Annotated in this window: 46 protein-coding genes (1 of these 46 running past the window's edge); 27 read left to right on the top strand and 19 right to left on the bottom strand. The window is 36.8% G+C overall.

All coding sequences use genetic code 11. From position 1 onward, the window contains the following. A partial coding sequence (locus tag AC1M9H_RS02560) for a VCBS domain-containing protein (protein WP_481612694.1) occupies nt 1-3,602 on the top strand: 3,602 nt, incomplete at its 5' end. A 76-nt stretch (nt 3,603-3,678) separates the two neighbouring features. Here AC1M9H_RS02560 and AC1M9H_RS02555 read toward each other — a convergent pair. The 3 genes from AC1M9H_RS02555 to AC1M9H_RS02545 are packed head-to-tail and all read right to left on the bottom strand — an operon-like array spanning nt 3,679 to nt 6,794. Beyond that, nucleotides 3,679-3,876 carry a heavy-metal-associated domain-containing protein gene (locus AC1M9H_RS02555; RefSeq protein ID WP_481612693.1) on the bottom strand — a complete coding sequence of 66 codons (198 nt, stop codon included), beginning with the start codon at nt 3,874-3,876 and terminating at the stop codon, nt 3,679-3,681. Between the two features lie 34 nt (nt 3,877-3,910). Then, nucleotides 3,911-4,306: a Cu(I)-responsive transcriptional regulator gene (gene cueR / locus AC1M9H_RS02550; RefSeq protein WP_481595251.1), complete on the bottom strand. Its 396-nt coding sequence runs from the start codon at nt 4,304-4,306 to the stop codon at nt 3,911-3,913. A 22-nt stretch (nt 4,307-4,328) separates the two neighbouring features. Continuing rightward, nucleotides 4,329-6,794 (bottom strand): heavy metal translocating P-type ATPase, encoded by a 2,466-nt coding sequence (locus AC1M9H_RS02545; RefSeq protein WP_481612692.1) that lies wholly within the window; start codon nt 6,792-6,794, stop codon nt 4,329-4,331. A 309-nt stretch (nt 6,795-7,103) separates the two neighbouring features. Here AC1M9H_RS02545 and AC1M9H_RS02540 point away from each other — a divergent pair, with 309 nt between their 5' ends. Beyond that, nucleotides 7,104-7,718, top strand: coding sequence for an OmpW/AlkL family protein (locus AC1M9H_RS02540; RefSeq protein ID WP_481607322.1), 615 nt, complete (start codon nt 7,104-7,106; stop codon nt 7,716-7,718). Between the two features lie 69 nt (nt 7,719-7,787). Here AC1M9H_RS02540 and AC1M9H_RS02535 read toward each other — a convergent pair whose 3' ends face one another. After that, complete coding sequence (locus tag AC1M9H_RS02535) at nt 7,788-8,396, bottom strand: MarC family protein (RefSeq protein WP_035268656.1); 609 nt, start codon at nt 8,394-8,396, stop codon at nt 7,788-7,790. Nucleotides 8,397-8,430: 34 nt separating this feature from the next. Continuing rightward, nucleotides 8,431-10,467: a choline transporter gene (locus AC1M9H_RS02530; protein ID WP_035268654.1), complete on the bottom strand. Its 2,037-nt coding sequence runs from the start codon at nt 10,465-10,467 to the stop codon at nt 8,431-8,433. Nucleotides 10,468-10,715: 248 nt separating this feature from the next. On the opposite strand from AC1M9H_RS02530, the gene betI reads away from it, so the two are divergent. The 4 genes from betI to AC1M9H_RS02510 are packed head-to-tail and all read left to right on the top strand — an operon-like array spanning nt 10,716 to nt 15,278. After that, nucleotides 10,716-11,297 (top strand): transcriptional regulator BetI, encoded by a 582-nt coding sequence (betI, locus tag AC1M9H_RS02525; protein WP_481612691.1) that lies wholly within the window; start codon nt 10,716-10,718, stop codon nt 11,295-11,297. A gap of 33 nt (nt 11,298-11,330) precedes the next feature. Continuing rightward, nucleotides 11,331-12,806: a betaine-aldehyde dehydrogenase gene (gene betB, locus AC1M9H_RS02520; RefSeq protein WP_481612690.1), complete on the top strand. Its 1,476-nt coding sequence runs from the start codon at nt 11,331-11,333 to the stop codon at nt 12,804-12,806. 10 nt (nt 12,807-12,816) lie between these two features. Further along, on the top strand, nt 12,817-14,484 hold the full coding sequence (gene betA / locus AC1M9H_RS02515) for a choline dehydrogenase (protein ID WP_481612689.1): 1,668 nt from the start codon (nt 12,817-12,819) through the stop codon (nt 14,482-14,484). A gap of 14 nt (nt 14,485-14,498) precedes the next feature. Further along, the gene (locus tag AC1M9H_RS02510) at nt 14,499-15,278 is read left to right on the top strand and encodes a TorF family putative porin (RefSeq protein WP_481612703.1); all 780 of its coding nucleotides are present in this window, start codon (nt 14,499-14,501) and stop codon (nt 15,276-15,278) included. An 872-nt stretch (nt 15,279-16,150) separates the two neighbouring features. On the opposite strand, the gene AC1M9H_RS02505 is transcribed toward AC1M9H_RS02510, so the two are convergent. Continuing rightward, a complete protein-coding gene (locus tag AC1M9H_RS02505) occupies nt 16,151-17,296 on the bottom strand; it encodes an RICIN domain-containing protein (protein ID WP_481612688.1) in 1,146 nt (381 codons plus the stop codon). Between the two features lie 247 nt (nt 17,297-17,543). Here AC1M9H_RS02505 and zigA point away from each other — a divergent pair, with 247 nt between their 5' ends. Continuing rightward, nucleotides 17,544-18,764, top strand: a complete 1,221-nt coding sequence (zigA, locus tag AC1M9H_RS02500) for a zinc metallochaperone GTPase ZigA (RefSeq protein WP_481612687.1) — start codon at nt 17,544-17,546, stop codon at nt 18,762-18,764. A gap of 17 nt (nt 18,765-18,781) precedes the next feature. On the opposite strand, the gene AC1M9H_RS02495 is transcribed toward zigA, so the two are convergent. Both AC1M9H_RS02495 and AC1M9H_RS02490 read right to left on the bottom strand, forming a co-directional pair. Then, nucleotides 18,782-19,480, bottom strand: coding sequence for a DUF1826 domain-containing protein (locus AC1M9H_RS02495; protein ID WP_481612686.1), 699 nt, complete (start codon nt 19,478-19,480; stop codon nt 18,782-18,784). Between the two features lie 207 nt (nt 19,481-19,687). Then, nucleotides 19,688-19,924 (bottom strand): VF530 family protein, encoded by a 237-nt coding sequence (locus tag AC1M9H_RS02490; RefSeq protein ID WP_481612685.1) that lies wholly within the window; start codon nt 19,922-19,924, stop codon nt 19,688-19,690. A 550-nt stretch (nt 19,925-20,474) separates the two neighbouring features. Here AC1M9H_RS02490 and AC1M9H_RS02485 point away from each other — a divergent pair. The 12 genes from AC1M9H_RS02485 to AC1M9H_RS02430 all read left to right on the top strand — a co-directional run bounded on the left by AC1M9H_RS02485 (nt 20,475) and on the right by AC1M9H_RS02430 (nt 34,306). Next, nucleotides 20,475-20,876, top strand: a complete 402-nt coding sequence (locus AC1M9H_RS02485) for a DUF4145 domain-containing protein (protein ID WP_481612684.1) — start codon at nt 20,475-20,477, stop codon at nt 20,874-20,876. A 450-nt stretch (nt 20,877-21,326) separates the two neighbouring features. Continuing rightward, nucleotides 21,327-22,739, top strand: coding sequence for an amidase (locus AC1M9H_RS02480; protein WP_481612683.1), 1,413 nt, complete (start codon nt 21,327-21,329; stop codon nt 22,737-22,739). 115 nt (nt 22,740-22,854) lie between these two features. Continuing rightward, complete coding sequence (locus tag AC1M9H_RS02475; protein WP_481612682.1) at nt 22,855-24,600, top strand: SulP family inorganic anion transporter; 1,746 nt, start codon at nt 22,855-22,857, stop codon at nt 24,598-24,600. 162 nt (nt 24,601-24,762) lie between these two features. Beyond that, nucleotides 24,763-25,965 (top strand): serine/threonine transporter SstT, encoded by a 1,203-nt coding sequence (gene sstT / locus AC1M9H_RS02470; protein ID WP_481612681.1) that lies wholly within the window; start codon nt 24,763-24,765, stop codon nt 25,963-25,965. A 34-nt stretch (nt 25,966-25,999) separates the two neighbouring features. Then, nucleotides 26,000-26,677 carry a YoaK family protein gene (locus AC1M9H_RS02465; RefSeq protein ID WP_481612680.1) on the top strand — a complete coding sequence of 226 codons (678 nt, stop codon included), beginning with the start codon at nt 26,000-26,002 and terminating at the stop codon, nt 26,675-26,677. A 12-nt stretch (nt 26,678-26,689) separates the two neighbouring features. After that, the gene (locus AC1M9H_RS02460; RefSeq protein WP_481612679.1) at nt 26,690-27,226 is read left to right on the top strand and encodes a DUF2058 domain-containing protein; all 537 of its coding nucleotides are present in this window, start codon (nt 26,690-26,692) and stop codon (nt 27,224-27,226) included. A 558-nt stretch (nt 27,227-27,784) separates the two neighbouring features. Beyond that, entirely contained in the window at nt 27,785-29,026 is a 1,242-nt protein-coding gene (locus AC1M9H_RS02455) for a mechanosensitive ion channel family protein (protein ID WP_481597094.1), read from the top strand. A gap of 30 nt (nt 29,027-29,056) precedes the next feature. After that, nucleotides 29,057-30,922, top strand: coding sequence for an ABC transporter ATP-binding protein (locus AC1M9H_RS02450; RefSeq protein WP_481595268.1), 1,866 nt, complete (start codon nt 29,057-29,059; stop codon nt 30,920-30,922). Next, nucleotides 30,909-31,343: a MaoC family dehydratase gene (locus AC1M9H_RS02445; protein WP_035267505.1), complete on the top strand. Its 435-nt coding sequence runs from the start codon at nt 30,909-30,911 to the stop codon at nt 31,341-31,343. The genes AC1M9H_RS02450 and AC1M9H_RS02445 overlap by 14 nt, the downstream gene beginning before the upstream one ends. A gap of 116 nt (nt 31,344-31,459) precedes the next feature. Further along, a complete protein-coding gene (locus AC1M9H_RS02440) occupies nt 31,460-32,491 on the top strand; it encodes an AraC family transcriptional regulator (RefSeq protein ID WP_179997980.1) in 1,032 nt (343 codons plus the stop codon). 68 nt (nt 32,492-32,559) lie between these two features. Further along, the gene (gene gcvH / locus AC1M9H_RS02435) at nt 32,560-32,934 is read left to right on the top strand and encodes a glycine cleavage system protein GcvH (RefSeq protein ID WP_035267502.1); all 375 of its coding nucleotides are present in this window, start codon (nt 32,560-32,562) and stop codon (nt 32,932-32,934) included. 196 nt (nt 32,935-33,130) lie between these two features. Continuing rightward, the gene (locus AC1M9H_RS02430; RefSeq protein WP_481597092.1) at nt 33,131-34,306 is read left to right on the top strand and encodes an MFS transporter; all 1,176 of its coding nucleotides are present in this window, start codon (nt 33,131-33,133) and stop codon (nt 34,304-34,306) included. A gap of 54 nt (nt 34,307-34,360) precedes the next feature. On the opposite strand, the gene AC1M9H_RS02425 is transcribed toward AC1M9H_RS02430, so the two are convergent. The 4 genes from AC1M9H_RS02425 to AC1M9H_RS02410 form a co-directional block, all read right to left on the bottom strand. Then, the gene (locus AC1M9H_RS02425; protein WP_035267499.1) at nt 34,361-35,524 is read right to left on the bottom strand and encodes a PilT/PilU family type 4a pilus ATPase; all 1,164 of its coding nucleotides are present in this window, start codon (nt 35,522-35,524) and stop codon (nt 34,361-34,363) included. Nucleotides 35,525-35,684: 160 nt separating this feature from the next. Further along, complete coding sequence (locus tag AC1M9H_RS02420) at nt 35,685-36,722, bottom strand: 3-deoxy-7-phosphoheptulonate synthase (RefSeq protein WP_481590965.1); 1,038 nt, start codon at nt 36,720-36,722, stop codon at nt 35,685-35,687. Between the two features lie 409 nt (nt 36,723-37,131). Then, entirely contained in the window at nt 37,132-39,267 is a 2,136-nt protein-coding gene (locus AC1M9H_RS02415) for a sensor domain-containing protein (protein ID WP_180027846.1), read from the bottom strand. A 383-nt stretch (nt 39,268-39,650) separates the two neighbouring features. Then, nucleotides 39,651-40,412, bottom strand: coding sequence for an alpha/beta fold hydrolase (locus tag AC1M9H_RS02410; RefSeq protein ID WP_481612678.1), 762 nt, complete (start codon nt 40,410-40,412; stop codon nt 39,651-39,653). Between the two features lie 244 nt (nt 40,413-40,656). On the opposite strand from AC1M9H_RS02410, the gene AC1M9H_RS02405 reads away from it, so the two are divergent. Next, entirely contained in the window at nt 40,657-41,862 is a 1,206-nt protein-coding gene (locus tag AC1M9H_RS02405; protein WP_481587911.1) for an amino acid aminotransferase, read from the top strand. A gap of 41 nt (nt 41,863-41,903) precedes the next feature. Here AC1M9H_RS02405 and AC1M9H_RS02400 read toward each other — a convergent pair whose 3' ends face one another. Continuing rightward, complete coding sequence (locus tag AC1M9H_RS02400; RefSeq protein ID WP_092766302.1) at nt 41,904-43,013, bottom strand: S-(hydroxymethyl)glutathione dehydrogenase/class III alcohol dehydrogenase; 1,110 nt, start codon at nt 43,011-43,013, stop codon at nt 41,904-41,906. 201 nt (nt 43,014-43,214) lie between these two features. Between AC1M9H_RS02400 and AC1M9H_RS02395 the strand changes: the two genes are divergently transcribed. Both AC1M9H_RS02395 and AC1M9H_RS02390 read left to right on the top strand, forming a co-directional pair. Continuing rightward, the gene (locus AC1M9H_RS02395) at nt 43,215-44,693 is read left to right on the top strand and encodes a phospholipase D family protein (RefSeq protein ID WP_481612677.1); all 1,479 of its coding nucleotides are present in this window, start codon (nt 43,215-43,217) and stop codon (nt 44,691-44,693) included. A 90-nt stretch (nt 44,694-44,783) separates the two neighbouring features. After that, nucleotides 44,784-45,221 (top strand): hypothetical protein, encoded by a 438-nt coding sequence (locus tag AC1M9H_RS02390; RefSeq protein ID WP_179997989.1) that lies wholly within the window; start codon nt 44,784-44,786, stop codon nt 45,219-45,221. A 29-nt stretch (nt 45,222-45,250) separates the two neighbouring features. On the opposite strand, the gene AC1M9H_RS02385 is transcribed toward AC1M9H_RS02390, so the two are convergent. Together AC1M9H_RS02385 and AC1M9H_RS02380 are read right to left on the bottom strand one after the other, a co-directional pair. Further along, nucleotides 45,251-45,838, bottom strand: coding sequence for a uracil-DNA glycosylase family protein (locus AC1M9H_RS02385; RefSeq protein ID WP_035267781.1), 588 nt, complete (start codon nt 45,836-45,838; stop codon nt 45,251-45,253). A 13-nt stretch (nt 45,839-45,851) separates the two neighbouring features. After that, nucleotides 45,852-46,574: an SGNH/GDSL hydrolase family protein gene (locus tag AC1M9H_RS02380; protein ID WP_481612676.1), complete on the bottom strand. Its 723-nt coding sequence runs from the start codon at nt 46,572-46,574 to the stop codon at nt 45,852-45,854. Between the two features lie 114 nt (nt 46,575-46,688). On the opposite strand from AC1M9H_RS02380, the gene AC1M9H_RS02375 reads away from it, so the two are divergent. Continuing rightward, nucleotides 46,689-48,098 (top strand): alpha/beta hydrolase-fold protein, encoded by a 1,410-nt coding sequence (locus AC1M9H_RS02375; protein ID WP_481612675.1) that lies wholly within the window; start codon nt 46,689-46,691, stop codon nt 48,096-48,098. Between the two features lie 24 nt (nt 48,099-48,122). Here AC1M9H_RS02375 and AC1M9H_RS02370 read toward each other — a convergent pair whose 3' ends face one another. Genes AC1M9H_RS02370 through AC1M9H_RS02355 form a run of 4 tightly spaced genes read right to left on the bottom strand, consistent with a single transcriptional unit; the run spans nt 48,123 to nt 51,983 of the window. After that, nucleotides 48,123-48,866: an SDR family oxidoreductase gene (locus tag AC1M9H_RS02370; RefSeq protein WP_179997992.1), complete on the bottom strand. Its 744-nt coding sequence runs from the start codon at nt 48,864-48,866 to the stop codon at nt 48,123-48,125. 31 nt (nt 48,867-48,897) lie between these two features. Next, a complete protein-coding gene (locus AC1M9H_RS02365; RefSeq protein ID WP_481612674.1) occupies nt 48,898-49,596 on the bottom strand; it encodes a histidine phosphatase family protein in 699 nt (232 codons plus the stop codon). Beyond that, nucleotides 49,593-50,714: a phosphotransferase family protein gene (locus tag AC1M9H_RS02360; RefSeq protein ID WP_481612673.1), complete on the bottom strand. Its 1,122-nt coding sequence runs from the start codon at nt 50,712-50,714 to the stop codon at nt 49,593-49,595. Before AC1M9H_RS02360 ends, AC1M9H_RS02365 begins: the two co-directional genes overlap by 4 nt. 27 nt (nt 50,715-50,741) lie before the next feature. Then, nucleotides 50,742-51,983, bottom strand: coding sequence for an acyl-CoA dehydrogenase family protein (locus AC1M9H_RS02355; RefSeq protein ID WP_481612672.1), 1,242 nt, complete (start codon nt 51,981-51,983; stop codon nt 50,742-50,744). Between the two features lie 89 nt (nt 51,984-52,072). Between AC1M9H_RS02355 and AC1M9H_RS02350 the strand changes: the two genes are divergently transcribed. The 4 genes from AC1M9H_RS02350 to AC1M9H_RS02335 all read left to right on the top strand — a co-directional run. Continuing rightward, nucleotides 52,073-52,987: a LysR family transcriptional regulator gene (locus AC1M9H_RS02350; protein WP_481612671.1), complete on the top strand. Its 915-nt coding sequence runs from the start codon at nt 52,073-52,075 to the stop codon at nt 52,985-52,987. A 140-nt stretch (nt 52,988-53,127) separates the two neighbouring features. Further along, on the top strand, nt 53,128-53,682 hold the full coding sequence (locus AC1M9H_RS02345) for a thermonuclease family protein (RefSeq protein WP_481612670.1): 555 nt from the start codon (nt 53,128-53,130) through the stop codon (nt 53,680-53,682). A gap of 100 nt (nt 53,683-53,782) precedes the next feature. After that, nucleotides 53,783-54,232: a MarR family winged helix-turn-helix transcriptional regulator gene (locus AC1M9H_RS02340; RefSeq protein ID WP_481612669.1), complete on the top strand. Its 450-nt coding sequence runs from the start codon at nt 53,783-53,785 to the stop codon at nt 54,230-54,232. After that, nucleotides 54,229-54,282, top strand: the start of a protein-coding gene (locus AC1M9H_RS02335; protein ID WP_481612668.1) for an MFS transporter. Its footprint extends 1,155 nt past the window's final position; the window shows 54 of its 1,209 coding nt (coding positions 1-54); the start codon lies at nt 54,229-54,231; its stop codon lies off the right edge, out of view. The genes AC1M9H_RS02340 and AC1M9H_RS02335 overlap by 4 nt, the downstream gene beginning before the upstream one ends.

Here is a 54,282-nt window from a genome sequence, read left to right as displayed (position 1 = left end):
TCACAGGTGCTGAAAAAGAAGCGGTAGAAGGAGCAATTGCTAAAGCAGAGCAATCACTAACTAATAATGGTGACTTATCAAATCTAGACTTCGATAATGCTCGTGAAGCATTAGAAACAGCGGTTGATAAGGCAAAAACTGCTGAGCAAAAGCTAGAAGAAGCGATTGAAGAAGTAGAAGGTTTAATTGCTGAAGGCAAGTTTGATGGTCAGCAGTTGGATGATGTAGAAGCAGCGCTTGCTGCAGCACAAGAAGCTGCAGAGCAAGAAGGTGCAAACTTCGCTGAAATTAAAGATACTTTAGACGCTGCAGTAGAGAAAGCTAAAGCGGAAGAAGTGATTGAGGATGCAGCTGAAGCAGCATTAAAAGATGCGGTTGAAGAAGCTGAACTAGTTTCTGATTTACCAGACTCCATCCAAGCTACTCTTAATCAAGCAATTGAAAATGCAAAAAATCTTGTGGGCAAGCCAGAGGCTTCTGCACAAGATTTTATTGAAGCCAAAGATGCACTTGAATTAGCCGTGAAAAAAGCTATCGTAGCGAAAATAGAATATGACAGTGTCATCATTAAAGCAGTTGATAATGATACGAAACTTGTATTTGATACAATTAAATTACCAGAGGAAAATGAAGAAGAAGGTATTATTTATTCTCTTAAGGATTCTTACCCAGATAAAACTGTCGAGGGATATTTAGTAAAAGCTACTGGCTTTGGTGTTGCTGATATTGGTGTGGGATCAGGAGCAGATGTTGGTGTCTTAAATTCAGTATTTTCATCTGAAGTTGCCGACCCTAAAACTCTAGTAAGCAAAGAGGGAGTTTACCTCACACTCAAAGTCGTCGAAGGTACTAAGCACGAGTTATCACTAGAGGGAACTGCTGGCGGTATCAAAGTCGGTCAGACTTTTGACTTGAAAGTTGAGAAGAAAATCCCAGGAACTGATCAATGGGTTGTTGTACAAAATTATGATGATTGGTTGACTGTAGCTTTCTTAGGTGGAAAAAAACAAGGTCAAATTACGCTTGATGAACAAGGCGAATATCGTATCTCTTTGGTGAATAATGGTGGTGTTAGTGCACTCGGTGGTGACGGTTTAGGTTTGTTAGATCATAAATTGTACGATTTTACCAAAGCAGTAGATTTTAGCGGCTCTATATCTGGCAATCTGATTCGTGATGTTAATAATGGATCTGAAAATACAGATTCGGAAAATGGTCAAGACGTTTACGATATTAATCGTACGCCAGTATTAAAGAGTGTATCTATTGATGGAGTGGAGTCTCAAATCATTGATGGCTTAACGACAGTCCAAGGTAAATTCGGTGAGTTTGTATTTGCTCAGGATGGTACTTACACATATACCGTTGATTCAAGCAAATTGAACTCATCTGAACAACTGGCTGTAACTGAATTATGGGGTCAACAAGAGATCATCTCTTATACAATTGTAGATCCGCAAACAGGTAAACCATCTACAGCGAAACTGACAATTGATATTGCACAAAAAATTAAGGAATTGGACATTGAATTCCAAGAGGTATTGGTCAATATTGTGAATTCTGAGTCAAATTACATTAAAGATAATCCTGCGTTTAAGACAACGTATGATCAAGGTGGTGTAATCAGTGTTGGTGTGGGACCAATCGCAGGTATTAATGTTGCCGAAATTAAAAATCCACTTGAAATCAATGTTAAAGAAAATGAGATTCATAATATTTCATTAAGTTCACAAGCAGGTCACGTCATTGGTCTAGGATCAATGCAAGTTGATCTTCAGGTATACAAATTTAATGACGTAACCCAACAATGGGATCTATATCTTCAAAAAGAAGAATGGTATAGAACTGTTGCTCTTGTAACAGGTGCAGGAGAATCTAAAGAAAACATGGATCTTGTTTTACCGGAAGGACAATACAAAGTATTCCTCTCTACGGAACAAGGTGGACTAAGTGTAGGTGATATTTTAACTTTAAACGTTGATAGTTATACTGTCGAAACTTTTAAAATGGATGGTGGTTTATCAGCTGAAGGTCAACTTGGAAATGAATCTATAGATGGATTTGTAGTGTATCAAGTCAATGGCAAACCAGTTCCAAGTTCAAAAGAGGTTCAAGGTAAATATGGAAAGCTCATTGTCAAAGATGATGGCAGCTATGTTTATCAATTGAATGCTGATCATTCAGGTAAAGTCGGAGATGTGGATACATTCACTTATGCACTGAAAGGTCCGAATAATGAAATTGTCACTTCTACTTTAAATGTCAAACTTAGTGATCTTAATTTCTCTAATCCGACTTCACAAGATTCAAAAGTTTCAGTAGATAATGAAACTATAGTTGCAGGGAATGAAAATTCTGGTTCCACGTCTGGTAGTGGTAAAAAAGTGATTGTACTTAACACCTTTGATATTAAAAATCATAGTGTTCTGGAAATTGGTGATATTTTATTGTCTTCAAAAATTCAAAGCCTCAGTCAGCAAAGTGGTTCATATAGTGTTTATCTTCGCAAAAAAGGTGATAGTTCAAGTAAAATTTCTTTAACTGATGAATTTGGAAACCCAGTTAATGAAGCTAATGGAGCTAACAAGATTTCAAATGATAGAACACAATTTGAGATGAAAAATATTAATCTCCAAAATTTAGAAGCTGGTGAATATGAGTTAGTTTTAGAGATAACCCCACCAGGTTCCTATGTTGTTAGCTATGATGTGACGTATGGTGAATCTAAGATTTATGTTCTAAATCCTGAAGCTTATAAACCAGAAATTACAAACTATACTGTTAATTCAGATGGAACAATTGCATTTGTTAACAGAACCGCTCAAGGCAACATACTGAATGACCAATCAAAAGATTTGTTAGAAAACTCTTACATTTACAATGGTGATAGTCAGTCAAATGTCACGGTCGAGTTTGGTGGAAAAAAACTGCAATTGACGGACAGTAAAACTGATTATGTATTAAATAATGAAAATGTGGTGAATTCTACAGCAGAGAATTATTTAATGGTATTTGGGCAATATGGAGATTTGAAAGTATTTGTAGATGGTACTTATGAATATATTCGTAAAGCTGAGTTTAATGCCGATTTAAATGATTTTGAGTGGAAATACGGTACAGAAGTATTTGAATACACCATCACAAGTATCAATGGAACGAAAAAAACCGGTGTAATTGAAATCAATGTAGGTGTCGATTTCAAAGGTTCGCAATACAATGAAACTGTTACAAGTACTGCTGGTGATGACACTTTCACATTAGGTGCTGGTGCTGATACATTAATCTTCGACGTACTTGAGAAAGCCGATGCAACGGGTGGAAATGGTTTTGATACGTGGTCAGATTTCGAAGCAGGTGTCGATGTAATTGATGTATCTCAACTATTTGTTGATGCTAATACTTCAACTACATTCTCAACAGTTTCGACTGATCAAGTTGCGGATATCTTAAGTAAATATATCACTGTTAAAGATTCTGTAATTTCAATCGATCGCGATGGTGAAGGTACACAATTTGAAGCTACTCAATTGTTGAATATTGGTCCTCAAAATGCAGATCTGACTTTGGAGCAGTTACTTCAAAACGGTCAAATCATTTATTAATTCTTTAAAAAACGCATACTTCGGTATGAGTTTTACAAAAAAAGGCGAAACATTGTTTCGCCTTTTTTATACCAATTTAATCTTTTAATTTAGGAGGAAAACCATCTTCAGTTAAAACTTCAGCGATTTTTTCAAAGTCATATGTTGTTTGAATATCCGCAATTTTGTTGGCAACATCTACATTCACGCTAGCATTAGGATCAAGTGACATTACTGAAGCAGTGACACCTTTAGCACAACCAGAACAACTAATATTTTCAATAAATAATTTCATAATAACCTCTTGCATTAGTTAACATTTATCACTGTCACGATTGAATATGTTCAATTTTATTCAGAATACTGCAATTTGAAGTCGAATCATTAGAGCACATCTGACTCGCAGCCTTTAATTTTAAAATCATTGATTGCATCGAATGAATTTGTTCTGTCAAAAAATGAATATGTTGATCTGTAATTTTTTTCACATCAGCACTTTTTCTGTCAGGATTTTTCCAAAGCTCAACTAAACTTTTGATTTGATCGATCGAAAAACCAAGATCTTTAGCATGTTTAATAAAACTTAAAGTCGAAAGGTCTTGCTCTGTGTAAACACGATAACCGCTAGCGCTTCTGAGCGGAACAGAAATGAGATCGATTTTTTCGTAATATCGAATCATTTTAGCAGTTAAGCCTGAACGTCGTGCTAATTCGCCAATATTCATGATCTTTCCTTTGTTTAAGCGTCTAATTTAGTTTCAAAGTTTTGAGTCTTAAAGCATTTGCTAATACAAAAATCGAAGAAAGTGCCATTGCGATCGCAGCCAAAACAGGTGAGAGTAGGATACCTGTTAAGGGATAAAGGATACCTGCAGCAATCGGAATCAAACAAATATTGTATAGAAAAGCCCAGAACAGATTTTGATGAATATTTCTAATGGTCATTTCGCTTAATTTGATGGCTTTAGATAAGTTATTCAAATTTGATGACATTAAAATAAGGTCAGCCGTTTCAATGGCGACATCTGTACCTGAACCTATCGCAATACCGACTTGAGCTTGCGCAAGTGCTGGAGCATCATTAATACCATCACCAACAAAAGCAACATTTCCATATCGCGTTTGAAGGGTCTCAACGATGTTTAACTTTTCATGTGGTCTGACCTGTGCATAAACTGCATTGATATTAAGTTGATTCGCCACATATTGCGCTGCATTTTGATGATCGCCAGTAATCAAAGCAATGTGCTTGTCGTTCTTTTTAAGTTGAGTCATTACCTCGTAGGTTTCAGGTCTTAATTGATCCGTGATTAAAATAATTGATGCAAGCTCACCATCGATGGAGACCGCGATGGGTGTTTGAGCTTCATCTAGTAATCTTTGATGGTGAAAGAGTGCATGAGAAATCTTTGCATTTTCTCGAGTAATAAATTCTACAGATCCAATTTTAATATCCTGACCATTCAATTGTGCTTGAATGCCGAATCCTGAAATACTCTTAAACTCAGAAATTTCGATCATCTTTATATGATGATCGGATGCATATTGAACAATCGCTTTAGCAATTGGGTGCTCGGAATGATATTCAACGGATGCAACAATTTGTAGAACCTGCTGAAGTGTAAATGGTGCGAAAATCTCGATATGACTAATCGCAGGTCGACCTATTGTTAGTGTTCCAGTTTTATCAAATGCAAATGTTGAAATATCTCGAAGTTTTTGAAGTGAAGCCGCATTTTTAAATAAAATTCCGTGTTCAGCAGCACGTCCCGTCGCAACCATTATTGACATCGGGGTTGCAAGACCCATCGCACAAGGGCATGCAATAATCAAAACAGAAACGGCGTTAATCATAGCATAGCTCAGATTAGGTTCAGGTCCAATCACCAGCCACGCGATGAAAGTAATCATCGAAATCAAGAGGATAACTGGAACAAACCATAAGGTGATTTTATCGACTAAAGATTGTATGGGGAGCTTTTGTGTCTGAGCATTTTCAACCAACTGAATAATTGAAGATAAAATGCTACTTTCAGCGGTATGCTTGGTTTCAATGACAAGAAATCCATTTTGGTTAATGGTTCCCCCAACGACTTCTGAACCCATCAATTTGTGGATTGGAAAATATTCTCCACTGATCATTGACTCATCTACAAAGCCTTCACCTGAAATAACCACGCCATCTACAGGAATTTTTTCACCAGGCCGAACTTCAACCTGCATACCGATTGTAATTTTATCAATAGAGATATCTTTAGTCTGGAGGTCAGATACTCTAACCCGTGCTGTTTTAGGTTGTAAGCCAATCAGATGTTGAATCGCTGCAGAAGTTCGACCTTTAGCTCGTGCTTCTAGATATTTGCCTAACAAAATAAATGTAATAATGAGTGTTGCAGGCTCGTAATAGACATGTACTGACTGTTGTGGCAATAAACTTGGAAAGAACGTAGCAACAATAGAATATAAATAGGCAGCTCCTGATCCTAAACTCACCAAAGAATTCATGTCAGGATGTAAATTTATCAGTGACTTGATACCTTGTGTGAAAAAATGCCGTCCAGGTATAAAAATAACTAAAGTCGCAAGAATAAATTGGAATAACCAACTCTGATTCTGACTGATGTAAGTACCTATAAAATGATGAAATGAAGGCAAGAGGTGCGAGCCCATTTCAATGATAAATATAGGTAAACTGAGTACAAGTGCGATAATAAAATGCTTGAGAATTTTTTTTGATTCAAGTTCGCGATTTGGAAGTGCTGTGATCGTTTGCTGTTCAAGTACAGCTTCAAACCCTGATCTTTCAATACGCTCAATAACTTGATCAACAGGAACTGGATAAAGTAGATCAATGCTTGCTATCTCAGTTGCCAAACTTACTTGTGCTGCTAATACACCTGGTATTTTTAGTAAAGAACGTTCAACTCGGCTCACACATGCAGCACAAGTCATGCCTAAAATTTTTAATTTTATTGTTGCCCATTTTTTAATTTTAAAACCTGTTTTATTTACGGCTTGAATGATTTGTTGATCTGTTACGTCTGTTGTTAACTCAATTTGAGCTATTTCAGCGGCGAGGTTCACACTGGCATCTTGAATACCATCGACTTTTTTTAATGAGTTTTCAACACGGCTTACACAAGCAGCACAGGTCATTCCTTCAATTTTGATTTGAATAGATTTAGTTGAAGTAGATGACATACTTAACTCCATATGCTGATTGAAATAAGGTCACGATCATTCTAAACCTTCCCATTGTGGTAAGGTCAATAAGATTTGTTTCTTGTTTCATCATTACTGATTGGAATCCAAATTAGGCGTATGTTCTTTACTCACTTAAATTAAAAACAATATTCCAAAAATCCATTTAAATTGAATAAATTTTCTTAAATAAAAAATCATCAAAACAAATCAGAATAAAAAATAACCAACAAAAAGAATTATCGATATGATCTAAAGCATTCAATTTAATTGATTAACAATCTTCAAAATTTCAGATATTTATAAAAAATGGGTAATGATATGAATGATAAATTAAGTTTTGGTTTATTCGCGATTTTATTGAGTACCATGGCATTAAGTTCTAATGCGCACAGCGCAGATTATAAATGGAAGATAAGAGGTGCGATTAGCAATATTGATCCCACATCTTCTCCAGGTAGTATTTTTAATCAAACAGCACCCGTCACAATAGATGATGCTTGGGGAGTCACTGGCACGATCTCTTATTTTTATACACCAAATATTGCATTTGATGTATTAGTCGGTTTGCCACCAGAGCATAAAATTAATGTTGCTGGTAATGAAGTTGCAAAAACAAAACATTTACCTCCAATTTTTAGTGTGCAATATCACTTCTTACCCAATGAAAAGTTACAACCTTATGTGGGTCTGGGCTTAAATTACACCTATTTTTTTAATGACCGATTATATAGTGGTGATAAGTTCGATCTCTCAGATTCTTTTGGTTGGGCTGGTCAAATAGGCGTAGATTACCAATTTAACCCTCAATGGAGTGTTGGTGCTGATATCCGATATGCGGATATCAAAACTGATGTAAAAGTAAATGGAGAAAAGGTAGGAAGTGTGGACGTAGATCCAACGGTGTATAGTTTAAATATCGGATATAGATTCTAAATATTAGGGTTTAAAAAAAGGAGTCAATGATAAGACTCCTTTTTTATAAATATCAACAACAACCTTCCATTAGCCATTGATGATCCCAGTAACACCAGTCACGATCATATCAATGGCAATCGTACCGATAAGCAATGCAGCAACACGACCCACGATATCTACATATAAGTCGATATAATTAGAATATTTATGCTGTAAATTATCATGCAAATATTTCATTAATATCAAAAGACTACAGGTTAAGAATAAGGTCATAAAGATGACTGTGATCGTCTGCCATAAACTTAATTGAATGCCAGTGATTACAGATGCAGAGATTGTTCCTGGACCGATCATAAAAGGCATGGCGATCGTACCAGCCAAATGGTTTGGTGCTCCACGCATGACCCCAATCGTATCAGCACCTTCAAATACATAACGATAACCAATCACCAAGAAAATGATTCCACCAAAAATTTGGAAAGATTCAAATCGTGCATGAAGTACATCATTAAAAAAAGCTTCACCTGTTTTAGCAAAAATGACAAAAACCACAAAGCTAATCAAACTACCTTGGATCAGGGCCATATTAAAAACTTTTGCATCTGAATTTCGAATAATCCCAAGCATATAAATGCTCATTAAAAAGGGATTAAGCAACGAAAAAAATAGAGCAAAGGCGTTTAGACTTTCTGACATGGTCATTTTCCTTGTTTAGATGAGCTACTACTAACTAAATGTCACGATCCGGAAATTGTGGACGTTTACCTGGGCTGATTCGGTTAATATGAAGGTACATCATATGACGTTCATATTTGTCCAAAATGTCGTTAATCACTTGTTCTTTGTTGTATCCGACCAAATCATTACCTTGCGAACCTTCAAACAAGTAACTTTCTAAACGATAGTAATAACGCTTTGTTCGTTTAGCACGGGTACTAAAGTTAGGGGTGTCATAACGAACGGGCCAAATCTCATATACGAAATTTTCTTCTTCATTCAAGTGAATAATGAGGTCCAAATGATAAAGCTCAGCATTATCTTCAAGAGGCTTAGTATTCACATCGACTTTGACACCTTTGGATAAAAGTTCCTGTGCCACGGCATCCATTGCAGGTTTACACACGTCATCTAACATTTTTAATGTTTGTTCATGGCTTGGGTGCAACATTACGCGACTGAGTCGCTTTTTCCAATTGAGAATATCCACATTGCCCACGACTGGCGCAGCATTTAAGCTAGTACTGGCTTGTCTGAAATCTTCTAATCTCAAGGATTTGTACAAACCCGCCATCACAAAGAATATGACAAAGCTAAAAGGCAGACCCATGATGATGGTTGTGTTCTGTAAGGCAGTAATACCATTTGCCATCAGCATCGCTAAGGTTAATAAACCAATGGCTATAGCCCAAAATACGCTAAGCCATCTTGGAGAGTCATGCTCGATATTGGTGAATTTTGTCGTGAAATTACCCAAAACAAGAGCGCCTGAGTCTGCAGAAGTTACATAAAATAATAATCCTGTAATTGTTGCTATACCTGCTAAGAAGGTAAAACCAGGATATTGTGCAAGTAGGTCATAGAAACCATGCGCTGGATTTTCTAAAACGGTTGTTGCAAGTTGTGCATTACCATCAAAAATTACATTGTGAAGTGCACTATTTCCAAAGATGGATAACCAAGTCAGTGTAAATAGTAGAGGAATAATCAACGTACCAAATACAAACTCACGAATGGTACGACCACGAGAAATTCGTGCTAAAAACAGACCGACAAATGGCGACCATGCAATCCACCAAGCCCAAAAGAAAAGCGTCCAACTGTTCATCCATTCTTTAGGTTGTTCGAATGGAAAACTCATTAAACTCAATTTCGGGAATTGACTGAGGTAATCACCTAAATTTTGGATTAAGCCTGCGAGTAAGAATTCTGTATTACCAATCAAAAGAATAAAGAGGAGTAATCCAATCGAGACATAGATATTGATTTCGGAAAGTACGCGAATCCCTTTATTCACACCTGCCGTTACTGAAATTACAGTAATGACTACCGCGATCCCGATTAGACCAGCTTGAATCCACAAATTTTCAGGTAGATCGAAGAGAACATGAAGACCATAATTGAGTTGTACGACACCAATACCACAGGTAGTTGCGATACCAAAAATCGTACCTAATACGGCAGCTGTATCTACGGTGTGACCTATAGGGCCGTTAATTTTTTTCCCAAAAATAGGGTAGAGAGCTGAACGGATCGTAAGTGGAAGGTTATAACGATAACTGAAGTAACCTAAGGCTACACCAACCAATGCATACATGCTCCAACCAGTTAAACCATAATGAAACAAGGTCCATACCATGGACTGACGTGCTGCTTCAAAGGTTTGTCCTTCACCCACAGGTGGGTTCATGTAATGCGATAAAGGTTCAGCCACGGAAAAAAACATGAGATCAATACCAATACCCGCAGAAAAGAGCATTGCAGACCAACTCAATAAACTAAATTCAGGCTTAGAGTGTTTAGGTCCTAATTTAATTTCGCCATATCGAGAGCATGCGATAAATACAATAAATACAAAATAGAGTGTCGCAGCCAACAGGTAATACCAACTAAAGGTTCTGCTTACCCAATCGAGGGTTTGTGTAATGACGTTATTAGCAGCTTCATTAAACAAAATTGTGGTGATCGAAAACAAAAGTATCAATGATGCTGATACATAGAACACGACCTTATTCAAACTATCCTGCGTTTGATCATTTTTGTTATGCATAAATTCGTGACCATTCAATGAGTAATGAAATGATCTACAGCGCAGTTCGATTTATATCCTGATAGAAGCTTGCTTGATCCACAATTACAAACTTTTGCAAATACAAAACAAACTGAGCTGTACATCATGGAAGTAATAGCACTATAATTTTTATTGATTGAACGTTCAATTAAAAAAACGTTTACTAATGTTACAGCGTTATTATTGATAAACGCTGATTATAATCTCCTGTAGGTTTAGGTCATCTTATGCCAAAAGTTGGTATGCAACCCATTCGTCGTCAACAATTGATTGATGCCACTCTCTCCACTGTGAATGAGCTCGGTTTTGCTGATGCATCCATTCAACAGATCGCGCAAAGAGCAGGTGTCTCCACGGGCATTATTAGTCATTATTTTGGTGGCAAGAATGGATTGATTGAGGCAACCATGCGCTATTTATTACAGCAACTTGGAGAAAGTGTAAGGGATCTAAAATCAGAGGTTGGTCATTCTCCAGAAGACCGTTTAATGGCGATCGTTAAAGCGAATTTTGCAACTCCTCAGACCAATCAAGCCGCAATGAAGGTATGGCTCGCATTTTGGGCTATTAGTCTGCATCAACCCGATTTACACCGATTACAGCAAGTGAATCACTGTCGGCTACATTCAAATTTAAAACATGAGTTTTTAAAACGTTTAAGCCCCATAAAAGCTGAACAAGCAGCTCAAGGGTTGGCTGCATTAATTGATGGGTTCTGGTTAAGGGGCGCATTAACAAGAAGTGAGATTGATACCGATCTTTCTATCCGTCTTTGCCATGCCTTTATCCAGCAGCAACTTACACAATAATTTTTAATATTTACTATATCTGAGGCTAATCGTATGAATAAATTCCCATTACAACGTCCTTATATTCATGGACAATTCGTCGATGCTCAATCAGGTCAAACTTTTGATTCGATTAATCCAGCCACGGGGCAAGTTCTCTCGACCATTCAAGCATGTTCTCAACAGGATGTGGATCAAGCCATTCTATCTGCCAAACAAGGACAGAAAGTTTGGGCTGAAATGACTTATATGCAGCGTTCAAGAATTTTAAATAAAGCTGTAGCTATTTTACGTGAAAGAAATGATGAACTTGCCACCATTGAGTCCTTAGATAGTGGTAAAGCATATAGTGAAACATCGACTGTAGATATTGTGACAGGGGCTGATGTACTCGAATACTACGCTGGAATTTTACCTGTACTCGAGGGTCAACAGATTCCTTTAAGAACAGATTCATTTGTCTATACACGCCGTGAACCTTTGGGAATTGTAGCTGGTATAGGAGCATGGAATTATCCAATTCAAATTGCCTTATGGAAGTCAGCACCTGCTTTGGCGGCGGGGAATGCAATGATTTTCAAAGCCAGCGAGATTACCCCATTAACAGCCTTTAAATTGGCAGAAATTTATACCGAAGCTGGAGTGCCAGATGGGGTATTCAATGTTGTAACAGGGGGCGGTGATATTGGTGCCTATTTAAGCCAGCATGTAGATATTGCGAAAATTTCATTTACTGGTGGTGTGAGCACTGGAAAAAAAGTGATGGCTCAAGCTGCTGAATCGAGTCTTAAAGAAGTCACGATGGAGTTGGGTGGGAAGTCACCATTAATTATTTGTGAAGATGCTGATTTAGACTTAGCTGCAGATATTGCAATGATGGCAAATTTCTATAGTTCTGGACAGGTATGTACGAATGGGACACGAGTGTTTATTCCAGAATCATTACAACTAAAATTTGAAGAAAAGCTATTAGAACGTATTCCTTATATCCGCTTAGGTAATCCGCTCGATCCAGAAACAAATTTTGGACCAGTATCTAGCTTTGCGCATATGAATAAAATTTTGGCATTCATTGATTCTGCTAAAAGGGAGGGAGCACGTTTAGTGTGTGGTGGTTTTAGAGCAACAGATGATCATTTAAAAAATGGTGCTTTTGTACTGCCTACAATCTTCAGTGATTGTCGAGATGAGATGACCATTGTTCAAGAGGAAATCTTCGGTCCTGTGATGAGTATTTTGACATATACATCAGAAGAAGAAGTGATTCGTCGCGCTAATAATACTTCTTATGGATTGGCTGCTGGCGTGGTTACCCCTGATATTGTCAAAGCACATCGAATCATCCACCAAATTGAAGCAGGTATATGTTGGATCAATACGTGGGGTGAATCGCCAGCTGAAATGCCAGTCGGTGGCTATAAGCATTCTGGTGTAGGAAGAGAGAATGGTTTAACGACTTTACAACACTACACGCAAATCAAATCGGTACAAGTGGAATTAAGTCCATTTCAATCTGTATTTAAAGCCTAAGGAGAACACTATGACATATGATTACATTATCATAGGTGCAGGTTCTGCTGGGAATGTACTTGCAGCGAGACTCACCGAAGATCCAGATATTAAAGTTCTGCTCCTTGAAGCGGGTGGCCCTGACTACCGTTTAGATTTTAGAACTCAAATGCCTGCTGCTTTGGCTTATCCTTTACAAGGTCGACGTTATAATTGGGCATATTTGACCGATCCAGAACCACATATGAATAACCGCCGTATGGAATGTGGACGTGGTAAAGGTTTAGGTGGTTCATCATTAATTAACGGTATGTGTTATATCCGTGGGAATGCCATGGATTTAGAGCAATGGTCTCAAATGAAAGGACTCAGTCATTGGCGCTATGCTGAATGTTTACCTTACTATAAAAAAGCAGAGTCTAGAGATATTGGTGCAAATGAATATCACGGTGATCAAGGCCCAGTAAGTGTTGCTACGCCAAAGTCAGACAATAATGAGTTATTTCATGCAATGGTTGAAGCGGGTGTGCAAGCTGGATATCCACGTACGGATGATTTAAATGGATACCAACAAGAAGGCTTTGGTCCAATGGATCGTACGGTGACACCTCAAGGCAGACGTTCCAGTACCGCTCGTGGCTATTTAGATATGGCTAAAGGTCGTCAGAATTTAACGATTATTACGCATGCCACAACCAATCGAATCTTATTTGAAAAAAAACAAGCTATCGGTGTTGAATACATTCTTGGTCAAGATGTAACTAATTTACACAAGGTCTATGCTGAGCGAGAAGTATTGCTGTGCGCAGGTGCTATTGCATCGCCTCAAATTTTACAGCGCTCTGGGGTAGGAGCTAAGTCATTATTAGAGTCACTGGATGTAAAGGTTGTGCAAGATTTACAGGGAGTGGGTGAAAATCTGCAAGATCATTTAGAAATGTATCTTCAATACCAATGTAAGAAGCCCGTCAGTCTTTACCCTGCATTAAAATGGTATAACCAACCTAAAATTGGCGCTGAATGGCTGTTTTTGGGTAAAGGAATTGGTGCAAGCAATCAGTTTGAAGCAGGTGGATTCATTCGCTCTAGTGATGAGTTTGAGTGGCCGAATCTCCAGTATCACTTTTTACCAATTGCAATTAACTACAATGGTACCAATGCAATCAATGAACATGGTTTTCAAGCACATGTTGGATCTATGCGATCGCCGTCAAGAGGAAGAATTCGCTTAACCTCGAAAAATCCTTTTGATCATCCGAGCATTTTATTTAACTACATGAGCACTGAACAAGATTGGCGCGAATTCCGTGATGCAGTGAGAATTACACGAGAAATTATGCATCAGCCTGCATTAGATCAGTATCGAGGTAGAGAAATTAGTCCAGGTTCAGCATTAAAAACAGATCAGCAAATTGATGAATTTGTAAAAAATCATGCAGAAACAGCGTATCATCCTTCGTGTAGCTGTAAAATGGGTGAAGATGATTTAGCTGTTGTAGATGGTTACGGTCGTGTCCATGAAATAGATGGGTTGCGAGTGGTCGATGCTTCTATCATGCCGCTGATTATTACTGGTAATCTCAATGCAACGACGATCATGATGGCCGAGAAGATTGCTGATCACATTCGTAATCGACCTGCTTTAACCCCTTCAGATGCACCATTTTATCGTGCAGAAACTTCACCCTTATTTTCTTAATTATAAATTTTATGATGATTAAAACGACTCAAGCAGTGCTGTTGAGCACTGCTAGCTTTATTATTTTACCCAGTTATGCAAACTCTACGAATCAAGAAACAAATTCACCAATTCAATTTGATGGATATGTCACATTAACCTCCAAATACATTTCACGTGGTTTAACAAATGCACCAGAAAATGATGACCTCGCAATTCAAACAGGTCTAAACCTCAGTTATAACAACTTCTATGTCGGGTATTGGGGTTCTACACTAGGCTACTCTTATGCTGAACTTCAAGGTGATAAGCGGCGTAAAACTGATAAATTAGAGCACGACTTTATTGTCGGCTACAGTTTTGATACTGGTAGGACAAATTGGAATATTTGGAATGCCACTTATTTCTATCCGAACGCGTCAAATACAACTTCCAATGAAATGGGGGTAACTGCCACACACCAATTCAATGATAAAAACTCTTTATCAACCAGTTTATCTGCATATACATATGATGTCGTGTATGCAAACCAAGGGGATACTTATCTAAACGTAATATATACCCACCAACTCAATGATAAATTATCTGCTACAGCAAGTGCTGCAGCGAGCTATTTTAATGATAATGGGAAATATGAAGGTCAAGAGCTCGGTGATACAAAACGAGAATTTGCTTATCGCTTCTCATCCATCGGGCTTGATTATGCCTTGACACCAGAACTCGGATTGAGTGGACAATATATTTTTGGTGGTAAGAACCGCTATAACGAAAAACAGAAAAATTTAGGTGTAGTGGCTTTCACCTATAGTTTCTAATTTAAGAAAATCTTCAAATGCTTAGGCTTAAATTTTGAATACCAAAATAGCCTAAGCAAAAGTGTAATTTTTAAATTAGAATCAACAATAAATAAAATCTCGACACATAAAAGATTATTAAAAAACTTATCAACTTAGTATTTATTTAATGAGTAATAGAAGTGAGGATTGACCAAAATAAGGTCATGAATGTCACGAGGAGAGTAAAATTTTACGCAAAATTTTTCAAGAATCTATTTAGAAATAGTTGTTGTGAAAAAAGTTCACTAAGGTTTTTTGAGGTTACATAGATGACTATACTCAAGTACTCAATCATTTCAGCCAAATTCATAAATCAACTAGATACTCATAACTTATAACTTATAACTTATAACTTATAACTAGTGAAGGGCAATGCATTGAAAAATAGGACTATGAATGTTCATATTAAACATAAGGTTAGAATTTGATTCTCTCCAATATTAAAAAAGGGCTTTTGAATTCTATCTTCAGAGTAAACAACAAACGTCTAATCTCATTTATTAAGTTTTAATATTTTGAAGAATTTTTTTCTCATCCTTAAAGGCGCTATCGGAAAAATAGCAAAGATTTATGAAGAATAGTTTTAATTGTTTTTATTTTATTGCTGTCATCAATATTAAAAATATACCTTAGATAAATATCTCCCTAAAATCATTGAACTTATTTCGCTTTTTGAGCCGGTATTAAGAATGCTTTTAACCTGAGTGAGCTGGCTTATCTATGAGTAAAATCTCTAATTTAGATATCAAATTGTACTAAAATTAGTACGAGTCACTCAAAGAAAGCAAAAAAATTAAAATTTCAGCATTAAAATTCAGAGCTTTAAATGCTAAAGCTCTGAATTTAATAAGTTAACGTGTAATTTTCCAGGTTTGATATGAATTATTGCTTTGACATCCAATCATTTGTAGGCGTGCCATACTATTTGCACCATCAGCGGCATCAAGGCATAGACCTGTTTTTAAGTTGATATATTGGCTTGTGTGGCGACTATACATCCATCGTTGACTACTATCATTATTGCACGGCGCAACTTTAACGAAATTATCTTTAACATCGCCCATCAAACACGCATCCCGATGAGTTAAATATAAGCGATGGGTGTGATCCGTACTCAGACGTTGATTACCGTTGTTGGGATCACATGAATACAATCCCATTTGTTGACCACCATTCAAGCTATCTGCACAAAAACCTCGTGCACCATTTTTCAAAATGAAAGGTTTTTGCTGGGTGTAATTGGCATTATTCACAGTAGAAATGCAAGTAGAATCATCCGTGCAATGCGCTGATGCCACTTGTACACAATTTCCATAAGTTTTAGTCGTTTGTGATTTAGACTTAATTAAAGAGTTTGCTATTGCAGGATAGGTCGCTGAAACAGATGTATGAACATCATTACAACTGTTATAGCCATAAATACCGTTGGGTTGTTGATGCTGTCTGAAATTTTCGGTAAATGTAACTAAACTATCAAAACCACCCCAGGTCTGCGGCACATTGATTTTTGCAATTTCAACTTGTTTACCAGTAATCATGTTTTTAACAAAGGCTGAGACTGTACTGTCATTATTTTTCACAATCTTAAAATTATATTTCGTGCCTTCCTTCCATTCATAAGGTAAATCACATTGAACGCCATCACCTTCGTGATCGAATTGTCTGCAATACGCAGGGTATCCTGTTTTCCAAGATGTCGCTTTCCAGATTGAGAAATTTAAATATTTCTGATCATTGCTTCGTTGTTGCAATCCAACATAGCCACCATCACCATGCTTGATTGAAAATTGATTGGCCCAAAATGTATTACCATCATTTCCTGGCTCATTGGTAATGATGATTTGATTTTCGAGTGTTGCAAAGCCATTAGCAGGAATATTGTTCCAATGGTAGTCAGTCGAAACCATTCCGCCTGCAACCACGGCATACGCATTTGAAACTCCAAGTAACACAGAAGTACTTAAAGTGGTACGAATAATGAGATCGGTCAAATTCATTGTTATATGCTCATATGATTATAAAAATTAAGTCACAGATTCTTTAGTTTTACTTATGATTCTATAGTGATGAATACAACTTAGAAACACTATAAATAAATTTTATTAAAGTTTAACTAATTAATAAATATATTGAAATGTTATAACATAACAATTATGATTTAGGTTATTTCAAAAATCAAGATCATTCATTGATTGCAATAAGCGATCAAATGATGTGGTTGAACATGAAAACGAGTAACTCACCATGAATATTGATTCTTCACAACCGTATAAATTACCTGTCACTGTGCTATCTGGATTTCTTGGTGCAGGAAAAACCACACTTTTAAATCATATTTTAAATAATAGAGAAGGAAAACGTGTCGCAGTAATTGTGAACGATATGTCAGAAGTCAATATTGATGCGGCTTTAGTCAGAGAAGGTGGGGCGGAATTATCACGAACGGAAGAAAAACTCGTTGAAATGAGTAATGGATGTATTTGCTGTACTTTGAGAGAAGATTTATTAGTAGAAGTAAGACGATTAGCGGAAGAGAAAAAATTTGATCAACTCGTCATTGAATCTACCGGAATATCAGAGCCTCTACCTGTAGCCGAAACATTTACGTTTGAAGATGAAGACGGCGTATCTCTAAATGAGTACGCTCGTTTAGATACCATGGTGACCGTAGTCGATGCATTCAATTTTTTACGTGATTATCGTTCATATGATCTTCTTCATGATCGTGGCGAATCACTTGGAGAATTTGACCAACGTACTGTTGTGGATTTACTGATAGATCAAATCGAATTTTGTGATGTTATTATTCTAAACAAAACTGATTTAATCGATGAGCATCAGAAGTCCCAGCTTTATGCGATTCTCAAAAAGCTTAACCCTAGAGCAAAAATTGAGTCATCTACATTTGGTCAGGTTGAACTCGATAAAATACTCAACACACAGCTTTTTAATTTTGATGAAGCCTCACAAGCACCTGGTTGGTTAAAAGAGTTGAGAGGAGAGCATAAGCCTGAAACTGAAGAATATGGAATCGAAAGTTTCGTATATAGAGCAAGAAGACCCTTTCACCCACAACGTTTTTACAATTTTATCCATTCAGAATGGAAAGGTGTTATACGCTCAAAAGGATTTTTTTGGCTTGCTGCGGAACCAACAATGGCTATGTCTTGGTCACAAGCTGGAGGTATGGCTCGGCATAGTCAAGCAGGATATTGGTGGGCTTCGGTACCACAAGAGGAATGGCCACAAGATACGCAATCTATTCAGGAAATTGAATCGAGTTGGCATCCAGAAACGGGTGATGCCAGACAGGAAATTGTTTTAATTGGTCAAGAGATGGATAAAGAGCAATTAATCCAAAATTTTGATCAATGTTTACTTACTGATTCGGAGATGAGTTTAGGACCAATCGTTTGGTGTAATTTCTTTAATCCATTTGAAGCTGAAAAAGAATTACTTGCCTAAATTGAGCAAGGAATTCCTTAACAAATTAAGAGTAATCTGAGTTCTCCTGCATTTTCTTTTGGAGCACGGTGAACACAAGGAAGTGCTTTCTGATCAGGATGATCTACAGCCAAACGCCAGAGATGACCAATTCCTAAATTTAAAGGTGTTGCACCATTTTTAGGTTGATAGTGAAGATCCATATAGGTCTCTTCAAGAAAATCGTCAAACTCATGGTCTTCGACATCAAACAATGATTTAATTTTTTGACGGATTTCTGGGATTAGAATTTTTTGTTCAACCTGTTCATTGGAAATAATATCGCTAGCCACCCCGTAATAGGTACACAAATATGTATCCGTTGCTAATGGCGATCGATCTACATGAAAAGAATATACATCAGTGCTGATAAAATCCAATTCTTCATCACGCTGATATTGCTTAATTAAGTTTAAAGACGGCGATGCGCCCAATTCGGTGAGCAACGTTACATCATTAATAATAATGTCTCTCGCTTTGCTTGCAGAGTCTGAAAGTTTGAGTTGCTCTAATTGAGCGATGGTAATTTCAGTAATATCTTCTATTAGTGTAAGTTTTCTAACGATTTCTTCGAAATTGAAGTCTAAATGCCTATACCAACATAAAGCATTGATAGGGTCTTCAAAAAATTCATTCGCTAATGCTTGGAAAGTATTCACCAATTTGGCTTGAGGATATGAGTGAATGAGTTCGAGCATATAATCTAAAACTTTTTAAAAACATATTATAGCTTTTAGCTCTAGACTTGATAAGACTGGATTTAGATGATTGATCGTTGTCCTATGTAGTAGGAGAGTGGGGCTTCCACCCATAACTACACGATGTCAACAAAAACGATAGATACTCATTCAGCCTATTTTACGATTGGGTCTAAAAGATTAAACATAGCTTGAGTTTTTTGTTGACTAGAATTTCTGTTTAGCTTTTTGACGGAGAACATACAAATATAAGCTTTCTACTTTTTCACGTGCCCATGGTGTAGTCCGTAAAAATCGTAAAGATGATTTAACACTCGGGTCGATGCAAAAACAACGAATTTCAATTTTACGACTTAATCCTTCAAAACCTCCGTAGTAATCCAATAACTCATCTAAAATGTAAGCAAGTTTTTTGCCATGTAAAGGATCATTGGAGGTGTTCATAATAGATTAACTGAATTGTGTAAGATGAGCATTATAACCTGAGCTAGACAAAAATTGAGAACGTTGCTGTATATACTCAATGGTCCATCAATAATGACAAATTGTGTAGTTTATTTAATTTTTCCAAATTTGAATTCTAATCATTCGTTGTTTTATGCAATGTAACAAGACGATAGGTAGTATTGGTGTGCTGTTTAAGACATTGTATTTAAAATAAAATGAAGTTATGCGACTTCAGAATGACTTGTTAAATTAAATTAAGATGAATAGACAGCTTTATAAAAGATACTTTAAACGGACAGATAACGTCACTTTTCCTTGTCCTAGTTGCGCGAATCTAAGTTTGAAATTAATTAACGATAAGTTTCTTGCAGAATACACTGCATTGTCAAAAAAAATGCAAGCAGATGATGACTACTGGGAGCCAGAATAGCTTACTTCAGTTTTTACTACCGTACTTGTTTGTAATAATTCAGATTGTGCTGAGTCAGTCATATGTTCTGGTATTAGATCTGTCGATTGGGAACTAAAACCTAATGAACATGGTGAAATGGAACAACAATACTGTTCGTTTTATCTTGCTAAAATATTTATCCCTACAGGACATTTTTTCAATATTCCAGAAAAATGTCCTGATAGTGTTAATTCATTATTAATTAAAGCTTTTTCGTTAACACTTCAATCACCTGGTTCAGCAGCTAACAAAGTTAGAGCTGCCATAGAAAATCTTCTAACGGAATATGGTGTTCCTAGATATTCTAGAAAAAATGGGAAAAATAATAGGCTAACTTTAGATTCTAGAATTGCTAAAGCAAAGGATAAAAATGCTGTTTTAGGCGAGCTTGAAAATGCTCTATATGCCATTAAATGGCTTGGTAATGCGGGAAGTCATGCTAATTCTGAAATATCACAAGATGATGTCTTTGACGCTTATGAGCCATTTATTGAGTGAGTTATATCACTCTAAAGCTGATATATATAAACTAGCCAAAGCCATTAGAAAGAAAAAAGGACCTATTAAAAAATAGGTAGAAAGAGTCCATGTTATCTAATGGTGGACTCTCGTCTTAAATTAAAGAATAAAAGGGCTGTTAATCCTCCTAAATTTTACAGCTTGTTTGGGTTTTAGATTCTTCAAGTAATATTTGATCAGTGCATGTATTACATCTGATTATTTCATCAAAATTTTTTTTCTCAATGACGAGTTTTATCTAAGATTCCTTGATACTGAATTCTTAGCCATCACAAATTATATAAACCAATGTTAAGGGTTGTTGTTCCAGATATTATATTTAACATAATATACATTATGCGAAATTGTGGCGAATCAATCTCTGGTCAATCGACAAATCAATATTTCATGTGTATACATATGCTTAGTCATTTTTAAAGAAAATCGATTATGGATAATCAAAAAAAAATTCATGCTTTCACGGATGATATATTAGGTACAAGTGATGCAATTGAGCTCTCAAACAGAATTCAATCTAAAGACATCTCAATTGATGAAGTTTTAAGAGCTACGATTGAACGCGCAAAATTCGTAAATCCTCTGCTAAATGCAATTGAATTCGAAAACTTTGACCAAATACTTAAATCGCCTACTTTTAAACCGAATCAGATTTTTTCTGCAATCCCTACATTTATTAAGGATAATCTGGATCTTATTGGTTTTCCTACGCAACAAGGATCAACATCGTTCAAATCCAAGGAAAAGATCAAAAATTCTAAAATTACTCAACAAATGTTAGATACAGGCTTAATTGCACTGGGTAAATCCAAAATGCCTGAATTTGGATTAAATGCTTCAACAGAATTTAAGTCTGGGGATTACACACGCAATCCTTGGCATACTGATTATTCGTGTGGAGCTTCTTCAGGTGGAGCTGCGGCACTCGTTGCATCAGGCGTAGTACCAATTGCACATGCAAATGATGGTGGTGGTTCGATACGAATTCCTGCAGCAAATTGCGGTTTAGTCGGTTTAAAGCCGACACGTGGTCGTTGGCATCCAAATGAAGGTTCGCGGTATTTACCAATTGACCTTGTTTCAGATGGTGTTTTAACACGTTCTGTGCGTGATACCGCGTTTTTCTTTGCTGAAATGGAAAAACAATATAAGCCAAAAAAATTAACCGAAATTGGCTTAATCCAGCATCCATCCAGCAAACCTTTACGGATTGGTCTTGTTTATGATTCATTGCAAACCAATACTGATGCTGAGACGCGTCAAACTGTTGAGTCTACTGCTCAATTACTCAGGAATTTAGGTCATCATATTGAAGAATTTTCACTTCCTATTTCAGATTCGTTTGTAGATGATTTCAGCCACTATTGGGGTTTTTTATCATTTATGATTCAACAGTTTGGAAAACCGCTACTTGGCAAAGATTTTAACGTGAATGAGTTAGATCATCTAACAGTTGGGCTTGCAAACTTGTACAAGAAAAATTTCTATAAAACCCCTTTATTTTTATACCGTTTAAAGCAAATCCAGCGCATCTATCAACAAATCTTCCAACAATATGATGTCATCCTTTCGCCAGTTTTAGCGCATGTTTCGCCTCAAATTGGATATCTTTCACCTCAACTCGAATTTGATGTTTTATTTGAGCGTTTAAGGAATTATGTGGCATTCACACCTATTCAAAATATCGCTGGAGCGCCTGCGATATCATTACCAATGGGTATGACCAAATTAGATTCAAGACCGATAGGTATTCAGCTTTCTGCTGATTTGGGACAAGAACGTTTACTGATAGATCTCGCTTATCAGCTTGAACAGATACAACCTTTTAAAAAAATATACGATTAAATTCATACACTAAGGATCATTAATCAAATTCTTGATGATCCTTATCAACAATACTCAGTGCTTGTTTATCACTTTTTATGCATAATATATACATAAATGTGATTTAGAGATTTGTATGGATTTAACGAAGCATTCTGTGGAACGAATCATCCCAGCTTGGAAATGGTTAAAAAAATACAATACTCAAGATTTTAAATCTGATTTTCTTGCATCTGTGATCGTACTTGCAATGCTTGTACCACAAGGCATGGCATATGCCATGATTGCAGGCTTACCTCCAATTATGGGGTTATATGCCAGTATTATCCCTATGATTGCTTATGCATTGATTGGAGGGAGTACTACCCTTTCAATTGGTCCAGTTGCATTAATCTCCATGATGACTTTTGCCACGCTACAGCCATTATATGAAGTGGGTTCACCAGTCTATATCCAAGCTGCCTATTTGCTAGCAGTAATGGTTGGCATAATTTCATTTTTATTGGGACTGTTTAGATTTGGTTTTTTGATTCGTCTCATAAGCCATCCTGTGATTAAGAGTTTTATCATTGCTTCTGCCGTCTTAATTGCGTTAGGTCAAATAAAATTTATTCTTAATATTCCATTGCAATCCAGCAATTTAATCGAATTTTTTGCAAGTTTGGCTCAATACATTTCTTTATATGATTTGGCCAGCTTATCTTTGGGTTTAGCTTCAATTTTAGCGCTCATTTATTTACCTCAATTACTTAAAATTTCAGCATTTTCAAATCATCAAAAATTAATGCAATTTGTACAAAAAGCATTACCGTTATGCTTAGTGCTATTTTCAATCTTACTGGTTCAATCCTTTAATTTAACTGCCTATGGAATTAAGACAGTAGGTGAAATTCCAAGTGGATTACCCCCTATTCAAATGCCGTACTGGACATGGGACATGGTGAAAATACTGCTTCCTGGTGCAGCAATGATCGCTATGGTGAGTTTCGTTGAATCTATTTCGATCGCGCAAGCTACGGCTTTTCAATCACGTAGCAATTTGAACAGTAATCAAGAGCTTGTTGCACTCGGTGTTGCAAATTTTGGCGCTGGAATCAGTGGCGCATTTCCTGTCACTGGTAGCTTATCACGTACAGTGGTCAATGCTGATGCTGGTGCTAAAACACCTATGGCTGGCGTTTTATCCTCCCTACTTATTATTGTGGTCAGTCTATATTTTACAAGCCTATTTGAATATTTACCTTTAGGAGTATTGGCTGCAACAATCATTGTGTCGATATGGAAACTTGTTGAAATTAAACCTTTTATAACGGCTTGGAAATATTCTAAAGCAGATGGTTTAGCAATGGCACTCACATTTTTAGGAGTGCTGTGTGTAGATATTACGACAGGCTTAATGGTGGGTATTATTTCAACATTCGTGTTGCTGTTATGGAGAATTAGCCGTCCACATATTGCAGTGATTGGTCTCGTTGAAGGCACGCAGCATTTTAGAAATATTTCAAGGCACCAAGTCATTACCAGTAAAAGGCTCGTTTCGGTGAGAATTGATGAAAATTTGAGTTTTCTCAATGCAAACACCCTGAAGGAATTTATTATTTCAGAGGTTAGCCAACATGATGAGCTTCAACATGTTGTCATTAACTGTTCCAGTATTAGTAATATTGACTATTCAGCTTTAGAGACTCTTGAAGAAATGAATTCTGAGTTATCTAAACTCAATATTCAACTACACTTAAGCGAAGTTAAAGGTCCTGTTATGGATCGCTTAAATTCAACCAATTGGATACAACATCTGACAGGTAAAATATACCTCACTCATTTCCAAGCAGTATATGAATTAGACCCGCATTTCAGCGAAAATAAATCATCTTTTGCATAAGAATTTGATATTCTTAAGTAAGAATTATCAAAAAAAATCCAGTGATTTGATTCACTTAATTTTTATTATGAATAAGTTTTATATTTACAATCATTTTTAAGTATAGAATACCCCACTTATTTATCCGATTTTAAGCCAGACTCGGCATTATTAGGTTCAGTTATGTTCACTGCTCTAGCACGTTTGAGTTTAGTCACCAAAATCATTATCGCCATTATTCTTGGCGTTTTGGTGGCTATATTTTTTCCTCAAGTTGCACCACAATTAAGCTTGCTGGGTGATTTATTTATTAAAGCCCTTAAATCTGTTGCACCAATTCTTGTTTTTGTTTTGGTCCTTTCTTCGATTGCAAACTTTCAAGTTGGTGATAGCAGCAGTGCGAAAATCAAACCCATTATGATGATGTATGCCGTAGGTATGTTTTTATCTGCGTTAACTGCTGTCATTGTGAGTAATTTATTTCCAAGCACTCTTTTCTTAGATGTCGCTGCGCAAGCTGATTTACAACCACCTGGCAGCTTGACTGAAATTCTTAAAAATTTATTACTCAGTTTTGTTGCGAATCCTATCGTTGCATTAAGTGAAGCAAACTTTATTGGGATTTTGGGTTGGGCTGTTGCATTGGGTATAGCATTTCGTCATGCCACAGACACCACAAAACAGTGTCTGACGGATGCTGCGAATGCCGTGAATCACGTGATTCGTCTTGTCATCAGTTTTGCACCTTTGGGTATTTTTGGACTTGTTGCAGTGACTTTTGCAGATGCAGGTCTTAAAACCTTAGCAAGTTATGCACAATTATTGTCTGTTCTATTAGGGACTATGTTCTTTGTTGCACTTGTAATTAACCCAATTATGGTGGCATTTGTTACGCGTTCAAATCCTTATCCATTGGTTATTCAATGTCTACGTGAAAGTGGGATCACCGCATTTTTCACCCGTAGTTCAGCAGCAAATATTCCGGTGAACTTGGATCTTGCCAAGCGTTTGGGCGTGAATGAATCGACAGCGAGTGTAGCAATCCCGTTGGGTGCTGCAATTAATATGGCGGGCGCATCAGTAACGATTACCGTATTAACGTTAGCAGCGGTGAATACACTTGGTATTTCCGTTGATTTTACCACTATGCTTGTTCTTTCTGTTGTGGCTACTGTTTCTGCTTGCGGGGCTTCAGGTGTAGCGGGTGGTTCACTGTTATTGATTCCTGTCGCTTGTGGCTTATTCAATATTTCACCAGATGTGGCTATGCAAGTTGTAGCCATCGGTATGGTGATCAGTGTTCTACAAGATTCAACTGAAACAGCACTCAACTCATCTACAGATGTATTGTTTACTGCTGCGGTTGATCGCGCTCCTTCAAAATAATATATTCATGGCATAAACTTTTAGAATGAAAGATATGCCATTTCAATTCCTTCCAAACTGGGTACAATTTGGGGCTTTCATGCTTGCAGTAAATGCAGGCATGATCAACGTTTTGGGTCTCATTTCTTTATTACATCAGTCAGTTTCACACATGACAGGCAATGCAAGTTTGCTTGCCATCGGTCTTATTGACCATGATTTCAAAGCTGTAATTTTTCTTATTCTTATTATCCTGAGTTATGTTTTAGGCTCTAGTTTTAGCGGTCTGATATTGGGGAATAGTCAATTTAAACTCGGGCGCAGATATGGTCTACCATTGAGTTTAGTGACTCTTTTTATTCTGCTCTGTTGGGTATTTATTCCCTATTATCCTCGTTATGCACTGCTATGGGCATGTTGTGCGATGGGTGTACAAAATGCCATGGTAAGTCATTATAAAGGTGCGATTATACGCACGACTCACCTTTCTGGTGTCTTAACCGATCTTGGTTTAGCATTTGGATATTTTGTAAGAGGTCTGACAACGGAATCCAGAAAAGTTATTTTGCATTTAGTGATTTTATTTGGTTTTATTATTGGCAGTACTGTTGCGGCATTCAGCTATCCTTATTTACAATTAAAAGCGTTTTTAATTCCTGCAGGTTTAAGTTTTTTACTGACCCTGATCTATTGGATTTTATATTTCCGTCATTGTTATTTTCAAAAATCGTAGTTGGTATTACTCATGGTAAAAAATGCCTTGCAAGCACAATTGCTCAAAGCTGGTTTAGTCGATCAAAAAAAGGCTAAAAAACTTTCTAAACAAGCTGTGCATGAGCAACGCACGGGTCAAAGCAATGAAGCTGAGATTAAAGCTAAAATTGAACAAGATTTAAAGCAAAAACTAGAAAAAGATCAGAATCTTAATCTTGAAATCAAACGCCAGCAAGATGAAAAAGCATTACGTGCAGCAGTAGTGCAAATGATTGGTCAACATAAAATCAAAGATGTTGATGGTGAAATCAGCTACCAGTTCGTTGATCAAAATAAAATTAAGAAAATTTATATTAATCAACAAGTTTACAATGCGCTCGTGGCAGGCACATTAGTCATCGCCAAAGATCAAGCTAGCTATGCAGTTCTACCAAGAGCGTTATCTGAGCGGATTAATGAAAAAGTCGAAGGATTTATTATTGTGAATAATGCTGAGAAAAATGAGGCTATTACGGATGAGGAAGATCCATATGCAGCTTATGTTATTCCAGATGATTTAATGTGGTAAATCTCTCTAAAGCCTAATTTATTAGGCTTTTTTAACGCTTTATATGTGATTCAGATTGCGGTGCAGCAAGTATAAATTCATGATTAAGATGCTTTAGGTCATATTGCTGCGTCCAACCATCACGAGAAGACTCTATCAATTTTCTGCGCTCGTCTTTTATTCTCTGATTCGATTTTTTTCAATCGATGTTGTTTTGGAGAGCTTAAAAAAAATAATGGATTGATTTTCTCATATTATTTTTTCATTTTCAAAATGCTGAAAATGAACAAGCTCAATAATGCTTCTTTCAGGACCTTTCGTGTAGGTTAAGAATACAGTGAGATTGAGAATGAAAAAAATCTGGTTTCAAGATAAGCTTTATAATTTAAAAATGTAATGACGATAATCTAGGAAATTTTATAGTGTGACTTAATTCACATTAATTTTATTTAAAATAGAAGTTCATAAAATTTATTTCAAGTAATTAATTTAATCTATTCTGTTTGATAAACGTTAACTCTAATAAATTTAATAACTTAAACCATTAAGCTAATACCAATTCATTTAGAGGTGATCAAGTTGGACAGATTAAATTTTGTAACTCAAATCCAAGAATGGTCAGATCAATTTCCTTGGTTAGAGATGTTGACCTCTCTGAGCATTCTTATTCTCATTGCATTTATCGCAAATTTTATTGCTAAACAAGTGGTCGTCCGTGGTATTCGCAAAATTATTAGCAAACTACGTTTTAGTTATAGTGATGTCTTAGCGGAACATAGCGTTATTCGAAGAATTGCAAACATTGTCCCAGCATTGGTTATTATGAATGGAATTGTGACGGTTCCACACCTGTCTGAAAAAGTCATTACATTGATTCAGATGTTTGCACAAGCCTTCATTTTCTTGACCATTGCCTTGGCAATTAGTCAGCTTCTCACCATCTTTAATATTATTTATCAACGTAATCCTAAATCCCATAATAAGCCAATTAAGGGTTATTTACAGTTAGTTAAACTGATTATTTTTGTTGTTTGTGCTCTGATGGTCTTAGGAACATTTCTAAAAAAAGATGTTTTCACGCTATTGGCAGGTTTCGGGGCAATGGCAGCAGTGCTCATGCTGGTTTTCCAAAATACAATTCTATCTCTAGTGGCTTCAGTTCAAATCTCTTCATATGACATGGTTCGAATTGGTGATTGGATTGAAATGCCAACCTTAAATGCGGATGGCGATGTCATTGATATGTCATTACATACGGTGACCGTACAAAACTTTGATAAGACCTATACCACTATTCCGACCAATCGTTTGGTGACAGATACTTTTAAGAACTGGAGAGGTATGCAAGAGCAAGGTGTTCGTCGTATTAAACGTGCACTCTATATCGATCAAAATAGTGTTCACTTCTTATCTGCAATGGAATACAGCAAACTTAAAGAATTTCTGATTTTAGAAAAATATCTGGATGAGAAACAAACTGAGTTAAAAAACTTTAATCAGCAATATGCAAATAATGGGGTCAATAACCAACGTCGTTTAACCAATTTAGGAACATTCCGCGCATATATTGAATACTATTTAAAAAATCATCCAGGTATTGCACAAAATCAGTCCTTAATCGTTCGTCAATTACAACCGACAGGTGAAGGTTTGCCTATAGAAATTTATGCTTTTACAAATACGACAGCTTGGGTGGCTTATGAGGCGATCCAATCCGATATTTTTGATCATCTTTTGGCGATTCTTCCTGAGTTTGGATTAAAAATATTCCAGATTCCTTCTGGGAATGATTTCAAGATTCCTCAAGACACAGTAAACTGAGTTTTGATTAGATGAATTAAGATTAGTCGTATGCTGCAGTGGTTTGAAAGACTCGTTGATCCATATCCATCCAAAGATTTAAATCAGCCCTTGCCGAAGAAATTTTTTCCATTTGTTTGGCAAGCAGCATCAGGAGTTAAGCGCTATCTCTTGGTGTTGGTGTTATTTACTGCAGCAACAGCTTCATTTGAAGCTATTTTCTTCTCTCAAATTGGTCATTTAGTTGATTGGTTGTCCGCATCGACGCCTCAAAATTTTCTCGAAAATAACCAAACAAATCTGATGATTTTGTCTGGTTTTCTACTTGCTAATATTTTCTTTGCAAGTTTGCAATCAATCATAAGGCATCAGATTTTATTCAGTAGCTTTCCAATGCGCTTGCGTTGGCGTTTTCACAACTTATTACTTCTTCAAGGTTTAGACTTTTTTCACAATGATTTTGCAGGTCGATTGTCAGCTAAAGTCATGCAAACCTCACTTGCTGTTCGTGAATTTTGGGTAATTTTGGGGGATATCGTTACTTATGTGGTGATTTATTTTATTACCATCAGTGTGGTTTTAGGAAACGTCTCCCCTCTTCTCCTTATTCCCCTGATGGCATGGTTGATTTTATTCATTGGCGCGGCATCCTTCTTTATCCCGCGACTTGGAAAAATTTCAAAAAAGCAGGCTGATGCACGCGCGGTGATGACTGGTCGTGTGACTGATGCTTATACAAATATACAAACAGTAAAATTGTTTGCACATGCTGGTCGTGAAAGCCAATATGCCAAAGAGTCTATGCAACTTTTTATGAAGACGGTGTATACCCAGATGCGTCTGGGAACTGCTTATGAAATTAGCATTAATCTACTGACCGCAATTTTATTCTTTGGCGTTTTAGGTACAGCAGTTTGGCTTTGGTTTATTGGTGAAGCAAACATCGGTGTGATCGCCGCAACGACAGCCATGATTTTAAAGCTGAATAGTATGGCTTCTTTTATGATGTGGCAAACTTCAGCCTTATTTGAAAATATTGGTACCATCCAAGATGGGATGACCACGCTAGCCAAACCAATAGCAATTCAAGACAAAGAAGCTGCACTGCCACTCGAGGTACACTCTGGTGCAATTAAATTTGATAATGTGAGCTTTGCATATAATCAAAAAAATGTTATTAATCACTTGAATTTAGAAATTAAACCGGGTGAAAAAATTGGAATTGTCGGTCGGTCTGGTGCTGGAAAATCGACACTGATCCAACTACTACTTCATTTTTATCAAACCCAACAAGGTAAAATTTATATCGATGGCCAAGCGATTGATGAAGTCACCCAAGATAGTTTAAGAAAAAACATTGCTCTCGTGACGCAGGATACTTCTTTGCTGCATCGAAGTGTTGCTGAGAATATTAAATATGGTCGACCTGAAGCGACTGATGAAGAAATGTATGAAGCTGTCCGTAAAGCTCGAGCAGAAGAGTTTATCCCTCAGCTTACAGATCTACGTGGTCAGACAGGATATGACGCTTATGTGGGTGAACGTGGTGTAAAATTATCTGGTGGGCAAAGACAGCGTATAGCAATTGCACGGGTATTCCTAAAAGATGCTCCAATTTTGATTTTAGATGAAGCAACCAGCGCACTCGATTCAGAAGTGGAGGCTGCGATTCAGGCAAGCCTTGATGACTTGATGGAAGGTAAAACGGTAATTGCAATTGCACACCGCCTTTCAACAATTGCTCAAATGGATCGATTAATTGTTTTGGATCAAGGAAATATCGTAGAACAAGGATCTCACGATGAGCTGATCCAACAGAATGGAATTTATGCCCAACTTTGGCAACGCCAAACGGGTGGATTTTTAGTTGAACAAAAAGTGAAAGACAAGGAATTAGACGAAGATGCTTTATCTTGATGATTTAAAAGTGGGTGATCAGTTTAAAAGTCGTGAATATGAGTTAACACTCGAAGAAATTAAAGAATTTGCACAAAAATACGACCCTCAAGTCTTTCATACTGATGAAGAGGCTGCGAAAGATCATCCTATTTTTCAAGGTATCGCAGCCAGTGGTTGGCAAACGTCAGCCATTACCATGCGTCTTTGGACTGAATGTTTTCCAATTGCCAAGGGGCTTATCGGTTCAGAGTCAAGCTTAAGATGGCCAAAACCAGCTCGTGCTGGTGATCGTTTGCATGTAGAAGTTGAAATTGTTGCTATCAATCCTTCTAAAACAAAGCTAGATCGCGGAATTGTGAGTTATGTCACACAAACAAAAAATCAGCATGGTGATGTTTTGTTGATTTCAACCACAAAAATTGTCGTTTTTAAGGCTTAAACATCGGTTTCACACTAGATTTGTCCGACAAAATTGGTATTTTCTATCTGGAATTTATGTCAGTATTATTTTCACCAAAAATTATGAAAAAAATTGTGTAAAGCAATGGATCGCACATGAAAACAGTTTCAGTTCGCCCAGATTTAGGCATTCCAGGTGTTTACGGACTCTTACTTTTAGATGTTGTTTCTCGTTGGGGTTATAGTGCTGAGTCGCTATTCGCTCCCTTTGGATTCACCAACGAGCAACTTGCCGATCCTGAATTTAGAATTCCACTACATGTAGCGAATGAGATGATTATTCTCGCGCGCAAAATGACAGGTGAAAGTTCTCTTGGTTATCATCTTGGTAACCAAATGCGGATTTCTATCCATGGTTTTATTGGCTATGCCATTATGACCTCGAATGAGATTACTGATGCACTTATTTTAGCCAATCGCTTTATACAACTGCGTATGCCTTTTCTGCAATTTCATTTCTCGACATTTACAGAACAAGTTTCTTTGCAGTTACAATGTGATATTGATCTTGAACCGCTGAGAACTGAAATTGTCATGGCTTTGACTTTTGGTGTCATTACAATGGCAAAAGCACTGACAGGCATTAATGATTTGTATGGCGAAATTAATTTTGACTTCCCGAAACCTGAAGGCTTTGACAAATACATCAGTCGTCTACATCCCAAAACGATTATTCATTTTGACCAGACTCATTTTCTTGCCAGTTTCGATAAAAGTTATTTAGGCCTGAAGATGGTTAACGCAGATCCGATTGCCAGTCAAATTGCAATTAATCAGTGCGAAGCAGAACTATCAGAGCTGGGCGAACGCCGTCGAATTTCAATGCGTGTTCGCGATATTTTGACACATTCTGAACAACACTATTTAAGTATTGAAAATGTGGCAGATCGCCTGCATATGTCTGATCGTACACTGAAACGTCAGTTGGCTGCAGAAGGAACCTCTTTTTCAACCTTAGTGGATGAAGTTCGATATCGTCATGCAACCTCCCTACTGTCACGTACTGACTATTCACTCGAACAAATCGCAGATGAACTCGGTTATTCAGATGTTGCGAATTTCAGTCGTGCATTTAAACGTTGGAGTGGTCGAAGTCCAAGCAGTTGGCGTAAAGATCCATATTTATAGAACTTTCGTTTTTAAATAAAACACTGTATAACACAAGAAAATTTTTCAAATCGAATTGAGGAGTCGTGATGAATCATCCTTCAGAGCTTAAATATGCTCGCACACACGAATGGGTACGTATTGAAGGTGATCTCGTTGTTACTGGGATCTCAGATCACGCACAAGATGCATTGGGTGATCTTGTCTATGTAGAAGCACCTGAAGTAGGTCGTGAATTGACTGCTGGTGAACAAGCGGGTGTAGTTGAGTCTGTGAAAACAGCTTCTGATATTCATGCTCCTGTAAGTGGTGTAGTTGTAGAAATTAATGAAAATCTAGAAGATGATCCAGATTTTGTAAATGATGATCCCTATGGCAAAGGCTGGATCTACAAAATTAAACCATCTAATTTGGCAGATGTAGAACAACTTCTCTCAAATACAGATTATGAATCAGGTTTGTGATATTTATGACCAGTCTACGGACTGGTTTTTTATTTATACATTTTCGGATGAATGGCTCACTTTTTGCTGTAATTTTCATGTAATTTGATTATAATTAATTCAACTTCTCTCCCTACTTCATTGCTGACCAAAACCAAAAATAATTTTATTTGGCACAGATTGAAGCTTTTAATGGTTCAATATTTCAAGGTTGTCTATGTCTTCTATACATGCTGAGCATCTATGGAATAAATCTTTTATTCTGTGTCTAATTAATAACTTATTTATTTTCATCTTCTATTTTGCTCAGACAACGATATTGCCAATTTATATTCTTAATGATTTAAATGGTAATATTACCCAAGCTGGGCTTGCACTGACTTTGTTTCTAGCTTCATCGATCGCAATACGACCGTTTACCGGTCTCATTATCGAGAAGATTGGGCTTAAAAAAGCACTTTATATCTCTGAGTCATTTTTTGTACTGCTCTCTTTCGCTTATATCTTTGCTGATAATCTAACCCTATTACTGGTCATTCGGTTACTACAAGGAATTTGGTTCAGTATTTTGACCACTGCCATGATACCAATCGTCAATGACTTCATTCCAAATCAGCGTAAAGGTGAAGGCATGGGCTATTTTGTCATGTCAGTCAATCTTGCCATTGTACTAGGACCCATGTTGGGCTTGATTCTCATTCAACCATGGGGATATATTCCAGTGGCTACACTTTTAGCTGCAATTGTTTTTATTGGTTATTTGTTCTGCTTTTTGATTCCGATCCAGACACAATTTCAAACTGTTAAGCGCAAAACAAAAATTAGTGTTCATGATTTTGTTGAGATTAAAGCTTTACCTGTTGCGATGATGGCGATGCTCATCTCATTTTCTTATGCAAGTATCATGTCTTTTATCTCGACATATGCTGAATCAAAAAATTTATTGACCTATGCGAGCTTATTCTTTGCTGTTTTTGCAATTTCCATGATGCTTCTAAGACCCTTCACAGGAAAGTTATATGACTCTAAGGGTCCTGCCTACGTTGTCTATCCAGCGATTGTGAGCTTTAGCATTGGGCTATTCATTCTAAGCCAAATTCATTCTGCTGCCGGATTATTGATATCTGCTGTCTTTATTGGTATAGGCTTTGGGTCTGCTCAGCCATGTCTCCAAACGCAAGCCATTCAAGCTGTAGCACGTGAACGTGTTGGACATGCGAGTTCAACTTTTTACACCTTTTACGATATTGGCATCGCATTAGGTTCTTTTATTTTAGGTATTGTGATCACACATTATCAGTATTCGATTGCATATATATTATGCGCGATATTGACGCTATTAAGCTTGCTGTTTTACCGCTTCGTTGTTCAAACTAAAGTAAAAGCGTTCTAGATAGCTAAAAATTTGTCCAAAAAAAAGCCTTCAGATGAAGGCTTTTTTATTTAATTAGCTCTCTGCATCTTCATCAAACATACTGAAGGTTTGTGAAGAGGTTTCAGCATTCTCTCGGACGCGTGTACTTTTTAGCTTAATCTGTAGACGTAATTCATTTTTAGAGTCAGCATTACGAATGGCTTCATCATAACTGATCGCACCTTCGTTATATAAATCAAATAATGCTTGGTCAAATGTTTGCATACCAAGTTCTCGCGACTTGGTCATAATTTCTTTCAACTCATGAAAGTTACCTTTCAAAATCAAATCAGAAACTAAAGGTGTATTTAGCATGACTTCTACAGCAGCTCTACGTCCGACACCATCTTCAGTTCGAACTAAACGTTGAGAAATAATGGCTTTCATATTTGATGAAAGATCCATAAGCAACTGATTGCGCCGTTCTTCAGGGAAAAAGTTGATAATTCGATCTAAGGTTTGATTGGCATTATTCGAATGCAACGTGCCTAAGCACAGATGACCAGTCTCTGCAAAAGCGATCGCATGCTCCATGGTCTCCGTATCACGGATTTCGCCAATTAAAATTACATCTGGTGCCTGACGAAGTGTGTTTTTAAGCGCATTATGCCATGAGTGACAGTCCACTCCGACTTCTCGGTGAGTGACCATTGATTTTTTATGTTTATGCACGTATTCAACTGGATCTTCTACAGTAATGATGTGCCCTGCTGAGTTCTCATTACGGTAATCAATCATGGCAGCAAGTGAAGTAGATTTACCCGATCCAGTGCCACCAACCACTAGAATTAAACCTCGCTTTTCCATTACCACATCTTTCAATGTTTCTGGTAATTTCAACTTTTCAAAGTTTGGAATTTCAGAGGTAATGGTACGAATGACCATCCCTACATTAAGTTGCTGTTGAAAAACATTCACGCGAAAGCGCGATACATCTGGGACATTAATGGCAAAATTACATTCTAATTCACTCTCAAATTCTGCTCTTTGTTTTTCATTCATTAAGCTATAAGCGAATAGTTTTGTTTTTTCTGCAGTCAAAGCTTGAGAACTTAAAGGCTTCATTGAACCTTGATGTTTCATACTTGGAGGAAAATCAGCTGAAATAAATAAATCTGATCCCTCATGTTCAAAAACGCTTTTAAGCAATCTGAACATGAATTGCCGAGCTTCGCTAAGTAATTCATTACTGAACATTAATTTCCCCAAGTTATAAATATTAAATACTTAAAATACTAATAGAAATATAAGGTTATTTCAGCTGTTTCATCAAATATTTAATGCTTTGAACAAACATTCAAATCTTAAAGGCAAAAAAAAGAACCCATATTTCATGGGTTCTTTTTTACGAATTATATTAGGAGAGTTGTTGAGCAACATCCAAAATCAATTGCTCTGTACTTAACCAACCCAAGCATCCATCAGTCACTGATTGACCATAAGTCATGTGATCAGAAATTTTCTGATTGCCATCGACTAAAAAGCTTTCTAGCATGACGCCACGGACTTGTGTTTGAGGTCGTTCATTCACAATTTGCTTTAATACAGCAGGTTGATTCAATGGATTCTTAGCGCTGTTTCCATGGCTACAATCAATAATCAAAGCTGGTAGTACATGGTTATTGTTTTCTTGAATCTTTTTAATTTCAGATAATTGGTAATTTGTACCCTGATTCGATCCACGTAAGATCAAATGTGCATGCGGATTACCCTTTGAAGATAAAATGCTTGGACCACCATCTTGACTTAAACCAAGAAATTGATGCGGTTGTGAAGCGGACTGAATCGCATCCAATGCAATTTGGATTGATCCATCTGTACCGTTTTTGAACCCAATGCTATAAGGCATATGGCTAGATATTTCACGGTGAATTTGCGACTCGCTTGTTCTCGCCCCAATCGCGCCCCATGAAATCAAATCATCAAAATATCCTGTTGCCATTGGGCTTAAGATTTCTGTGGCCAACGGCAAACCCATTTCAGCAATTTGAATGAAGAGTGATCTAGACTGTTCAAGTCCTTTTTGCATATCTGCTGAACCATTTAAATCTGGATCATACAAGAAGCCTTTCCATCCTACAGTGGTGCGAGGTTTTTCAATATAAGTACGCATCACGATGAAAATCTGATCTTTGACTTGTTCTTGCAGTTGTTTTAATTTTTGTGCGTATTCGAGGGTTGCTTTAGGATCATGAATCGAACATGGACCAGTAATGACCAATAAACGTGGATCATGACCCGCTAAAATGTCTTGTATTGTTTGGCGATGTTGACGAATTTGAAGTGAAACTATCGGACTAACTGGTAAAGCTGATTTTAGTTCTAATGGTAAGCTTAATTTTTTTTCTAAAGTATGTTGAGCTGTGGTTATAAGCTGAGAATTAATTGCATTCATCTTGAATTCCTTTGGGCAGCAATTGCCCTATCTTTTATTTGAGCGTGAGGTGTCTATTGGCTGGGTTTTGTTCTTGACTAAAATAGAACCAATAACCGTTGCTAAAATAAAAAGTATTCAATGTTTTCATGAGATGCTCCTATATTTGTTGAGATGAAAAAAAACCTGATTGGTGTTGCCAATCAGGTATAAACTTGATGGGCAACATTTTTGTTGCCCGAACGCGTCTAGGCAACTAGATGTTAAATTGCCAAAAATAATAATAAGCGTTAGTAATCAAGTGTGTCGTTTTCATCAAATTATCTAAAATATAACCCTTAAAAGTAAAATACGCATAAATAGACTGATTGACAAGCAATTTATATAAAAAATATTGTTATATCAATCATAACTCAAATATATCAATGGTTTATTGCTTATCTGTAGGAAGCCAATCTTTTATAGCACATACTTGTTTGAGCATCAGTTGCTCAGCCTCAGACTTACAAATCGCTTGGCTAAATAAAAAGCCTTGACCATATGCACAGCCAACATCCTGAAGACTTAAGAGCTGTTGGCATGTTTCGACACCTTCTGCGATCACATCCAATGACAGAATAGGTCCGAGCTTAGCAATGCCCTCTACAATTGAATTGATTGACTTCTCCTCATTCATTCGATTCACAAAAGCATAATCAATCTTGAGACAGTCGACAGGATAATCTCTTAAATGCGTCATTGAAGAATGACCGGTTCCGAAATCATCCAATGAGATTCGAAGACCATAATTTTTGAGCTTTTGTAGTGCTCGAATCACAAATTCTATTCCACGCTCAGCCAGAATATGTTCTGTAATCTCAACCTCGATTAAATGAGCAGGAATTTGATGTCGTTCTAAACGTTGAATTAACAATTCTGCATAATTGTCACGCATGAATTCAACTGGAGAGGCATTAATTGAGATCGGTACAAGTTGAACGCCCTTAGACATCCAATCTGCCATGTCACTGAAAATCTTTTGATGCATGATTTCACTGATTTTACTGGCCAGCTCATAATCGTTAAACGCTTCTGAGATTGAAGCTGGATAATGAAGTTGCTGCTGTGTATCATGCCAACGCATCAAAGCCTCAAATCCGATTAGCTGACAGTTATCTAAGCGAACCTTAGGTTGATAATACGGTTCGATTAAATTGTCCTGTATGATATAGCGAGCAGTATCAAGTTGTTGCATCTTCTTTTCAGCAAGTGCAAACATTTCGTCATCATACATACGATACCCACCACGACCTTTTTCTTTAAGATCATTTAGAGCGGTATCCGCACATTTCATCAATCCGAATACATCTTGAGCATCTTTAGGATAAATGGCACATCCAATACTCATCCCACTATTAATCACTTTTCCTGCATAAGTAATGGGGGCAATATTTTGTTTAAGCACTTTCTGTGTAGTTTGATGTAATTCTTCTTCTGAGGTCATCCCTGAGACAATAATTGCAAATTCATCTCCACCTAAACGTGAAACAATACACTTGCGATCCAAACTCTTTTGCAGACGTTTAGATAAGACTTTAAGTAGATGATCTCCAGCAGGATGACCTAAAGTATCGTTAATGTTTTTAAAATGATCGAGATCAATAAACATCATACCAATAAGTGTTTTTTCACGATTTGCTTGTGAAATCGCCGCTTTTAATTTATTTTTGAAGGCACGACGATTCATCAGACCAGTCAGATCATCATATTCACTGCTGATTTTTAGTTTAGCTTCGGCAACACGTTGACGGGTAATATCACGTGATACACAGAGAATACTGGTCGTATTTCCTTGTTCATCATGCACAGGTGTTAAAATATTATCCCAATACATCACAGTATCGCCGTGTGTGCTCATCCCCGCAAAACGGGCATTCTTCCCTCGAGCTGCTGTTTTAATCGCTTTTGCCCCCTGTTCACGTACTTCAGGTGGTAACAGCGTTAACCAATCCATTCCAAATTTCTTAACACGCTCTTGACCCAGTAATGCCATGCATCCAGATTTGTTCATGTGTTCAAGCTTGCCATCTGGTGTGATAATTTTTATACAGTCTACGCTGACATCGAGCATATCTGTATTCGCACGCAAGGCCTCAGCAGTTTCACGCATTTTGATTGTACGATCATGGATATTTGTGCAACTTATCATCCAATTTTGCTGGTTGGATTGAATCACCTTAGGTTCAGCAAGCATTAAGAACCAAAGATATTCACCTGATTTATTTTTTATACGACACTCTTTTTCAAATTTCTGACCGTTTTTTTGAGCATCATTCCAAATCTGATAAAGATGTTCAGCATCATCAGGATGAACAAATTTAAGCCAGTCTACGTCACGTAAGATTTGCGTATCCGCACCGATATATTGTTTAAGTGCGAGATTACAATACCCTGAGTTGGTGTGACTGACCCAAATCAAATTGGGCAGTAAATCGAGTGCAAATTTAAAGTCATCTGACAGTGTTAGATGCAAAGGCACAGCTTTGGACTGTAAATGATCAGCTCTATTCAGATCCAGAATGCTCATAGTTCACCTATTCGAAAATAACAACCCATCAAAATGACGAATACAAAAATCAGCGTAAAAATTTAGAATTTAATTAATCAGTATTTAAATTTAGTTAATAATGATTATTAATCATCATTAATTTTAAAATACGTGATAATAATAACACTTAAATGGACTAAATTAATACAAATACCATTTCTGCATGATACATAATTTTTATCACTTGTGAATATTAAATAGACAAAATGCATAAAAAATAATGAAATACGACACAATAATGAATTTATTTGATAATTCGACATCTTAGAATTAAATAATTCCGATTTTAATTAAAAAAATACCTACTTATATTAAGTAGGTGTTGAATAATATAAAAATAATCTAAACTTATTATTAATTTATTATAAAAAATCTTTAATGTTTTTGATCACCTCACTTGGTTTTTCTGCATGTAACCAATGTCCAGTGCCATCAATCGTCACAAATTTAGCTTTAGGATATTGGAACCGAATAAGATCGTTATCACGCTCGAGATTAATATAATCGGATAATTCTCCTTTTAAAAACAAAGTTTCATTCGATTGTGGATTAAGACGTTCCCATGACAAAATCTGAAAATATTGTTGTTTAAGTGCATCTAAGTTGAATAGCCAATGTCCATTGCGGAAAGATTTGAGCAGAAATTGAATAACGCCAATTTCATTAATATATTTCTGCATCAACTCGGTTGCCTCCTTTCTTGAAACAACTTGAGCTTTTTGAACTTCTTCTAAAGCTTTGAAAATTTGATCATGATGAGATTTTTGATAAGCGACGGGTGCCATATCAAGTACAATCAACTTAACTACTCGATGTGGTACAAGGTTTGCTAAGTGCATGGCAACTTTCCCCCCCATCGAATGACCAATGATGTGAAATTGTTGCACATTCATATCAACTAAAGTTTCTACAACATCTTGCGCCATGAGTTGATAACTCATTTGATTAGAATGAGGTGATAAACCGTGATTACGCAAATCAATTTGGATGACATCATGCGTTTCCTGAAATGCTCTCGCGAGCATGCCGAGGTTCGATAAACTACCAAAAAGACCATGAATCAGAACAAGAGCAGGTTGACGTTGATTCGCATTTGATTTGGTGATCTCAGCATTTAGTCGCATATATATACTCAAATAGCTTTAAAAATGTGATTCAAATTCTAACAGTAGAGTTTGTATTTTGGTGTTAGTTTAATTTTTATTTATATAATTCAGTAAATTAAAGACAATCAAAAAAATTCGGTTATAAGTAAAAGTATTGAGTTTTATAAAAATTAGTCCTGTAATTCGATCTTGTGATCGTGCGGAAATTATATATATTATCCGATTAAACTTTTTACTTTGAACATTTTAGGAAATTTAGACCATGTTTCATCATGTAGATGCTTATGCAGGTGACCCTATTCTTTCACTTATGGAAGAATATAGTAAAGATGAGCGTACTCAAAAAGTGAATTTGAGTATTGGTCTATATTATAACGAAGACAGTATTGTACCTCAGTTAAATGCGGTCAAAGCTGCGTACAAAAATATTGAACCGAGCAACGATAAAGTTAAACTTTATTTACCAATGGATGGTTTGAAATCTTATAACGAAGCGACTCAAGCATTAGTTTTAGGTCCTGATAGTCAAGCGCGTAAAGATGGTCGTGCTGTCACGATTCAAACACTTGGTGGCTCAGGTGCACTTAAAGTTGGTGCTGATTTTTTGAAAAAATATTTCCCTGAGTCAGATATCTGGGTAAGTCAGCCAACTTGGGATAACCATATCGCAATTTTTAATGGCGCTGGTATCCAATCTCATTTCTATCCTTATTTTGATGCTGATACAAATGGCGTTAACGTTCCAGCAATGCTTGAGGAATTAAAAACACTAAAAGCAAAAAGTATTGTTTTGCTTCATCCTTGCTGCCATAACCCAACTGGTGCAGATTTAACGCCAGCAGAATGGGATCAAGTGATCGAAGTACTTAAGACGAATGATCTTATTCCATTCCTTGACATCGCTTACCAAGGTTTCGGTAAAGGTCTTGAAGAAGATGCATACCTTATTCGTGCTTTAGATAAATCAGGTATGAATTTCATTGTGAGTAATTCATTCTCAAAAATCTTCTCACTGTATGGTGAGCGTGTCGGCGGCTTAACATTTGTCTGTGATGATAAAGCTACTGCTCAAAAAGTGCTTGGACAATTAAAAGCAACTGTACGCCGTATTTATTCTAGTCCAGCAAGCACAGGTGCATTGTTGGTTGAAAACGTGTTAAACAACGCAGATCTAACTGCTCAATGGCAAGCTGAATTACAAGAAATGCGTGAACGTATTATTAAAATGCGTGAATTGTTAAATGCTAAATTGAGTGCGGCTCTGCCTGAACGTGACTTTAGCTATCTAGTAAAACAACAAGGTATGTTCAGTTATACAGGTTTGACTGGCGAACAAGTGGATATTTTGAAAGATAAATATGGTATTTATTTAGTCCGTAGTGGCCGTATGTGCGCAGCAGGATTAAACTTGAATAATATTGATTATGTGGCTGAATCAATTGCAGAAGTTTTGAAAGCTACCGCTTAAAAACAAAAAAACGGGCATATCGCCCGTTTTTTATTGCCCAATTAAAAATGTACAACTGTACGGATTGATTTACCTTCGTGCATTAAGTCAAAGGCTTTATTAATGTCTTCTAGCCCCATAGTATGAGTAACAAAAGGTTCTAATTGAATGTCACCCTTCATCGCATCTTCAACCATTTTTGGTAATTGAGTACGACCTTTTACACCACCAAATGCTGTACCCATCCATTTACGTCCAGTCACTAATTGGAATGGACGAGTTGAGATTTCTTGACCTGCACCAGCCACACCGATAATGACAGATTGCCCCCAACCACGGTGTGCACATTCAAGCGCTGAGCGCATTACGTTTGTATTACCGATACACTCAAATGAATGATCAACACCCCAGCCAGTCATCTCTACAATGACTTGTTGAATAGGTTGATCATAGTCCTTAGGATTGAGGAAATCTGTAGCACCAAACTGCTCAGCCAATTTAAATTTTTCTGGATTAGTATCCACTACAATAATTCGGCCAGCTTTGGCTTGTTTAGCACCTTGAACAACTGCTAAACCAATACCACCTAAACCGAACACAGCAACAGTATCACCTTCCTGTACTTTTGCAGTATTGTGAACCGCACCAATACCAGTCGTCACGCCACAACCCAATAAACAAACGTGTTCAGGGTTTGCTTCAGGATTAATTTTTGCTAACGATACTTCGGCAACAACTGTGTATTCACTGAATGTTGAACACCCCATATAATGGTAAATAGGTTCGCCGTTATAAGAGAATCGAGTCGTTCCATCAGGCATAACACCTTTACCTTGAGTGGCACGTACAGAGACACATAAGTTTGTTTTATTTGATTTACAGAACAAACATTCGCCACATTCTGCAGTATAAAGTGGAATGACATGATCACCTGGTTTTACACTGGTCACGCCTTCACCAACTTCAACCACAATACCTGCACCTTCGTGACCAAGTACCGCAGGGAATACGCCCTCTGGGTCTTCACCAGAAAGTGTAAATGCATCAGTATGACAAACACCTGTATGCGTAATTTTCACCAATACTTCACCAGCTTGTGGTGGAGCAACATCTAATTCAACAATTTGTAATGGCTGACCTGGACCGAATGCCACCGCTGCACGAGATTTCATGATGAAAACTTCCTTTGTAAATTAAGATTTAACAGATAAGTTACAGTAACCGCTTTTGATAAAAACATTCAACTATTTGATTGATGATATTATAGCCATACAACTGAATAATAAGATTTAGGAACGACAGCTTTGATGCTTATGTTGCGACATATATTGTGTTTACTCACATTCTTTATTTTAACTGGATGTAATTTGGCGATGAATACAAGTATAAAACAAGCCCCAATCCAACCTCATACCGCACTTTGGCTCAGTAATACACCAGAAACAAAACGCAATATTGAACAAGGTTTAACTGCATTTTTACCACTTCATGATCCTTTTATGAGTATGGCTTCACGTGTTCATTTAATACGTGAAGCAAAACATACGATCGATTTACAGTACTATATCTGGGAAAATGATGTGATAGGTCAGCATTTATTGTCTGACCTACTCAAAGCAGCTGATCGTAATGTGAAGGTTCGACTGTTAATTGATGATCAAAATGGCACTCAATTAGACTCGACCTTAAGTGCATTGTCTAAACATCCTAATATCGAAATTAAGCTATTTAATCCCTACAAATTTCGCAGCTTTAGAGTTTTGGATTATGTGTTTCGCTTTAATAAAGTCAATCATAGAATGCATAACAAACTGATTATTGCTGACGGAGCGATTGCTGTTACTGGGGGGCGTAATATCAGTAATGAATATTTTGATGCCAGTGACAATTTTCAATTCGCGGATATGGATATTTTATTTGCAGGGCAATCAGTTTCAGCTGCAAACACGGTGTTTCACCAATTTTGGAATGATGAGCTGAGTTATGATATTCAGCAAATAATTCCTGAGTCTCAAAAAGAATTAGCGCATTTAAGATCGCATTATTCAACCAAGCAAAATTTTCAAGGTGCTGAAACTAAAAAACGTATTGATCAAGCAGAACGTTTTTTAGAAGAAAATTTAAAAAAACATCCTATTCGCTGGTCTAAAGCTCATTTTGTTGCAGACAGCCCCAATAAAATCAGAGCGAAAGCTCAATCTCATGAACTGCTGTTTAATCAGTTCAAATCCATTATGGGGAAACCTGCTCAAGAAATAAACTTGGTGTCTGCCTATTTTGTTCCTACTGTTCATGGTGAGTCTTTACTCAAACAATTGAGTGAGCAGAATGTCAAAGTTCGAGTTTTAACAAACTCATATTTGGCAAATGATGTCCCGATTGTTCATGCATTTTATCAAAAATATCGAACCTCACTCTTAAGGTCAGATGTAAAACTTTACGAGTTTAAACCTTATATTGAACGGTCTGATCGGACTTGGTATGAAATTATGACGGGTAATGTTATTCCTGCGAAAGGAAAAAATGCGTCGCGGCTTCATGCTAAATTTTTTACTGTAGATGATAAAGTTTTTATTGGAACATTCAATTTTGATCCACGTTCAGCGTATTTGAATACTGAACTTGGACTGATCATTGAGTCAGCCGATTTTAAAACAGAGATATCTCAATCTTTAGATGAAAATCTTCCCAAAGTTGCCTATCAACTACATTTGGATGCACATCAAAACTTAAGATGGGAAGAACAACGAGGTAAAGAAAAGTTAATACATGATCATGACCCTGAAACGACTCGTTTTCAGAGATTTATGTTCAAGTCTTTGTCCTATCTCCCAATCGAATGGATGATGTAAATTCTTTGTTGTGACTGGTTTGTACAACCAGGATAAATTGCATTATTATTCACGTTTTATTTTTTGAACCCTTGGTTCTACTCTACTCCCATGCAATTTTTTGATCTTAGTCGACAGTATAATCTGAACGACATACTCACCCCTTTTTTATCACTTGAAGATTTATCTCAGCATGAATGGTATTTAGCTAAAATTAGTGTTGATTATGATTGCCTTACTGATGAAGACTTAGTTGAAGGTTCTATCACGTTAAAATCTAACCATAATGTTCAAATTGAATTGGCTTGGTTAATTTTAGACAATGGTCATGAGTTACAAGTTTTGTTCAAAGGCATTGAAACCTCTGTCTCAGAACAAACGCTCGTGATTGTGAAGGGTGCCCGCTTAGTTGATGAAGAAGGACAAGAATTATCTGCTCAAGCATTATCTTTATGGATTGATGGTACTCTACTCAATATGCTTCCACATATTCGTAAAGAAATTAAATCACGTTTAAACTTGTGGGATTATGTAGATTATGATGTGTAATAAGCATCTCGATTGACTTTAACAGGTTGTTAAATTAATCCAATTGACTGGAAAAGTTCACGATAGTATTCGGCTTTCTTTTCGAGAGCTAAAGGATAAGCTCTTGAAGAAGATGGCATACGATGAATTCGGATATCTTTGTTATCAAATTGCAGATCCACGACTGTACCCATTTTAACTTTAGTGTGTACAGATGCATTCATTGACTTTAATAAGGTCTCAGTTGCTTTATCACCTGTGGTCATAATATCTCGACAATATGGAATTTTTTTAAGCAATAGAAACATATCTGTCGGTGTAACGATTTCTAGAAATTGATCTGAGGCATTGTCTTTCAAACGCCGTATTTGATAGGCTGTATCAAATATTGCAATGCCCAACTCATTTAGAAAATCTTTCAGCATTTGCTCTTTGAATTGTTTATTTTCACGGTCTAGAAAATAATGAGAGTCTTGAAAAAAGATCAACCCATATATTTTCCACATATCATTTTGAAAATTCGGATAATAAAAATCCATTTTCCATCTTGCTTTCGGCGGAGGAAAACTGCCAAGCATGAGCAATTTGGCTTGTTGAGGTACAAATGGCTCAAGTGGATGTGTTTCGATATCAGTCATATCAAATTTCGGTCTAACTTTTCGATCTAAAGTGATTTTGAATAATCGAACTAATTTTTTTTGCCCAAAGCTGATAGATTTCTTTACTTGGATGAAATCCATCCTCAGCCATCTTCAAATTGAGTTGTTTATACTCATCCAAATCATATTTAACCAATTCAAATTTTGGTTGTGGTTCAATCCAATTTTCCAATTCAACATTCATTTGATGGGCATATTTTCCAAACAACCAAGCTAAAGGATTTGGTAATGCAGGAAACTCATTCATCGGTGGAACTCCAGTCGCGATAATGAGCTTGGGTGAAAATTTCTCAGCGATCAGTGAATATAATTGTTCTTGTAAGCAGATCCATTTTTGCGGTGAGATGAGCTGTGTTACATCATTGACTCCTATCGAAGTTACTACAATATCAAACTGATCGTCATTAATAGCATGTATAGTTCGAATCACATCTGAAGTACAATTTCCAGTTTTTGCGATTAATGACCAGCGAATTTGAAAATGATCTCTGAGTTCCTGTAATAATGTTCCGCTTAACGCATCTTCTTGAAATTGCACACCCACACCAGCAGCAGCTGAATCGCCTAAAATTAAAATTGATATTTGAGGACCATTCCCAACCAAACCATTTCTTTCCCCCAAAGCTTCTGCTAAACGAGGTGTATTTTTCTTGACTTGGTAACCTTGCACAAGTAAAGCTGGAATGAGTGCGATTGTCGCTAATTTAAGAAACATGTAATTGATTTTAGGTTTTGATATTTCCTATTTTAAACGATTTTTTGATATTTTCATTGCTATTTATTATTGAAAATAATTATCATTTACATAATTAATTCAAAGCTAAAATCCATGAATCATCCTATCAAATTTTTTTCTATATTGATGTTAGTGAGTTCCGCAGTAAGTGCTGATCTTTCTGTAAATCATTCATTACAAGTCAGCACTCAATCCTATGCCCCTGTATGTGAGGATATGGATGCTAAAAGTAAGGTGCTTCAACAAATTCAAAAACAGATTCAGATGTATCCTGAGCAAAAAAATCATCTCCTCGATCAATTTTGGTCGGAAATTCGTAAAAATCAAACCCCAATAATTGAAGATTTTAATGAAACACACCAACGTGTCATTTATTTATATCGTGGTGCAAAACACAATGTGCGATTAATCGGTGGTCCGAGTAATGATCATGAATGGTTCACTCGGCTTAAAGGTACTGATATTTGGTTTAAAGAAAGTATTGTCGATTCAAGATTTATCGGAAGTTATAGTTTTGCTGTGGATTCGCCGAATATCGATGGATATTTATCAAATTACTGCCCACATTTAAACCCAAATTTAAAAGAATCACGAGATCAGCGTCGATCTATTTTAAAGGTACAACAACTCGACCCTTTCAATCCTCATAAGTGGTTTGATTCTAAAAACATTGCCTTAAAAACGAATACCACGCTGAGGAATGAAAATATCGCAAAACTCAGTCGAGCGCCCAATTTTATTGATCCAACTCAAATGGCTGAAAATAGTGAAAAACAATTAGTTTCATCCGTGTTGAAAAGTAAAGTTTTGGGAAATGATCGTCTTATTCAGATTTATGCAACTCCACCTCAAGTCGGAAAATCATATATCACTCTGATTTTTTTTGATGGTGAGCAATATGCGCATTTAGTTAAAGTTCCCCAGATATTAGATCAGTTGGTTCAACAACAGCAACTCCCACCTATACAGGCTGTTTTTGTTGGACACCCAAATGATCAATTACGTGCTAAAGAACTTAGCCCCAATCCAGAATACACACAGTTTTTTCAAGAAGAATTATTGCCTTGGATGAGTCAACATTTGCCCTACCAACGTGATCACAACAAAACAGTCTTATTGGGTTCAAGTTTAGGTGGTCTGAGTTCTGCTTATTTGGCGTTAAAAACATCCAATGATATTAGTCACGTCGTGCCACTTTCTGGTTCATTTTGGTGGAAATCTGATCCAAACGATACAATCAATGGTATGAGTAAACTGATCAGAGCTTCAACATTAGACAATACAAAGAAACTCAATTGGTATATTTCAGCCAATAGCTATGAAAATTCGAGACAAAATAATAGCTTAAGCATTCTAGAAACCTCTCCGATTGTCGCTCAGGATTTAATCGATCAGGGACACAATGTTCACTATCAAGAATATATAGGCGGACATTCATATGCCGTTTGGCAAATCGTCATACAAGATGCTTTGAAATATTTCTTTAAAAATAAATCCCACTAAATGTGGGATTTATAAGACGTTATTTTAACTCAGCTTATTGACGAGCTGAAGCGGTAAAACCTTCATTGCAAAACCCAATGGCAACCATGGCCACTTTGGTACATATGCTTTGACTGGTTGCTTTTCGATTGCTTCAGCTAATAGTCGTGATCCTGTGGCTTGATCGACCTCAAAAGGTAATTTTCCAGCACCTTCATTAATTTCAGTTCGAATGTAACCAGGATAAATCGTTGAAACTTTAATTGGTGTTCCAAGAAGTTCAGCTCGAATCCCTTCGGCTAAATGCGCAATTCCCGCTTTACTGGCAGCATAAGCTGTAAGATGTTTTGGCATACCACGCAAAGCACTCATCGACGAAATTACAACTAAATGTCCTGAATTTTGAGATCTAAAAATTTCGACCGCTGCTTCACATTGTGCCATCGCAGAAATAAAATTAGTTTCAACTGTTGCTTTATTAATCGCAAAATTACCTTTCCCGATACGACGTCCTTCGCCCACACCAGCATTGACTATCACTCGATCGATAGTGCCTAGCTCATCTTTAAACTCTTTAAATACACGGAAGACTTGCTCATCATCCGTGACATCCAATACCTTCGCACTTACTTTTACCTGATAGCGTTGTTCTATTTCATCTTTTAAAGCATACAACCTTTCTAAACGACGTGCACAGATCGCTAGGTTATATCCTTTTTTTGCAAACTCTTGTGCCATCCCAGCACCGATACCTGAGCTTGCACCTGTAATTAATATAGTTTTGTTCATTCCATTTTCTCTCTATGGCATATAGCCTTGATCAAATCCAAGTGAGCAAATCACGATCTTGTTCTTTTAAATAATGATGTTCATTTAAACTGAGTAATTGTGGTTCTGTACCAACCAATCTTAAGGTGGTAAAACTGGTATTGGTGATTGCCCAGTTCAATGCAAAAGTTTTGTCTGCACTTAAACCAAGTAAATGCCCTGCAACAACAGATATAACACCACCAGACGTATAAACTACGGCATAGCGAGGTTTTTCCTTTTCAAGTTGTACACATAGTTTGTTCAAGCCTTGAAGTACTCTTTGCTGAAATTGAGGCCAGCTTTCGTCATAATCATGATGATGATCACCATTGGTCCAACGTTGAATTGCACCTTCAAAAATTTTTCCTAAATAGGCACGTGGATCTACCGCTTGACTAACATCTTTTTTAAGTAATGCAGGATCTGCAAAACGTGGTTCATATTTTGCAAACACTTGTTGATGATTGAACTCGTTCCAATGTGGATCGATATCAATCTGACTGTCAGGAAAACACTCTTTCAAAGAGATATCCGCCGTCTGCTGATGACGTTTCATCGAGCCAGCTAATACATAGGGCTGCTCTTGTATTAACTTTTGAAAATATTGTCCTAACACACGTGCTTGAACTTCACCTTTCTGAGAAAGCTGATCATAACTTTCAGCACCAAATGAAGCTTGACCATGTCTGACCAAATATATTGTCGTCATCTTGGCAGAATATCCTGTAATTTTTCGAGATAAGTTTTTGCAATTTCATTCGCTTCAAGCTTTTGTATACCTATAAGTTTTAAAGCACGAATATGTAATGCATGAATCACAATCCAAAAATCCTTAAATGCAGGATTATCCGTTTGTTTATGGTAATAACGATAATAAATTTGTTGTGCTATGACCGCTAATCTAAAGATCCCAAAAACTTCATAGAACGTCCAGTTAGATGGCTTTAGTCCTGTTTTTTCTAGGTAATAATCCACAACTTCTTTACGTGTAAACATGCCTTTAAGATGTGTAGGTTGTCGACGTGTCGATTTAAAGATCATATTGTCGTTTTCTTCAACCCAATATGCTAAGGCTGATCCTAAATCCATAAGTGGATCACCAATTGTCGCCATTTCCCAATCCAACACCCCGATGACCTCAGTAGGCTGTTGAGGATTCAAAATGACATTATCAAAACGCCAATCGTTGTGAATAATACAGTTGGATGAATCCTCAGGAATATTGTCTTTAAGCCAATTTCGTACAAACTTAAAGGTCGGCACATTGATGGTATGGGCTTTGTCGTAGCGACTGTCCCAACCTTCGACCTGACGACGGCAGTAACCCTCACCTTTTCCAATTTGCTCAAGTGCTGTTCCTTGATAAGGAACTTGGTGCAATTCAATCAATTTGTCTAAAACATTTATACAAAGCTGATGCACATCAAATTCAGTGAGTTTTAGTTCTGGTGGAAGCTTTGCCCTTGGTATAATTCCCTCGATTCGCTGCATCACATAAAAATCGCATCCGAGTACAGATTCATCCTGACATAATGCCAGCATTTTGGGCACGACTGGATATAGATCTTTTAAAGCTTTCTGAACATTATGTTCTCGAACCATATCATGAGCAGATTTGGCTTTGGTTCCTGCGGGTGGTCTTCTTAATATCAGATCTGCATTGCTATATTTTAGCCGGTATGTCCAGTTTGAAGCTCCACCAGAATATTGTGTAACTTCTACAGGCTCAATCACTTCCACACCATTTTGATTTAACCAGTTTGTGACTGAAACGATATCGAGCTCTTCACCACGTCTGACTTGCCCTGCTGTATCTATAACTGACATATTTCTTCCTTAAATCGAGTGCTCATCTTATTGAGAATGACGAGTTGAAAAACCACGTTTCGCAAGTTCCAATTTTGCAATCATGCCTTTATGCACCTCATCTGGCCCATCTGCCAAACGTAATGCACGCGCTTGTGCAAAAAAACCTGTCAATGGCGTATCTCTAGATAGACCTGCACCGCCGTGAATTTGCATTGCCATATCGACAACTTTTTCCAAAACACTAGGTGCAACGACTTTAATTGCAGAGATTTCAGTGAGTGCAGCCATATTGCCCAGTTTATCCATTTTATATGCCGCATATAAGGTCAAAAGACGTGCTTGATCGATGGCAACACGCGCTTCCGCGACTCTTTCCAAATTACCACCAAGTTTCAAAATTTCCTTACCGAATGCTTTTCTTTGCATTCCACGATCAATCATTAATTCCAATGATTTCTCAGCAGCACCGATACAACGCATGCAATGATGAATACGTCCTGGACCAAGTCGCCCCTGTGCAATCTCAAACCCTTGACCTGCTCCACCAATAAAATGAGTGACTGGAACACGAACATTATTAAAGGTTACTTCTCCATGACCGTGTGGCGCATCATAATCACCAAATACAGGTAACATTCTTTCAATTTTTACGCCCTCAGTTTCAACTGGAACTAAAACCATTGAATGTTGTTGATGTCGACCTTTATTTGCGTCTGGTGTATGTGCCATAAATATAATGATTTTTGCATTAGGATCGCCTAAACCCGAAGACCACCATTTGCGTCCATTTAGAACAATTTCGTCTCCCTCAATTACAGCAGTGGCTTGCATGTTCGTCGCATCTGAAGAAGCAACTTCTGGTTCAGTCATGCAAAATACGGATCGAATTTTTCCGTCTAAGAGAGGTTTTAACCATTGCTCTTTTTGTTGTTCTGAGCCATAGCGCCAAATTAACTCCATATTACCGCTATCTGGCGCATTACAATTGAAAACCGTAGGAGCCAATAAACTACGGCCAGTTAACTCAGCAATGTGTGCATATTCTTGAACTGTTAAACCTTGACCAAATTCTGGGTCTGGTAAAAAAAGATTCCACAGATTTTGTGATTTAGCTTTTTGTTTAAGTACTTCAAGTTCTGCTGGCCACGTCCATGATGTCCAATCATCACTTGAATTTAATTGATGAACTTTATGCCAAAATTCTTGTTCTATAGGCTCTATTTCGTCTTGAATAAAGCGTTGTGCTAAATCGTAAAAGTGTTTAGCTTTTTCCGTTAATTCAAACATTAATCCCTCAAACTATATTCTCGTCACGCTTTACATCAACATAGCTTGAAATCTACTATGAATAAAATGATTTATTTAAATATTACTTTATGAATAGAATTCATCAGGAATCTGTGAACCTGAGCGCTTTTTCACACATTGATATCAATCTATATCCATTATTTATTGCGATATACGAACATCAAAGTATCAGCAAAGCCGCAAATTTGATGTGTATTACACAATCTGCAGCCAGTCATGCTTTACAGCGATTAAGACTACAATTGAAAGATGAACTTTTTATCCGAAGTGGTATAAAGATGGTTGCGACACCCTTTTCACATCAAATTTATCCACGAATAAAAGAAACATTAATCGCAATTCAGCATATCTCGACTCATCATATATCTTTTGATCCATTGACGATTCAATCTATTCGTATAGCAATTCATGATGAAATTGAGCCTTTAATTTTTCCGCAGTTAATTCGTCATTTTCGTGATTTAGGACTAGCGACACGGTTTCAAAGTATCAAGTTAGATCGAACTAACTGGGCAAAAGATTTATTGTCACAGCAACTTGATTTAGTGGTCGATCTTCAACAGAAAGTTGATGAGAAAATTTATTTTAACGCTTTAGTGAATGATCGCTTTGTCATATGTGGTTTGACAACCATCGAAAATTTAGAACAATACAAACATGCCCAACATATTGGTGTTTCATCAAGGCATTCTGGTGTGCTTATTGAAGATTTACATTTTAAAAAGTTGAATATTCAACGTGATATTTTTTTACGCTGTCAACATTACTCAACAGCACTACAAATTTTGAAGGAGTATCCTGACACATTGTTAACCTTACCTTTTAGTATTTTAAAAAATTTGAAATTACCTCAAGATTTAAAAATTTCTGAACTCCCTGTTGAATTTCCTTTAATGAAAATGGGAATTTATTGGAATTCACAATTAGCATTACATAAAAAGTTTCAGTATTTAATTTCAGAAATTAATAAAATTTTTGCTTAGGCTATTTGTGGCGGTGATAGATGATAAAACTTAGGCTATTTAGTTGAAAATCTGTGTGAACACCATCTGTTCAATATTGAATCAAACACTCACTTCGAGTTGATTTATCATATTAAGGCTTGTTTTCTCTTGTGTTTTCTATGTTTGATCAACTCCCTGCATCATGGCTTATTGGGCTAGGTGCGATTTTATGCTTATTACTTCTTATCATTTTTAGACAAGTAAGAATTTATCTTCTTCAAGTATTTAAACCTTTTAAAAAAGGAAAAACTTATTGGTGCCGTGTTACAGCGGTGAGTGATGGTGACACCCTCTCCTGCCATCGTTTGAATTTAAGACTTTCTAAAACTAAAGTACGCTTTGCTTTTGTAGATGCGCCTGAATCTAATCAAAGTTACGGGCTTGAATCCCAACGCTTAGTCAAGAAAATGGTTCAAGGTAAAATTATTCGTGTAAAAATCACGGATATTGATCGTTATGGACGTTGCGTGGGTGTGGTCTACCGCTATCGCAAGAATATGAATGAAGAATTAGTGAGGCGTGGTGGTGCGTGGGTTTACGAAGAATACATACGTGATCCAAAGCAATTAAAATATATGATCTCGCTACAAGATAGTGCAAAACGCAATAAACGTGGTCTCTGGCGCGGGACCCGTCCTATTCGACCAAGTACTTTTAGAAAACAAAAAAACTAATATTTTCAATACCCTGATTATCAATAAGTGCATTACGCTTGATTCGTCTAATAATTGAGCGTAGATTCAAGCCAACAAACTAGTTAGCTTGGTTAACTATATGCAAAATTCTCCCAAATTCCGTGTCGTATTGCTGCGAAGTGCGCGACTCTTTAGTGAACGTTTAAATGATATCTTGGCTCAATACCAACTGAACTATTCAATGTGGCAGTTGATTTATCATATCTATGATCATGACTCCATCACTTCAATTGGTTTGGCTCATGAACTCAATGTTTCTAAACCATCAATTGCAAAACGCATTAATACTTTACATAAATTAGATGTTATTCAGTTTTTAGAATCATCTGATAAACGCCAAAAATTAATTCAATTAACCGAAAAAGGTAGAGATCTTTATCAAATTTGTACAATTCAGATTGATCAATTTGAACAACAGTTTTTGAATCAAGTAAATCCTGAAGACATTGCTCAAAGTGCTGGGACACTTCAACTGTTTTTGTCTATTTTAGAGCGTGATAAAAGCTTAAATATCGTGGAGGAGTTATGAGTACTTCCTCAAATCAAGTTAATCAGCCTCTTTGGACACGTAACTTTATT

The organism is Acinetobacter sp. ANC_7512 (genome assembly GCF_056779935.1).
The sequence above is the reverse complement of the archived record's forward strand: the minus strand, read 5'-3'. Positions and strand labels throughout refer to the sequence as shown.

What these genes read in the sequence shown, in the direction of transcription:
- AC1M9H_RS02555 (WP_481612693.1), bottom strand. Translation starts at nt 3,876, where the DNA reads ATGAAATTATTTATTGAAAATATTAGTTGTTCTGGTTGTGCTAAAGGT.
- cueR (WP_481595251.1), bottom strand. Translation starts at nt 4,306, where the DNA reads ATGAATATTGGCGAATTAGCACGACGTTCAGGCTTAACTGCTAAAATG.
- AC1M9H_RS02545 (WP_481612692.1), bottom strand. Translation starts at nt 6,794, where the DNA reads ATGGAGTTAAGTATGTCATCTACTTCAACTAAATCTATTCAAATCAAA.
- AC1M9H_RS02540 (WP_481607322.1), top strand. Translation starts at nt 7,104, where the DNA reads ATGAATGATAAATTAAGTTTTGGTTTATTCGCGATTTTATTGAGTACC.
- AC1M9H_RS02535 (WP_035268656.1), bottom strand. Translation starts at nt 8,396, where the DNA reads ATGTCAGAAAGTCTAAACGCCTTTGCTCTATTTTTTTCGTTGCTTAAT.
- AC1M9H_RS02530 (WP_035268654.1), bottom strand. Translation starts at nt 10,467, where the DNA reads ATGCATAACAAAAATGATCAAACGCAGGATAGTTTGAATAAGGTCGTG.
- betI (WP_481612691.1), top strand. Translation starts at nt 10,716, where the DNA reads ATGCCAAAAGTTGGTATGCAACCCATTCGTCGTCAACAATTGATTGAT.
- betB (WP_481612690.1), top strand. Translation starts at nt 11,331, where the DNA reads ATGAATAAATTCCCATTACAACGTCCTTATATTCATGGACAATTCGTC.
- betA (WP_481612689.1), top strand. Translation starts at nt 12,817, where the DNA reads ATGACATATGATTACATTATCATAGGTGCAGGTTCTGCTGGGAATGTA.
- AC1M9H_RS02510 (WP_481612703.1), top strand. Translation starts at nt 14,499, where the DNA reads ATGATTAAAACGACTCAAGCAGTGCTGTTGAGCACTGCTAGCTTTATT.
- AC1M9H_RS02505 (WP_481612688.1), bottom strand. Translation starts at nt 17,296, where the DNA reads ATGAATTTGACCGATCTCATTATTCGTACCACTTTAAGTACTTCTGTG.
- zigA (WP_481612687.1), top strand. Translation starts at nt 17,544, where the DNA reads ATGAATATTGATTCTTCACAACCGTATAAATTACCTGTCACTGTGCTA.
- AC1M9H_RS02495 (WP_481612686.1), bottom strand. Translation starts at nt 19,480, where the DNA reads ATGCTCGAACTCATTCACTCATATCCTCAAGCCAAATTGGTGAATACT.
- AC1M9H_RS02490 (WP_481612685.1), bottom strand. Translation starts at nt 19,924, where the DNA reads ATGAACACCTCCAATGATCCTTTACATGGCAAAAAACTTGCTTACATT.
- AC1M9H_RS02485 (WP_481612684.1), top strand. Translation starts at nt 20,475, where the DNA reads ATGGAACAACAATACTGTTCGTTTTATCTTGCTAAAATATTTATCCCT.
- AC1M9H_RS02480 (WP_481612683.1), top strand. Translation starts at nt 21,327, where the DNA reads ATGGATAATCAAAAAAAAATTCATGCTTTCACGGATGATATATTAGGT.
- AC1M9H_RS02475 (WP_481612682.1), top strand. Translation starts at nt 22,855, where the DNA reads ATGGATTTAACGAAGCATTCTGTGGAACGAATCATCCCAGCTTGGAAA.
- sstT (WP_481612681.1), top strand. Translation starts at nt 24,763, where the DNA reads ATGTTCACTGCTCTAGCACGTTTGAGTTTAGTCACCAAAATCATTATC.
- AC1M9H_RS02465 (WP_481612680.1), top strand. Translation starts at nt 26,000, where the DNA reads ATGCCATTTCAATTCCTTCCAAACTGGGTACAATTTGGGGCTTTCATG.
- AC1M9H_RS02460 (WP_481612679.1), top strand. Translation starts at nt 26,690, where the DNA reads ATGGTAAAAAATGCCTTGCAAGCACAATTGCTCAAAGCTGGTTTAGTC.
- AC1M9H_RS02450 (WP_481595268.1), top strand. Translation starts at nt 29,057, where the DNA reads ATGCTGCAGTGGTTTGAAAGACTCGTTGATCCATATCCATCCAAAGAT.
- AC1M9H_RS02445 (WP_035267505.1), top strand. Translation starts at nt 30,909, where the DNA reads ATGCTTTATCTTGATGATTTAAAAGTGGGTGATCAGTTTAAAAGTCGT.
- AC1M9H_RS02440 (WP_179997980.1), top strand. Translation starts at nt 31,460, where the DNA reads ATGAAAACAGTTTCAGTTCGCCCAGATTTAGGCATTCCAGGTGTTTAC.
- gcvH (WP_035267502.1), top strand. Translation starts at nt 32,560, where the DNA reads ATGAATCATCCTTCAGAGCTTAAATATGCTCGCACACACGAATGGGTA.
- AC1M9H_RS02430 (WP_481597092.1), top strand. Translation starts at nt 33,131, where the DNA reads ATGTCTTCTATACATGCTGAGCATCTATGGAATAAATCTTTTATTCTG.
- AC1M9H_RS02425 (WP_035267499.1), bottom strand. Translation starts at nt 35,524, where the DNA reads ATGTTCAGTAATGAATTACTTAGCGAAGCTCGGCAATTCATGTTCAGA.
- AC1M9H_RS02420 (WP_481590965.1), bottom strand. Translation starts at nt 36,722, where the DNA reads ATGAATGCAATTAATTCTCAGCTTATAACCACAGCTCAACATACTTTA.
- AC1M9H_RS02415 (WP_180027846.1), bottom strand. Translation starts at nt 39,267, where the DNA reads ATGAGCATTCTGGATCTGAATAGAGCTGATCATTTACAGTCCAAAGCT.
- AC1M9H_RS02410 (WP_481612678.1), bottom strand. Translation starts at nt 40,412, where the DNA reads ATGCGACTAAATGCTGAGATCACCAAATCAAATGCGAATCAACGTCAA.
- AC1M9H_RS02405 (WP_481587911.1), top strand. Translation starts at nt 40,657, where the DNA reads ATGTTTCATCATGTAGATGCTTATGCAGGTGACCCTATTCTTTCACTT.
- AC1M9H_RS02400 (WP_092766302.1), bottom strand. Translation starts at nt 43,013, where the DNA reads ATGAAATCTCGTGCAGCGGTGGCATTCGGTCCAGGTCAGCCATTACAA.
- AC1M9H_RS02395 (WP_481612677.1), top strand. Translation starts at nt 43,215, where the DNA reads ATGAATACAAGTATAAAACAAGCCCCAATCCAACCTCATACCGCACTT.
- AC1M9H_RS02390 (WP_179997989.1), top strand. Translation starts at nt 44,784, where the DNA reads ATGCAATTTTTTGATCTTAGTCGACAGTATAATCTGAACGACATACTC.
- AC1M9H_RS02385 (WP_035267781.1), bottom strand. Translation starts at nt 45,838, where the DNA reads ATGACTGATATCGAAACACATCCACTTGAGCCATTTGTACCTCAACAA.
- AC1M9H_RS02380 (WP_481612676.1), bottom strand. Translation starts at nt 46,574, where the DNA reads ATGTTTCTTAAATTAGCGACAATCGCACTCATTCCAGCTTTACTTGTG.
- AC1M9H_RS02375 (WP_481612675.1), top strand. Translation starts at nt 46,689, where the DNA reads ATGAATCATCCTATCAAATTTTTTTCTATATTGATGTTAGTGAGTTCC.
- AC1M9H_RS02370 (WP_179997992.1), bottom strand. Translation starts at nt 48,866, where the DNA reads ATGAACAAAACTATATTAATTACAGGTGCAAGCTCAGGTATCGGTGCT.
- AC1M9H_RS02365 (WP_481612674.1), bottom strand. Translation starts at nt 49,596, where the DNA reads ATGACGACAATATATTTGGTCAGACATGGTCAAGCTTCATTTGGTGCT.
- AC1M9H_RS02360 (WP_481612673.1), bottom strand. Translation starts at nt 50,714, where the DNA reads ATGTCAGTTATAGATACAGCAGGGCAAGTCAGACGTGGTGAAGAGCTC.
- AC1M9H_RS02355 (WP_481612672.1), bottom strand. Translation starts at nt 51,983, where the DNA reads ATGTTTGAATTAACGGAAAAAGCTAAACACTTTTACGATTTAGCACAA.
- AC1M9H_RS02350 (WP_481612671.1), top strand. Translation starts at nt 52,073, where the DNA reads ATGAATAGAATTCATCAGGAATCTGTGAACCTGAGCGCTTTTTCACAC.
- AC1M9H_RS02345 (WP_481612670.1), top strand. Translation starts at nt 53,128, where the DNA reads ATGTTTGATCAACTCCCTGCATCATGGCTTATTGGGCTAGGTGCGATT.
- AC1M9H_RS02340 (WP_481612669.1), top strand. Translation starts at nt 53,783, where the DNA reads ATGCAAAATTCTCCCAAATTCCGTGTCGTATTGCTGCGAAGTGCGCGA.